The sequence below is a fragment of the Nonomuraea sp. NPDC049486 genome (assembly GCF_040676925.1).
In the GTDB taxonomy this organism is placed as follows: Bacteria; Actinomycetota; Actinomycetes; order Streptosporangiales; family Streptosporangiaceae; genus Nonomuraea; species Nonomuraea ferruginea.
In genome coordinates this window covers 393752-449876 of sequence record NZ_JBFAPV010000005.1, presented here as the reverse complement: position 1 = coordinate 449876, position 56125 = coordinate 393752, and the positions used below count along the sequence as shown (strand labels likewise).

At 72.3% G+C, this 56125-nt stretch carries 52 protein-coding genes, 1 tRNA gene and 2 pseudogenes (1 of these 55 only partly in view); 31 read left to right on the top strand and 24 right to left on the bottom strand.

Annotated elements, in window-relative coordinates:
• Positions 1-133: the end of a hypothetical protein gene (locus AB0K05_RS18095; RefSeq protein WP_148030169.1), read on the top strand. It extends 218 nt beyond the left edge of the window; 133 of the gene's 351 nt are visible here — the last part of the coding sequence; its start codon lies off the left edge, out of view; the stop codon is at positions 131-133.
• A gap of 17 nt (positions 134-150) precedes the next feature.
• Here AB0K05_RS18095 and AB0K05_RS18090 read toward each other — a convergent pair whose 3' ends face one another.
• Positions 151-714, bottom strand: coding sequence for a thioredoxin family protein (locus tag AB0K05_RS18090; protein ID WP_364230207.1), 564 nt, complete (start codon positions 712-714; stop codon positions 151-153).
• A 41-nt stretch (positions 715-755) separates the two neighbouring features.
• On the opposite strand from AB0K05_RS18090, the gene AB0K05_RS18085 reads away from it, so the two are divergent.
• On the top strand, positions 756-1124 hold the full coding sequence (locus AB0K05_RS18085; protein ID WP_148030171.1) for a VOC family protein: 369 nt from the start codon (positions 756-758) through the stop codon (positions 1122-1124).
• On the opposite strand, the gene AB0K05_RS18080 is transcribed toward AB0K05_RS18085, so the two are convergent.
• The gene (locus tag AB0K05_RS18080) at positions 1121-4162 is read right to left on the bottom strand and encodes a glycoside hydrolase family 3 N-terminal domain-containing protein (RefSeq protein WP_261808387.1); all 3042 of its coding nucleotides are present in this window, start codon (positions 4160-4162) and stop codon (positions 1121-1123) included. The two genes, AB0K05_RS18085 and AB0K05_RS18080, sit on opposite strands and share 4 nt — an antisense overlap.
• Before the next feature lie 132 nt (positions 4163-4294).
• Here AB0K05_RS18080 and AB0K05_RS18075 point away from each other — a divergent pair, with 132 nt between their 5' ends.
• Positions 4295-5536: an FAD-dependent oxidoreductase gene (locus AB0K05_RS18075; RefSeq protein ID WP_148030173.1), complete on the top strand. Its 1242-nt coding sequence runs from the start codon at positions 4295-4297 to the stop codon at positions 5534-5536.
• A gap of 6 nt (positions 5537-5542) precedes the next feature.
• Positions 5543-6863 (top strand): annotated as a pseudogene (locus tag AB0K05_RS18070) (serine hydrolase domain-containing protein).
• Between the two features lie 13 nt (positions 6864-6876).
• Here the strand turns inward: AB0K05_RS18070 and AB0K05_RS18065 are convergent.
• Entirely contained in the window at positions 6877-9366 is a 2490-nt protein-coding gene (locus AB0K05_RS18065) for a DNA topoisomerase IV subunit A (protein ID WP_219551807.1), read from the bottom strand.
• 79 nt (positions 9367-9445) lie between these two features.
• On the opposite strand from AB0K05_RS18065, the gene AB0K05_RS18060 reads away from it, so the two are divergent.
• Positions 9446-11533, top strand: coding sequence for a RecQ family ATP-dependent DNA helicase (locus tag AB0K05_RS18060; RefSeq protein ID WP_364230203.1), 2088 nt, complete (start codon positions 9446-9448; stop codon positions 11531-11533).
• Between the two features lie 522 nt (positions 11534-12055).
• On the opposite strand, the gene AB0K05_RS18055 is transcribed toward AB0K05_RS18060, so the two are convergent.
• Complete coding sequence (locus tag AB0K05_RS18055) at positions 12056-12946, bottom strand: carbohydrate kinase family protein (RefSeq protein ID WP_148030175.1); 891 nt, start codon at positions 12944-12946, stop codon at positions 12056-12058.
• Positions 12947-13118: 172 nt separating this feature from the next.
• Here AB0K05_RS18055 and AB0K05_RS18050 point away from each other — a divergent pair, with 172 nt between their 5' ends.
• The 4 genes from AB0K05_RS18050 to AB0K05_RS18035 all read left to right on the top strand — a co-directional run bounded on the left by AB0K05_RS18050 (position 13119) and on the right by AB0K05_RS18035 (position 18828).
• Positions 13119-16037: a GNAT family N-acetyltransferase gene (locus tag AB0K05_RS18050; protein WP_364230200.1), complete on the top strand. Its 2919-nt coding sequence runs from the start codon at positions 13119-13121 to the stop codon at positions 16035-16037.
• A gap of 100 nt (positions 16038-16137) precedes the next feature.
• Positions 16138-16728, top strand: coding sequence for a DUF5998 family protein (locus AB0K05_RS18045; RefSeq protein WP_364230197.1), 591 nt, complete (start codon positions 16138-16140; stop codon positions 16726-16728).
• 166 nt (positions 16729-16894) lie between these two features.
• On the top strand, positions 16895-18016 hold the full coding sequence (locus AB0K05_RS18040) for a nucleotide pyrophosphatase/phosphodiesterase family protein (RefSeq protein ID WP_271278971.1): 1122 nt from the start codon (positions 16895-16897) through the stop codon (positions 18014-18016).
• Positions 18013-18828 carry a sulfurtransferase gene (locus AB0K05_RS18035; protein ID WP_148030179.1) on the top strand — a complete coding sequence of 272 codons (816 nt, stop codon included), beginning with the start codon at positions 18013-18015 and terminating at the stop codon, positions 18826-18828. The genes AB0K05_RS18040 and AB0K05_RS18035 overlap by 4 nt, the downstream gene beginning before the upstream one ends.
• A gap of 49 nt (positions 18829-18877) precedes the next feature.
• Here the strand turns inward: AB0K05_RS18035 and AB0K05_RS18030 are convergent, their stop codons facing one another.
• From AB0K05_RS18030 to AB0K05_RS18015, 4 genes are all read right to left on the bottom strand, one after another.
• Complete coding sequence (locus tag AB0K05_RS18030) at positions 18878-21871, bottom strand: CHAT domain-containing protein (RefSeq protein ID WP_364230193.1); 2994 nt, start codon at positions 21869-21871, stop codon at positions 18878-18880.
• Between the two features lie 66 nt (positions 21872-21937).
• A complete protein-coding gene (locus AB0K05_RS18025) occupies positions 21938-22384 on the bottom strand; it encodes a hypothetical protein (protein WP_219551817.1) in 447 nt (148 codons plus the stop codon).
• Positions 22381-22917, bottom strand: a complete 537-nt coding sequence (locus tag AB0K05_RS18020; protein WP_148030182.1) for a sigma-70 family RNA polymerase sigma factor — start codon at positions 22915-22917, stop codon at positions 22381-22383. The genes AB0K05_RS18025 and AB0K05_RS18020 overlap by 4 nt, the downstream gene beginning before the upstream one ends.
• A 72-nt stretch (positions 22918-22989) precedes the next feature.
• The gene (locus AB0K05_RS18015) at positions 22990-24003 is read right to left on the bottom strand and encodes a S8/S53 family peptidase (RefSeq protein ID WP_219551819.1); all 1014 of its coding nucleotides are present in this window, start codon (positions 24001-24003) and stop codon (positions 22990-22992) included.
• Between the two features lie 177 nt (positions 24004-24180).
• Here AB0K05_RS18015 and AB0K05_RS18010 point away from each other — a divergent pair, with 177 nt between their 5' ends.
• Positions 24181-24675 (top strand): DUF3145 domain-containing protein, encoded by a 495-nt coding sequence (locus tag AB0K05_RS18010; RefSeq protein WP_148030184.1) that lies wholly within the window; start codon positions 24181-24183, stop codon positions 24673-24675.
• Positions 24676-24747: 72 nt separating this feature from the next.
• Here AB0K05_RS18010 and AB0K05_RS18005 read toward each other — a convergent pair whose 3' ends face one another.
• The 9 genes from AB0K05_RS18005 to AB0K05_RS17965 all read right to left on the bottom strand — a co-directional run bounded on the left by AB0K05_RS18005 (position 24748) and on the right by AB0K05_RS17965 (position 32902).
• Positions 24748-26172, bottom strand: coding sequence for a carboxyl transferase domain-containing protein (locus AB0K05_RS18005; protein ID WP_148030185.1), 1425 nt, complete (start codon positions 26170-26172; stop codon positions 24748-24750).
• Positions 26173-27405 (bottom strand): beta-ketoacyl-[acyl-carrier-protein] synthase family protein, encoded by a 1233-nt coding sequence (locus AB0K05_RS18000; RefSeq protein WP_148030186.1) that lies wholly within the window; start codon positions 27403-27405, stop codon positions 26173-26175.
• A 39-nt stretch (positions 27406-27444) separates the two neighbouring features.
• Positions 27445-27684: an acyl carrier protein gene (locus AB0K05_RS17995; RefSeq protein ID WP_148030187.1), complete on the bottom strand. Its 240-nt coding sequence runs from the start codon at positions 27682-27684 to the stop codon at positions 27445-27447.
• A 74-nt stretch (positions 27685-27758) separates the two neighbouring features.
• Positions 27759-28715: a beta-ketoacyl-ACP synthase III gene (locus tag AB0K05_RS17990; protein WP_364230186.1), complete on the bottom strand. Its 957-nt coding sequence runs from the start codon at positions 28713-28715 to the stop codon at positions 27759-27761.
• On the bottom strand, positions 28712-29608 hold the full coding sequence (locus AB0K05_RS17985; RefSeq protein ID WP_148034386.1) for an ACP S-malonyltransferase: 897 nt from the start codon (positions 29606-29608) through the stop codon (positions 28712-28714). Before AB0K05_RS17985 ends, AB0K05_RS17990 begins: the two co-directional genes overlap by 4 nt.
• Before the next feature lie 108 nt (positions 29609-29716).
• A complete protein-coding gene (locus AB0K05_RS17980; RefSeq protein WP_148034387.1) occupies positions 29717-30835 on the bottom strand; it encodes a helix-turn-helix domain-containing protein in 1119 nt (372 codons plus the stop codon).
• Between the two features lie 70 nt (positions 30836-30905).
• Positions 30906-31337 carry a DUF350 domain-containing protein gene (locus tag AB0K05_RS17975; protein ID WP_271278424.1) on the bottom strand — a complete coding sequence of 144 codons (432 nt, stop codon included), beginning with the start codon at positions 31335-31337 and terminating at the stop codon, positions 30906-30908.
• A complete protein-coding gene (locus AB0K05_RS17970) occupies positions 31334-32482 on the bottom strand; it encodes a glutathionylspermidine synthase family protein (protein ID WP_219550398.1) in 1149 nt (382 codons plus the stop codon). Before AB0K05_RS17970 ends, AB0K05_RS17975 begins: the two co-directional genes overlap by 4 nt.
• 3 nt (positions 32483-32485) lie before the next feature.
• Positions 32486-32902 (bottom strand): hypothetical protein, encoded by a 417-nt coding sequence (locus AB0K05_RS17965; protein WP_148030191.1) that lies wholly within the window; start codon positions 32900-32902, stop codon positions 32486-32488.
• A gap of 92 nt (positions 32903-32994) precedes the next feature.
• Between AB0K05_RS17965 and AB0K05_RS17960 the strand changes: the two genes are divergently transcribed.
• The 3 genes from AB0K05_RS17960 to AB0K05_RS17950 all read left to right on the top strand — a co-directional run bounded on the left by AB0K05_RS17960 (position 32995) and on the right by AB0K05_RS17950 (position 35082).
• Positions 32995-34014, top strand: coding sequence for a PHP domain-containing protein (locus AB0K05_RS17960; protein ID WP_364230181.1), 1020 nt, complete (start codon positions 32995-32997; stop codon positions 34012-34014).
• Positions 34015-34069: 55 nt separating this feature from the next.
• Positions 34070-34798 carry a YafY family protein gene (locus tag AB0K05_RS17955; RefSeq protein WP_148030193.1) on the top strand — a complete coding sequence of 243 codons (729 nt, stop codon included), beginning with the start codon at positions 34070-34072 and terminating at the stop codon, positions 34796-34798.
• 68 nt (positions 34799-34866) lie between these two features.
• Entirely contained in the window at positions 34867-35082 is a 216-nt protein-coding gene (locus AB0K05_RS17950; protein WP_364230178.1) for a hypothetical protein, read from the top strand.
• Between the two features lie 120 nt (positions 35083-35202).
• Here AB0K05_RS17950 and AB0K05_RS17945 read toward each other — a convergent pair whose 3' ends face one another.
• The 3 genes from AB0K05_RS17945 to aceE all read right to left on the bottom strand — a co-directional run bounded on the left by AB0K05_RS17945 (position 35203) and on the right by aceE (position 40394).
• Positions 35203-35943: a maleylpyruvate isomerase family mycothiol-dependent enzyme gene (locus AB0K05_RS17945; protein WP_364230175.1), complete on the bottom strand. Its 741-nt coding sequence runs from the start codon at positions 35941-35943 to the stop codon at positions 35203-35205.
• A gap of 10 nt (positions 35944-35953) precedes the next feature.
• Positions 35954-37468 carry an alpha/beta hydrolase gene (locus AB0K05_RS17940; protein WP_364230173.1) on the bottom strand — a complete coding sequence of 505 codons (1515 nt, stop codon included), beginning with the start codon at positions 37466-37468 and terminating at the stop codon, positions 35954-35956.
• Positions 37469-37646: 178 nt separating this feature from the next.
• Positions 37647-40394, bottom strand: coding sequence for a pyruvate dehydrogenase (acetyl-transferring), homodimeric type (gene aceE / locus AB0K05_RS17935; protein WP_148030196.1), 2748 nt, complete (start codon positions 40392-40394; stop codon positions 37647-37649).
• Positions 40395-40618: 224 nt separating this feature from the next.
• On the opposite strand from aceE, the gene AB0K05_RS17930 reads away from it, so the two are divergent.
• The 11 genes from AB0K05_RS17930 (at position 40619) to AB0K05_RS17880 (ending at position 47212) form a co-directional block, all read left to right on the top strand.
• Positions 40619-41074: a DUF1918 domain-containing protein gene (locus tag AB0K05_RS17930; RefSeq protein WP_364230171.1), complete on the top strand. Its 456-nt coding sequence runs from the start codon at positions 40619-40621 to the stop codon at positions 41072-41074.
• Positions 41075-41083: 9 nt separating this feature from the next.
• Entirely contained in the window at positions 41084-41491 is a 408-nt protein-coding gene (locus AB0K05_RS17925; RefSeq protein WP_148030198.1) for a secondary thiamine-phosphate synthase enzyme YjbQ, read from the top strand.
• A gap of 117 nt (positions 41492-41608) precedes the next feature.
• The gene (locus AB0K05_RS17920; protein WP_148030199.1) at positions 41609-42037 is read left to right on the top strand and encodes a DUF3052 domain-containing protein; all 429 of its coding nucleotides are present in this window, start codon (positions 41609-41611) and stop codon (positions 42035-42037) included.
• A gap of 39 nt (positions 42038-42076) precedes the next feature.
• Positions 42077-42529 carry a peroxiredoxin gene (locus AB0K05_RS17915; protein ID WP_261808390.1) on the top strand — a complete coding sequence of 151 codons (453 nt, stop codon included), beginning with the start codon at positions 42077-42079 and terminating at the stop codon, positions 42527-42529.
• Positions 42530-42541: 12 nt separating this feature from the next.
• On the top strand, positions 42542-42868 hold the full coding sequence (locus tag AB0K05_RS17910) for a hypothetical protein (protein ID WP_364230167.1): 327 nt from the start codon (positions 42542-42544) through the stop codon (positions 42866-42868).
• Between the two features lie 52 nt (positions 42869-42920).
• Positions 42921-43871, top strand: coding sequence for an ROK family protein (locus tag AB0K05_RS17905; RefSeq protein ID WP_271278420.1), 951 nt, complete (start codon positions 42921-42923; stop codon positions 43869-43871).
• A 17-nt stretch (positions 43872-43888) separates the two neighbouring features.
• Positions 43889-43960, top strand: a tRNA-Val gene (locus AB0K05_RS17900).
• A gap of 430 nt (positions 43961-44390) precedes the next feature.
• Positions 44391-45326, top strand: a complete 936-nt coding sequence (locus AB0K05_RS17895; protein ID WP_364230164.1) for an NADP-dependent oxidoreductase — start codon at positions 44391-44393, stop codon at positions 45324-45326.
• Between the two features lie 9 nt (positions 45327-45335).
• Complete coding sequence (locus AB0K05_RS17890) at positions 45336-45812, top strand: ester cyclase (RefSeq protein ID WP_364230162.1); 477 nt, start codon at positions 45336-45338, stop codon at positions 45810-45812.
• A complete protein-coding gene (locus AB0K05_RS17885) occupies positions 45809-46492 on the top strand; it encodes an alpha/beta hydrolase family protein (protein ID WP_364230159.1) in 684 nt (227 codons plus the stop codon). The genes AB0K05_RS17890 and AB0K05_RS17885 overlap by 4 nt, the downstream gene beginning before the upstream one ends.
• A 105-nt stretch (positions 46493-46597) precedes the next feature.
• Complete coding sequence (locus AB0K05_RS17880; RefSeq protein WP_364230157.1) at positions 46598-47212, top strand: helix-turn-helix domain-containing protein; 615 nt, start codon at positions 46598-46600, stop codon at positions 47210-47212.
• Positions 47213-47215: 3 nt separating this feature from the next.
• Here AB0K05_RS17880 and AB0K05_RS17875 read toward each other — a convergent pair whose 3' ends face one another.
• Positions 47216-47707, bottom strand: a complete 492-nt coding sequence (locus AB0K05_RS17875) for an SgcJ/EcaC family oxidoreductase (protein WP_364230155.1) — start codon at positions 47705-47707, stop codon at positions 47216-47218.
• 67 nt (positions 47708-47774) lie between these two features.
• On the opposite strand from AB0K05_RS17875, the gene AB0K05_RS17870 reads away from it, so the two are divergent.
• Complete coding sequence (locus AB0K05_RS17870) at positions 47775-48233, top strand: MarR family transcriptional regulator (protein ID WP_364230153.1); 459 nt, start codon at positions 47775-47777, stop codon at positions 48231-48233.
• A 3-nt stretch (positions 48234-48236) separates the two neighbouring features.
• On the opposite strand, the gene AB0K05_RS17865 is transcribed toward AB0K05_RS17870, so the two are convergent.
• A complete protein-coding gene (locus tag AB0K05_RS17865; protein WP_364230151.1) occupies positions 48237-48803 on the bottom strand; it encodes a dihydrofolate reductase family protein in 567 nt (188 codons plus the stop codon).
• Between the two features lie 82 nt (positions 48804-48885).
• Here AB0K05_RS17865 and AB0K05_RS17860 point away from each other — a divergent pair, with 82 nt between their 5' ends.
• From AB0K05_RS17860 to AB0K05_RS17845, 4 genes are all read left to right on the top strand, one after another.
• On the top strand, positions 48886-49557 hold the full coding sequence (locus AB0K05_RS17860; RefSeq protein ID WP_364230149.1) for a helix-turn-helix domain-containing protein: 672 nt from the start codon (positions 48886-48888) through the stop codon (positions 49555-49557).
• 78 nt (positions 49558-49635) lie between these two features.
• Positions 49636-50181, top strand: coding sequence for a GNAT family N-acetyltransferase (locus AB0K05_RS17855; RefSeq protein WP_364230147.1), 546 nt, complete (start codon positions 49636-49638; stop codon positions 50179-50181).
• An 80-nt stretch (positions 50182-50261) separates the two neighbouring features.
• A complete protein-coding gene (locus AB0K05_RS17850) occupies positions 50262-51158 on the top strand; it encodes an alpha/beta hydrolase (protein WP_364230145.1) in 897 nt (298 codons plus the stop codon).
• Entirely contained in the window at positions 51155-51619 is a 465-nt protein-coding gene (locus tag AB0K05_RS17845; protein ID WP_364230143.1) for a MarR family transcriptional regulator, read from the top strand. Before AB0K05_RS17850 ends, AB0K05_RS17845 begins: the two co-directional genes overlap by 4 nt.
• Before the next feature lie 3 nt (positions 51620-51622).
• Here AB0K05_RS17845 and AB0K05_RS17840 read toward each other — a convergent pair whose 3' ends face one another.
• Positions 51623-52213, bottom strand: a complete 591-nt coding sequence (locus tag AB0K05_RS17840; RefSeq protein ID WP_148030220.1) for a TetR family transcriptional regulator C-terminal domain-containing protein — start codon at positions 52211-52213, stop codon at positions 51623-51625.
• 43 nt (positions 52214-52256) lie between these two features.
• Here AB0K05_RS17840 and AB0K05_RS17835 point away from each other — a divergent pair, with 43 nt between their 5' ends.
• Complete coding sequence (locus AB0K05_RS17835; protein WP_364230140.1) at positions 52257-53447, top strand: macrolide family glycosyltransferase; 1191 nt, start codon at positions 52257-52259, stop codon at positions 53445-53447.
• Positions 53448-53483: 36 nt separating this feature from the next.
• On the opposite strand, the gene AB0K05_RS17830 is transcribed toward AB0K05_RS17835, so the two are convergent.
• Positions 53484-54023: a hypothetical protein gene (locus tag AB0K05_RS17830; protein WP_364230138.1), complete on the bottom strand. Its 540-nt coding sequence runs from the start codon at positions 54021-54023 to the stop codon at positions 53484-53486.
• A 521-nt stretch (positions 54024-54544) separates the two neighbouring features.
• Between AB0K05_RS17830 and AB0K05_RS17825 the strand changes: the two are divergent.
• Positions 54545-56125: pseudogene (locus AB0K05_RS17825) on the top strand (hypothetical protein); the annotation flags it as partial.

The following is a 56125-nucleotide window of genomic DNA, read 5'->3' as shown; positions in this document are numbered from 1 at the left end:
CGGCGAGGCCGGCACCCGGCTCGTGCGCACGTGGGAGGGAGCCGAGCCGCACGAGCTCCTCCTGTCGCTCCCGGCGGCGATCACCGCCGCCGCCGGGCGGCGCGACCAGGAGCACGGCACCAGACCATGCTGACGTGGGCCCCCGGCTCCTCAGGCCGGTTCGTTGCCCGGCTTCCACTTGATGCCGCAGCCCAGCGACGGCGTCTGGTCGTCCTCGACGGGTTTGCCGGCCAGCAGCGCGTCGACGGCGGCCCGGAGCGAGGAGCCCGTCACCGGGACCTTGTTGCCCGGCCTGGCGCCGTCGAACTCGCCCCGGTAGGCCAGCTTCAGAGCGGCGTTGTACAGGAAGAAGTCGGGCGTGCAGGCCGCGCGGTAGGCCTTGGCCACCTCCTGCGTGTCGTCGAGCAGGTAGGGGAAGGTGAAGCCGGCCCTGGCCGCCTGCTCGGCCAGGTGTGTGGGATCGTCGTCGGGGTAGTTCACGCTGTCGTTGCTGCAGATCGCGACGACCGAAAGGCGGGAGCCGTATTCGGCGGCCAGCTGCCCGAGCCCGTGCTCGATGTGGCGGACGTAGGGGCAGTGGTTCGACAGGAAGATCACGAGGGTGGCGGGGGAGCCTTCGAGGTCGGCGAGGGACATACTGCCGCCGTCGACGGCCGTCAGGTCGAAGTGCGGTGCGGGTGTGCCGAGCGGAACCATGAACGAATGCGCAGCCATGTCTCCCATTGTCGCCGGTCGTCCCTGTCGGAGGTGAATCCATGGAAGGCATCGCCCGCTTCCGGTCGACGGTGTTCGACTGCCCGGACCCGTCGGCTCTGGCCCGGTTCTACTCGCGCCTGCTCGGCTGGCCGATCACGGACGAGGACGACGGCTGGGTGGTGGTGAGCGACGGCGGATCGCCGGACCGGCTGGCGTTCCAGCTGGTGGAGGACTACCGGCCGCCGATGTGGCCGGAGGGGGAGCGGCCGCAGCAGCTCCACCTCGACCTTCGGGTGGACGATCTCGACGACGCGGAGAAGCGAGTGCTGGAGATCGGCGCGACCAAGGCGGAGGTCCAGCCGAGCGAGGACGACGCTTTCAGGGTCTTCCTCGACCCGGCCGGACACCCGTTCTGCCTGACGGTCTAGCGGGCCGACCGCGCCAGCAGTTCGACCGCCTCGCTCAGGTCGCCGGAGGCCAGCTCGTGGTCCGCCTGCGCCTGCAGGTCGAACCGCTTGCCGGCCGCCTGGGCGGCGTCCCTGGCCACCGAGACGACCGTGTCACCCTGCTGGAAGGTGGCGCTGCGCGACCGTTCGAGCAGCGCCGCCGCGGTCTGGACGGCCGCGGTGCTCCGGATGGTGCCGCCGGGGTGCCAGTTGCCGGGCCGGAGCGCCGGGGTCAGCGCCGCCGCCGCTGCCTTCGCCGGTCCGTCGCCCTTGAGCAGCCGGTCGCGTACCTTCTTGAGCCGGTCGCGGCCGGAGTCCGTGCGCAGCCCCCACCCGTACGGGTAGAGCGGGTCGTAGGAGGCGTCGCCGACGTTGATCGGCACCTGCTCCTCGCCGCGGAACCAGGTGAACGGGAGCCGCCCGGTGTACGGGACCGCGCCGAACAACGGGTCGGCCACGCCGTCGCCCTCGGTGCCCGGCAACCAGGCCGCCACCACGGCCTCCACCCGCGACAGGTCGCCGAGCAGCAGCGGCCGGCCGGAGACGACCAGCACCACGCAGTCCATCGCCCCGCACACCCGGTCGATCGCGGTTCGGTCCGCGCCGGTCAGGTTCAGGGTGCGCCCGTTGACGCCCACGTCGCCCTGGCCTTCCGCGTACGGGGTCTCGCCGACGACCACCACGCCCACGTCGTGCCCGTCGAGCGGCGCCGAGGCGTCGCGCGAGTAGGTGACGGACGGGGCGCGCTTCCGGATCGCCGACAGGATCGTGGTGCCGGGCGTGATCGGCCCGGACGAGCCCTGCCAGGTGATGGTCCAGCCGCCGGACTGGTTGCCGATGTCGTCGGCGTTCGAGCCCGCCACGTACACGCGGGCGTCCCGGTCCAGCGGCAGCAGGCCGCCGTCGTTCTTCAGCAGCACCTGCGAGCGGGCGGCGGCCTCGCGGGCCACCTCGCGGTGCGCGGGCGAGCCCACCTCGGCCAGCCGTGACCGGTCCGCGTACGGGCGCTCGAACAGGCCCGCCTCGAACTTCTGGGTGAGGATCCTGGCGACCGCGTCGTCGATCCGCGACATCGGGATCCGCCCGGCCCGCACCTCGGCCTTCAGCGCGCCGACGAACTCCTGGTACGCGTACGGCACCATGATCATGTCCAGCCCGGCGTTGACCGAGGTCCGCACGTCGCTCGCGTAGTCGCCGGGGATCTGGTCGATCGCCTGCCAGTCGCTGACCACGAACCCCTTGAACCGGAGCCGGCCCTTCAGCACGTCCGTGATCAGCTCCCGGTGCGCGTGCATCTTCAGCGGCCCGTCGCCGGAGTCCACGCTGGAGAACGACGGCATGACCGTCGCCACCTCACGCTCGACCGCCTCGGCGAACGGCGACAGGTGGATCGCCTCCAGCTCGGCCCGGCTCACCTCGGTGACGCCCTGGTCGATGGTGTAGTTCCCGGTCGTGGACGAGCCGTACGTGGTGCCGCCGTCGCCGACGTAGTGCTTGGCGGTGGCCAGGACGCCGTTCTCCTGCATCCCGTCGATGATCGTCGCCATCCGCTTCACCAGCGCAGGGTCCTCGCCGAAGGACTCGTACGCGCGACCCCACCGGTCGTCGCGGGACACGCACAGGCACGGCGAGAAGTTCCACGGGACGCCGGTCGCCTTCACCTCGCGTGCCGTGATCTTCCCCGTCCGCTCGGTGAGGGCGGGGTCACGGGCGGCGCCCAGCCCGACGTTGTGCGGGAAGATCGTCGCCCCGACCACGTTGTTGTGGCCGTGCACCGCGTCCACGCCGTAGATGAGCGGGATCTGCAGCCGGGTCTGCCGGGCGCGGAGCTGGAAGCCGTCGATCATGTCCGCCCACGCCTCGGGCGTGTTGGTGGCCGGCGTGGACCCGCCGCCCGACAGGAGCGAGCCGAGCAGGTATGCGGCGATGTCGTTCTGGCTGCCGAGCGCGCCGCGCTCGGCCTGCGTCATCTGCCCGGCCTTCTCCTCCAGCGTCATCCGGCCGAGCAGGTCGGCCACCCGCTGTCTGACGGGCCTGCGTTCGTCCAGGTACGGCAGGCCGTGCGCGTCGATGACGACGACCGGGTTCTCGGCCGGCGGCCTGACGCCCTCGCCGGACAGCAGGATCGGGATCGTCTCGGCCACCTCGGCGTCGCGGTCGCCCTTGGTCCTGACCAGGAACGACCTGGCCGTGCCCGAGGGGGTGCCCGCTGGGAAGGTGAGCGTGCCCGCGGCGGGGGTGTAGTCCTCGCCGGGCGTGGCGGTGCCGGCGCCGGTGGTGTAGTGCACGGTCAGGTCCGAGGGGAGCGGCCCGCCGGTGGCCGTGCTGACGGACACCCGCACCTCGGCCGAGCCGCGCTCCTTGACCGGGTAGACCGGCTCGTCGGTGGCGAGCCGGACCGGCCGGGGCGGCGCCGTCCCGTACACCTGGACGTCGTCCCAGAGCAGCGTGCCCGAGGAGGCGGCGGGGAGCCGCATCGAGTAGCCCCACATGGCGATCAGGTCCAGCTCGCCGTCGGTGGGCGAGCCGCCAGGCTGGTAGTCGGCGCGGCGGGTGAAGTCCGCGAACGGCACGCTGACCTGCCGCCAGCCGGCGGTGTCGTCGGTGAACGACGACTCGAACAGCTCAGCGCTGCCCGCGCCGCCTCCTCCGTCCTTGACCTCGAAGAAGACGCGCTGGCCGGTGCCCGCGCCCTTCACCCAGAACGAGAATCCCTCGTACGGTGACCAGTCCTGGGCGGCGGTCAGGTCGTGTGACCAGCCGCCCCACTGGCTGACCGTGTAGACGGTGCTCAACGCCCGGTTGCCCGCTGCCGCGCCCGGACGGTCGTCGGCGGGGGTCACGGTGAGCGTGGGGGTGGAGGCCGCGTCGTTGCCCCAGCCGGTCACGCCGGGCGGCAGGGTGGCGGACTCGAAGTCGGTGACGGTGTGCGGCTCGGCGGACGCCTGCACGGGTGGTGCCACCAGGAGCGAGGCGAGCACGGCCGCCGCGGCCCACAGCGGAGTTCTTAATCGGATCACTGAACCTCCCAGAGAGCGCTCTCGCCAAGAGATCGGACACGGGCCGTGGTTCATAACAGACGTTTCTTGACGAGAGTGAACCAGAGGCGCAAGATGGCCTTATTCAACGATTGATGAAATCTGGTGAGAGCGATGACCGGACACTGCGTCATCATCGGGGGCGGCCCCGCCGGCATGGTCGCCGGGCTGCTGCTCGCCCGGGCGGGCGTGCGGGTGACGGTGCTGGAGAAGCACGCCGACTTCCTGCGGGACTTCAGGGGCGACACCGTCCACCCGTCGACGCTCGCCCTGCTCGACGACCTGGGCCTGGGCGACCGGTTCGACCGGCTGCCCCAATATCACATCACCGAGATCGCGTTCCCGGCCGCCGACGGGCCGGTGGTCATCGGAGACCTGTCGCGGCTCAAGGTACGCCGCCCGTACATCGCCATGGTCCCGCAGTGGGACCTGCTGAACCTGCTGGCCGGGGCCGCCCGCGAGGAGCCCGGCTTCACCCTGCGGATGCGCACCGAGGTCACCGGTCTCATCCACGAGGGCGGGCGGATCGCCGGTGTGCGCTACCGCACCGCCGGCGGACAGGACGGGGAGATCCGCGCCGACCTGACCCTGGCCTGCGACGGCCGCTGGTCCCTCGCCCGCCGCGGGGCCGGTCTGCGCGTCAAGGAGTACGGGGTGCCGTTCGACGTGTGGTGGTTCCGGCTGCCGCGCGACCGGGAGAACGGCATAGGGGCGCTCGTCCCGCGCGTCGTCGGCGACCGCCTGCTCATCGTCCTGCCCCGCGAGACCCACTTCCAGGTCGGCTACCTCGGCCCCAAGGGCCACGACCGCGAGTTCCGCGCCCGCGGGCTCGGACCCCTCCGCCGCGAGATCGCCGCGGCGGTGCCCGCGCTGGCCGGCGAGGTGGACGAGCTGACCTCGATGGACGACGTCAAGCACCTGGACGTCCGGCTCAACCGGCTGACCCGCTGGCACGCCGACGGGCTGCTGTGCATCGGCGACGCGGCCCACGCCATGTCGCCGGTCGGCGGCGTCGGCATCAACCTGGCGGTCCAGGACGCGGTCGCCGCCGCGACGCTCCTGGCCGGACCCCTGCGCAAGGGGCGGCCCACGCCCGCGGCGCTCGCCCGCGTCCGCGCCCGCCGCCTCATGCCGACGGTGGCCGTGCAGACCCTCCAGCGGCTGCTGCACCGGGCGTTCACCCTGCGGGTCATCCAGGGCACCTGGTCGGGGCCGCCCAGGTCGCTGGTGTGGCTCATGCGCCGCTTCCCGGCGCTCTCGTACGTCCCGGCGTACCTCATCGGCGTCGGCCCGCGCCCCGAACGCGCCCCCGCCTTCGCCCGCCGCCTGCCCGAGAAGACCTCGACGGGTACGTGAGCAGGCATGGGCTCACGGACCGAGGATCACCGTCTCCTCGGTCGCTGTCGTCTCGCCCCCGGCATGCGCCGTGAACGCGGCGCCGCCGGCGAAGGACATGATCAGCGCGGCTGCCACCACGACGACCGGGCACAGGCGTCCCCGGACCGCCGCTGGGGCCGCCGTGCCGGCGGCGATCTCCGCACGGGCGGTCACCCACGATCGCGCGTCGTCCCCGTCGAGACCGCAGGCCCTGACAAACGTCACGAGGAGCTCCTCGCGCGGCAGCCGGTCCCTGCCGAGCATGGTGGAGGCGGTGGAGTAGGGCAGGACGTCGCCGGCTTCCTGGCGCGCACACTGCCCGACGGGTCAGGCGGCACCGTCATCACCGCACACGGCGACCGGATCACCTACTGCGAGGGCTTCGGCCTGGCCGACCGCGCCGCGCGGATTGCCGCCACCTGCGACACCGTGTACGACGTCATGTCGATCACCAAGCAGTTCACCGCGGCCGCGATCCTGAAGCTGGAGGCGATGGGGGAGCTCCGGGTGACCGACCCCATCAGCGCGCATCTCGGGCCGCTCCCCGGCGGCGAACGCGGCATCACCCTGCACCACCTGCTGACACACCGCGGGCCTGCCGGAAGCGCTCGGTGACGACCACGACCCGGTGTCGCGCGACGACCTGCTGGCCGGGGGGGCGGCCGCCGAGCCGGCGGGAGCGGAGGTCCGCTACTCCAACACCGGCTACAGCGTGCTGGCCGCGATCGTGGAGAGGGTCTCCGGCCTGAGCCACGAGGGCTTCCTGGCCGAGCACCTGTTCGGGCCCGCCGGTATGACGGCGACCGGTTACGTGCTCCCCCGCTGGGACCGCCACCGGGTCGCCGTCGAGTACGACGCCCGGGGGAGCGACCGGGGCCGGCCGTACGAGCATCCGTGGGCGGACGACTGCCCGCACTGGAACCTGCGGGGCAACGGCGGCATGCTGTCGACCGCACGTGACCTGTTCCGCTGGCACCGCGCGCTGACCGGCGACGCCGTCCTGCCGGCGGGCGCCAGGAAGAAGCTCTTCACCGCGTACGCGCCGGTGCCGGACCCGGACGAGTCGTACGCGTACGGCTGGAACATCCGCGGCACCGGCGACGGCCGGATCGCCTGGCACGACGGCGGCAACGGATGGTCGCCGGCGAACTACGCGCTGTCCCCGGGCGACGGCACGATGGCCTTCTGGGTCAGCAACCACGCCTACCGGCGGGGAGTGTGGAACTTCGAGGACCTGGAGCCGGACCTGACCCTGGGCCTCCTGGCACGCGCCCGTGAGACCCGCCCCGGAGACCGGGACGGGTGACATGGGACCCGGCTCAGCCTTCCGGCGTCGCGGAGGCGGGCGCGGGAGCGGAGGCCAGGGCGCCGCCGACGGCGCCGATGGTGTGGGTGAGACGGACCCCGGAGCCGTCGCGGCGGCCGAGCTCCTCAGGCAGTGGCACCGGCTTGCCCACCGGGGAGACCGCCCTGGCCGGCGCCGGGCCCGCCCAGGCCAGCAGCAGCACGTCCTCGCCCTTCAGGAACCGCTGGGCGCGCACCCCGCCCGTGGCCCGGCCCTTGGCCGGGAAGTCGGCGTAGTCGGACACCTTGCCGCCGCCGATCTGCGTGCCGGGAAGCGCGGTGGACGAGCCCGCCACCGTCACCACCCGGGCGGGCCTGGACGGGTCGACCACGCCGAACCAGATCACCCGCGCGGCGCCGTCGAGGCGGACGCCCGCCATGCCGCCCGCCGGCCGCCCCTGCGGCCTGACCAGCGACGCCGGGAAACGCAGCAACTGGGCCTCGGACGTGATGAACACCACGTCATGCTCCTCGGACTCCAGCTCGACGGCGCCCACCACCGTGTCGCCGTCCTTGAGCGTGATCACCTCGAAGTCGTCGCGGTTGGCGGGGTATTCGGGCACCACCCGCTTGATCACGCCCTGCGCCGTGCCGAGCGCCAGGCCCGGCCCCGACGGGTCGAGCGAACCCAGCCCCACCACGGTCTCGCCGGGCTCCAGCGACACGAACTCGGAGACCGGATGCCCGCCCGACAGGGTCGGCGGGGCGGCCGAGGCAGGCAGCGTCGGCAGGTCGACCACCTGGACGCGGATGAGCCGGCCCTGCGACGTCACCACGCCCACCTCGCCCCGCACGCTCGTGCGGACGGCGGAGACCAGCACGTCGTGCGGCGAACGGCCGCCCTCGGCCGCCAGCGGCTCGGCGTCGGCGGTGCGCGCCAGCAGGCCCGTGGACGACAGCAGCGCCAGGCACGGGTCGTCGGCCACCTGCAGCGACACCACCGGGGTGCGGGTCTGCCCGGAGGCCTCACGCAGCTCGGTGCGGCGCGGCGTGCCGTACTTCTTCGACACCTCGGCCAGCTCGCCGGAGACCACCTGGCGCAGCCGCGTCTCCGACGAAAGGATCGCGGTCAGCTCGGCGATCTCCTCGGTGAGCGTCTCCTTCTCGCGGTCGAGCTCCAGCTTGTCGTAGCGGGTCAGGCGGCGCAGCGGCGTGTCGAGGATGTAGGAGGCCTGCACCTCGGTCAGGTCGAACACGCTCATCAGCCGCTCGCGCGCCTGCGCCGAGTCGTCGGACGCGCGGATCACCTGGATGACCTCGTCGATGTTGAGCAGCGCGACGATCAGGCCGTCGACCAGGTGGAGCCGGTCCTCGCGCTTGCGGCGCCGGAACTCCGAGCGCCGCCGGACGACCTCCAGCCGGTGGTTCACGTACACCTGGAGCAGCTCGCGCAGGCCGAGCGTGCGCGGCTCGCCGTCGACCAGCGCGACGTTGTTGATGCCGAAGGTCTCCTCCATCGGCGTCAGCCGGTAGAGCTCCTCCAGCACCGCCTCGGGGATGAAGCCGTTCTTGATCTCGATGACCAGGCGCAGGCCCTTGTGCCGGTCGGTGAGGTCCTTGAGATCGGCGATGCCCTGCAGCTTCTTGCTGGTCACCAGCTCTTTGATCTTGGTTACCACGCGCTCGGGGCCGACGTTGTAGGGCAGCTCGGTGACGACGATGCCCTTGCGGCGCGGGGTGATCTGCTCGACCGTGCAGGTGGCCCGCATGCGGAAGGTGCCGCGCCCGGTCTCGTAGGCGTCGCGGACGCCCTGCAGGCCGATGATGGTGCCGCCGGTCGGCAGGTCGGGCCCGGGCACGAACTTCATCAGCTCGTCGAGCGTCGCCGCCGGCTTCTTGATCAGGTGGCGGGCGGCGGCGACGACCTCGGTCAGGTTGTGCGGCGCCATGTTGGTCGCCATGCCGACCGCGATGCCGGTGGTGCCGTTGACCAGCAGGTTGGGGAACGCCGACGGCATGACCGTCGGCTCCGTCTCCTGCCCGTCGTAGTTGGGCTTGAAGTCGACGGTGTCCTCGTCGATCGACTCCACCATCAGCATCGCCGCCGGGGCCAGCCTGGCCTCGGTGTAACGCATGGCCGCCGGCAGGTCGTCGGGCGAGCCGAAGTTGCCGTGGCCGTCGACCAGCGGCAGCCGCATCGAGAACGGCTGCGCCAACCTCACCAGCGCGTCGTAGATGGCGCTGTCGCCGTGCGGGTGGAGCTTGCCCATGACGTCGCCGACCACGCGGGACGACTTGACGTGCCCCCGGTCGGGCCGCAGGCCCATCTCGCTCATCGAGTAGAGGATGCGCCGCTGCACCGGCTTGAGGCCGTCGCGGGCGTCGGGCAGCGCCCGCTGGTAGATGACGGAATAGGCGTACTCGAGGAAGCTCGTGCGCATCTCGGACGACACGTCGATGTCGACGATGCGCTCCTCGAAGTCCTCGGGAGGGGGTGCGGTGCTGCGTCGGGCCATGTCGAACATTGTGCCGAAGAAAAGAGGGTGCGTGCGACTCCATCGCCCCGGCTCGGAATCGTCGGCCGGACCTGGTAACAAGGAACCCATGATTGACGCCCCCGACGCGGCGATGCTGCGCGAAGAGGCCGAGGAGAAGCTGCGGGCGCTGGCGGGCGAGCACGCCCGGTTGCGTGACGACCAGTGGACCGCCATCGAGGCGCTCGTCGTCGACCGGCGCCGGGTGCTCGTCGTGCAGCGCACCGGCTGGGGCAAGTCCGCGGTCTACTTCGTGGCCACCGCCCTGCTGCGCGAGCTGGGCGAGGGGCCCACGGTCATCGTCTCGCCGCTGCTCGCCCTCATGCGCAACCAGATCGCCGCCGCCGAACGCGCCGGCATCCGCGCCGTGACGATCAACTCGGCCAACCCCGAGGCGTGGGAGGAGGTCTACGGCGAGGTGGCCGCCGGCCAGGTCGACGTGCTCCTGGTCAGCCCCGAGCGGCTCAACAACCCCGACTTCCGCGACAACGTCCTGCCCGAGCTGGCCGAGAGCGCCGGCCTGGTCGTGGTCGACGAGGCCCACTGCATCTCCGACTGGGGCCACGACTTCCGCCCCGACTACCGCCGCCTGGCCACGCTGTTCGAGGAGCTGCCGCCCGGCATCCCGGTGCTCGCCACCACCGCCACGGCCAACGCCCGCGTCACCCGCGACGTCGCCGAGCAGATGGGCGAGGACACCCTGGTCCTGCGCGGGCCGCTGGAGCGCGAGAGCCTCCACCTGAGCGTCGTCAGGCTCCCGAGCGCCGAGCAGCGGCTGGCCTGGCTGTCCCAGACCCTGCACGAGCTGCCCGGCTCCGGCATCGTCTACACCCTCACCGTCGCCGCCGCCCACGAGATCGCCGGCCACCTGCGCGACCAGGGTCACGAGGTGGCCGCCTACTCCGGCCAGACCGAGCCGGCCGAGCGGCTGGCGGCTGAGGAGGCGCTGCTCGCCAACAAGATCAAGGCGCTGGTGGCGACGAGCGCGCTCGGCATGGGCTTCGACAAGCCCGACCTCGGGTTCGTCGTCCACGTGGGCGCCCCGCAGTCGCCGGTCGCCTACTACCAGCAGGTCGGCCGGGCCGGGCGCGGCGTCGAGCGGGCCGAGGTGATCCTCCTGCCCGGCACCGAAGACCGCGATATCTGGGCCTATTTCGCCTCCCTCGCGTTCCCGCCCGAGCCGGTCGTCCGCACCGTGCTCCAGACGCTGGAGGAGCGGGGCGTCATGTCCACCCCCGCCCTGGAGACCGCCGTCGACCTGAGCCGCAGCCGCCTGGAGATGATGCTCAAGGTGCTCGACGTCGACGGCGCGGTGCGCCGGGTCAAGGGCGGCTGGGAGGCCACCGGCGAGCCCTGGGCCTACGACGCGGAGCGCTACTCCCGCATCTCCGCCGAGCGCAGGGCCGAGCAGGAGGCCATGCTGGGCTACCTCACCACCGACCGCTGCCGCGAGCACTACCTGCGCGAGCTGCTCGACGACGAGGCCGCCGAGCCGTGCGGCCGCTGCGACAACTGCACCGGCCACCACCGCTCGCCCGGCATCGCCGCCCCGGCCGTCGAGCGCGCCCGCGAGCGGCTGGCCCGGCCCGGCGTGGAGATCGACCCCCGCAAGCAGTGGCCGACGGGTCTGGCCGACCTGTCCGGCAAGATCAAGCCCGAGCTCCGCGCCGAGCCCGGACGCGCCCTCGGCCGGCTGACCGACATCGGCTGGGGCAACCGCCTGCGCGACCTGTTCCAGGGCCCCGACGGGCCGATGCCCGACGACATGTTCGCGGCCGTGATCAAGGTGCTGTCCGCCTGGGAGTGGGAGCAGCGGCCGGTGGCCGTGGTCGGCGTGCCCTCCTCGGCCAGGCCGCAGCTGGTGCGCGCCTTCGGCGAACGGCTCGCGCAGGTCGGCCGCCTGACCTACCTCGGCGAGCTGGGCTACCGGTCGGGGCCGCCCGGCCGGCAGTTCAACAGCGCCAAGCGGGTCCAGGCCGTACGGGCGACGCTCGCCATGCCGAAGGAGCTGGGCGCCGCGGTGGCGGGGTGCGGCGGCCCGGTGCTGCTGGTCGACGACCGCGTCGACACCGGCTGGACCATGACCCTCGGCGCCGCCCTGGTCCGCCACGCGGGTGCCCCGGCCGTCCTCCCCCTGACCCTGGCCGTCACATCCTGATCAGCGCGCGCCCGGCTCGTCCCGTACGCGGGGCTGATGCGCGCGCCCGGCTCGTCCCGTACGCGGGGCTGATGCGCGTCCGCGCCGGTCGGCGGCCCAGGCCTTGCCGATCAGCCCAGCCCGGCGAGCGCCGCCTCAGCCTTTCGTGTGAAGCGCCGTGCCGTAGGCCTCGCGCGTGAAGCGGGTGCTGCTTCAGCCTCTTGTGGAAGCGCGACGCCGCCACAGCCCTTTGCGGGAAGCGCCCACGCCGCCCTGGGCCTCTCGCGGGAAGCGCCGCGCCGCCCCGGGCGTCGTTGGTGATGCCGGCGTGCGGCAGTTTGCCTGTCACCTGCTCGCCTGACGTTGAACGCGCAGGTAGACGCCGCTCTCGCCGAGAAGCCGGGGGTCTCGTACGGCGACGGACCGGTGATCGCCGGGCAGTCACGGACGCGGGCAAGGCCAACTGAAGGCGCGACCCGCTGAAGGCGTGGCCTGCTGAAGGCGCGGCCCGTCTGAGGCAGGACCCGTTAGAGGCGCGGCCCGCTAGAGGCGCGGGCGGGCGCCGAGGTGCACGATGGCCTTGGAGGCCAGGCTGCAGCCGGCGCTCAGTGACTCCGCCGCGGGCTTGCCCGCCAGCCACGCCGGCAGGAACCCGGCGCAGAACGCGTCGCCCGCGCCCGTGCCGTCGACGATGCGGTCGACCGGCTCGGCCGGCGCCCGCACCGGCTCGGGGCGGCCGTTGCCGTACCACAACGCGCCCTCGGCGTTCATCTTGATCACGACCTGCGGGAACCACGCGGTCAGCACCTTGGCCGCAGCCTCGGGATCGTCGCGGCCGGTCAGCACCTTGGCCTGGTCGGCGTTGGCGAACAGCAGCTTGGCGCCGCCCGTCCACTCCAGGAACGGCTCCGCGCCCGTACGCTCCAACGGGGCCGCGGAGGCGCAGTCGACGGAGATCGACATCCCCGCGCGGCGCGCCATGTCGAGCGCGGCGAGACCGGCCTCGCGCGAGCCCTCGTTGATCAGCGTGTAGCCGGACAGGTGGAGGTGGCCGCCGCCGAACAGGTCGCGGGGCAGGTCCTCGGGGGCCAGCGCCGCGTTGGCGCCGGGGTCGGAGAGCATGGTGCGCTCGCCCTTGTGCGTCACGAGCACCACGCAGGTGCCGGTGGGACGCTCCGGGTCCATGACGAGCCTGGCGTCGACGCCGTAGCCCATCAGCTCCATGTCGCGGTTACGGCCGGTGATGTCGGCGCCGCGGCGGCCGATGTAGGCCACCTCCGCGCCCTCGACCGCCAGCCACGAGGCGATGTTGGCGCCCGAACCGCCTCCGTGCATGGTCACGACCGCGGGTGTGTCGCTCGCTCTGGCGAGCGCATAACGGGCGCGCGCCACCGCGTCGGTCATGAGATCGCCCACCACGACGACCCGCGTCATGATGCCACCACCTTGCTTGCTGCTACAGATCGAGCCTGGCCACGGCAAAACTAACAGCTTCGGGGCTGCTCGTGGGGCGGACCCCCGACACCCGGCCTGAGTCGATGCACATCCGTTGCCCAATCGGGCCGGAGATTCTTGGCATGTGGGATGGGGGTTTAGTCTCGGGACTGTGGAGGCACAATATCCCGCTCACTGGGAAGCGGATGTCGTCCTGGCCGACGGCGGCACTGCTCACCTGCGCCCCATCAGGCCCGCCGACGCCGACCGGCTGCGCGCTTTCTACTCGCGGCTGTCCGACGAGTCCATCTACTTCCGGTTCTTCGGGCCGAGGCCGCGGCTGTCCGACCGCGAGGTGCGGTGGTTCACCAACGTCGACTACGTTGGCCGGGTCGCCCTGATCGCCACGATCGGGGCCGACATGGTGGCCGTCATCCGCTACGACCGCACCGGGCCGGGCGAGGCGGAGGTGGCGTTCCTGGTCGAGGACGCCCACCAGGGCAGGGGAGTGGCCTCGGTGCTCCTCGAACACCTGGCGGCGACCGCCCGCGAGCGCGGCATCGAGCGCTTCGTCGCCGACGTGCTGCCCGCCAACATGAAGATGATGGGCGTGCTCCGCCAGGCCGGCTACACCGCCGAGAGCCGGTTCGCCGACGGCGTGGTCCGCATGACCCTCGACCTGACGCCCACCGAGACCTCGACCGAGGTCACCATGGCTCGCGAGCACCGCGCCGAGGCCCGGTCCATCGCCCGGCTGCTGGCCCCCGGCTCGGTCGCGGTCATCGGCGTCTCACGCGAGCCGGGCGGCGTCGGCCAGACCGTGCTGCGCAACCTGCTCGCCGCCGACTTCACCGGCCCCGTCTATCCCGTGCACCGCGAGGCGCGCGCCGTGGCGGGCGTGCGCGCGTACCCGAGCATCGGCGCCATCGACGACGAGGTCGACCTGGCCGTGGTGGCGGTGCCCGCCGGCAGCGTGCTCGACGTCGTCGAGGAGTGCGCCGCCAAGGGCGTGCACGGGCTGGTCGTGGTCTCCTCCGGCTTCGGCGAGCTGGGCGAGGAGGGCCGCGCCAGACAGGACGAGCTGGCCCGCATCGCCCGCGCCCACGGCCTGCGCGTTGTCGGCCCCAACTGTCTCGGCATCGCCAACACCGACCCCGCCGTCAAGCTCAACGCCACCCTCGCCGCCACCGTCCCCGGCCGCGGCACGGTCGGCTTCTTCAGCCAGTCGGGCGCGCTCGGCACCGCGCTGCTGCAGCGGGTGGCGCAGCGGGGCATGGGCATCTCGTCGTTCGTCTCCGCGGGCAACCGGGCCGACGTGTCGGGCAACGACCTGTTGCAGTACTGGGAGGAGAACGACGCGACCGAGGTGATCCTGCTCTACCTCGAGTCGCTGGGCAACCCGCGCAAGTTCACCCGCCTGGCCAGGCGGATCTCCCGCACCAAGCCGATCGTGGTGGTCAAGAGCGGCGGCACCCCCTCCGGCCACTCCGCCCAGGAGCTGGGGCTGCCCGACTCGGCGATCAGCTCGCTGTTCGAGCAGGCGGGGCTGATCCGGGTCGACGACCTGATCCAGCTCTTCGACGTCGGCCAGCTGCTGGCCTACCAGCCGCTCCCCGCCGGTCCGCGGGTCGCCGTGATCACCAACTCCGACGCGCTCGGCCTGCTCGCCGCCGACGCCTGCGTCGCCGCCGGTCTGTCGCCGCGCCCGCCGGTCAACCTGGGTGCCGCCGCGGGGCCGTCCGAGTTCGGTACGGGGCTCGCCGGCGAGCTGGCCTCACCCGAGGTGGACGCGGCCGTCGTCATCTACATGCCGCCCATCCCCGGTGACGCGGCCGGGGTGGCGGCCGAGCTGCTGCGGGTGTCGAAGGGCGCGTCGAAGCCGGTGCTGGCCACGTTCGAGGGATATCTCGGCATGCATCCGCATCTGCGGGCCGGGCCCGCGCCGGAACGCGGGTCCATCCCCTCGTACGCGGCCCCCGAGGAAGCCGTGCGCGCCCTCGCCCAGGCGGTCCGCTACGCCCGCTGGCGCGCCGAGCCGGCCGCGCCGCCCCCGGAACTGGAGGACGTCGACACCGCCCGCGTCCGCGCCCTCGCCACCGAGACACTCGCGGGCGCCCTCCCACCGGAACTCTCTGAGACCACCGGCGCCCCCGAGACGGCCGACTCCGCCGAGGCGTCTCCCGAAGGTGGGAAGCGCTCGCCGGACGCTTCCGCTGCGGACGGTCCTCTGGAGGACTCCTCCGCCCCGCGTCCATCTTCGGCGGGGGATGCGGCCGGTGCCTCCCCGGAGGACGGTTCCGTCGTGCGGTCCGGTGATACGGAAGGGACATCGCATCCCCGCCCGTCCGGGAGCCCTTATCGGACGGGTGCTACGGAGGCCGTGCCGGGAGGCGGGAGGGCTCCGTACTTCGCGGCGGCCGGGCCGCCCGTGGAGGCCGACGCCGCGGAGCTGCTGGCCTGTTACGGGCTGACCGTCTGGCCCGCCGAGGCGGTCGGCTCGGCCGACGAGGCCGCACGGGCCGCCGAACGGCTCGGCTGGCCGGTCGTGCTCAAGGTGGCCGACCCCGAAGCGTCCCGCCGGGCGGGGACGGTACGCCTCGGGCTGCCGACCGCCGACGCCGTGCGGCACGCGTACGAGGAGTTCACCCGGCAACTCGGCGACGGAGTGGAGCTGGCCGTCCAGCGGATGGCGCCACAGCCGGCCGTGCCGACGGTGGTGAGCGTCGTCGACGACCCGGCGTTCGGCCCTGTCGTGTCGTTCGGGCTGGGCGAGGTGGCCGCCAGGCTGCTGCGCGACCGGGGCTTCCGGCTGGCGCCGCTCACCCGGGAGGACGCGGCGGGGCTGGTGCGTTCGGTGCGGGCCGCGCCGCTGCTGTTCGGCGAGTACGGTTACCCGCCGGTGGCGGTGGACGCCCTGGAGGACCTGCTCGTCAGGGTGAGCCGCCTGGCCCACGACCTGCCGGAGCTGGCCAGGCTGGACCTGGACCAGGTGCTCGTGGGCGAGGAGGGCGTGACGATCCTCGACGCCAGGGCCGTCCTGCGCACCCCCGCGGGCCCCCGCCTCGACGGCGGCCCCCGCAGGCTCAGCTAGCTCCCGGCCGCTCCGGCGCTCCCGTACGCGGTCGCGCAGACGTTATAGAGCGTTACATCCGGCGGGTGGTTGCACTGTGCGACCCTGGCAAACTGGATCCATGAGGGAAACCCGAGTCTCAGCCGCGGGCCTGCGTGAAGCGATCGAGCGCAGCGGCTACTATCCCGACCTCGTCACCGATGCGGTCGAATCCGCGCTGGGCAAGGAGGCCGTCACGGCCTTCGTGGTGCACCACGAGGCCACCTTCGATCCCGCGATGGAGGTGCGCAGGCACGTCACCGTCCTGGTGCTGACGGTCACGAGGCTCCTGGTGTGCCACACCGACGAGCACCCCGCCGTGGAGGGCGTCTCGACCGCGCACGCCTCCACGACCACCGAGGCCGTCCAGCTCGGCCGCATCCAGTCGGTGGCGGTCACCCGGGTGGTTCCCGAGCCGGCGTCGTACGTCCCCGGCGTCCCCCCGACGGAGGTGACGCTCACGATCGGGTGGGGCGCCATCTCCCACGTCGACCTCGAGCCCGCCACCTGCGGTGACGAGAACTGCGAGGCCGACCACGGCTACACCGGCGCCATCACCGCCGACGACCTCTCCCTCCGGGTCAGCGAGGCGGCCGACGGCCCCGAGGCGGTCACCCACGTCCTGGCCTTCGCCAAGGCCCTCTCCGAAGCCACCGCCCGCGCCGCCGCCTGACCGCGCTCCGCCACCCGAGACGCCGTCGACGCCGTACCGGCCGGACTCCCCGCCGCAAAGGCGGCCGATGTCGTACACGGAGGCACAGCCACCGCGAGGCCCGGCTCCGAAGTCGTGCGGGATCTTCACCTGGGCCGCCGGCGAACGGGACGGATAGGATCGGAGCATGACCATCGGCCCCCTCGTGCCGGCGTACGGAGCCGGGTCACTGCCCGATCTGTCCCGGTCGCTGCTGGCGTCGCTGGGCCTCGACGGGCCCAACCCCCTGGGCCTCCCGCCCGCCGAGCGCACCTGCCTGTTCCTGGTCGACGGCCTCGGCGCCGAGCTGCTGGCCGCGCACGCCGCCTCGGCGCCGTTCCTGGCGAGCCTGCTCGACAGGTCACGTACGCTCACCGCCGGATTCCCCGCCACCACCGTGACCAGCCTGTGCTCGCTCGGCACCGGCATCTCGCCCGGCGAGCACGGGATGCTCGGCCTGACCCTGGCCGTCCCCGGCACCGGCCGCCTGTTCAACTGCCTGCGCTGGTCCGGGATGCCCATGGACCCTCTCGACTGGCAGCCCGCCGAGACCGTCTACCAGCGTGCCGCGGCCGCCGGCCTCGACGTCGTCTACGTGGCGCCCGCCGAGTTCGAAGGCTCCGGGCTGACCGGCGCCGTCTTCCGCGGCGTCCGCTACGCCGCGGCCGAGACCGTCGACGACCGGGTCGCCCGGGTGCTGGCCGAGCTGCGGCAGCCGCGCGCCCACGTCACCGTCTACTACGGCGACCTCGACGCGGTCGGCCACATGACCGGCTGGGGCACCGAGGAGTGGCTGGCGCAGCTCGCCATCGTCGACGCCATGGCCGAGCGCATCGCCGCGGGCCTGCCTCCCGGCTCCGCCCTCTACGTGACGGCCGACCACGGCATGGTCAACGCCTCGGAGAAGCTCGACGCCGAGGCCACCCCCGAGCTGGCCCACGGGGTGGCGATGCTCGGCGGCGAGGCCAGGGCGCGACACGTGTACGCGCTGGAGGGCGCCGCGGCCGAGGTGCTCGACGCCTGGCGCGAGGCGCTGCGCGGCCGCGCTTGGGTGGTGTCGCGTGAGGAGGCCGTCGAGTCCGGCTGGTTCGGCCCGCGGGTCCTGACCGAATGGCTGGGCCGCATCGGCGACGTGGTCGCCGTCCCCTACACCGACCTGGCCATCACCGCCCCGTCCACACACCGCATCGAGGCCCTCTTCACCGGCTACCACGGCTCGATGACCACGGCCGAGCAGAACATCCCGCTCCTGGAGGTGAGCACCCGGTGACCGGTCCGCTGATCACTCCGTCCGCCCTCGCCGCGCTCGGCGACGTCACTCTGCTCGACGTTCGCTGGCGGCTCGGCGGCCCGTCCGGCATGGACCTCTACCGCGAGGGCCACCTGCCGGGCGCTGTCTTCTGCGACCTCGACAGAGCTCTGGCCGGCCCGCCGGGCGAGGGCGGGCGCCACCCGCTGCCCGCCGTCGACGCGTTCGAGCGCGCGATGCGGCGGCTCGGCGTCTCCGGCGCGCGGCCGGTCGTGGTGTACGACGACACCGCCTCGACCGCGGCGGCCCGCGCCTGGTGGACGCTGCGCTACTTCGGACATCAGGACGTACGGGTCCTCGACGGCGGGTTGCCCGCCTGGGAGGCGGCCGGACTGCCGGTCGTCAAGGAGGAGCCCGTGCCCGCGCCCGGCGACTTCACGGCCAGGCCGGGCGGGATGCCCGTGCTCGACGCCGACCGGGCGGCGGCCCTCGCCTCCTCGGGAGTGCTGCTCGACGCCAGGGCCGCCGAACGCTACCGCGGCGAGGTCGAGCCGATCGACCCGGTGGCCGGCCACATCCCCGGCGCGGTCAGCGCCCCGACCACGGAGAACGTCACTCCCGGCGGCACCTTCCTGGCCCCCGGCGAGCTGCGGGAGCGCTTCGCCGCGCTGGGCGCCCGCGAGGGGGTCGCCGCGGGCGCCTACTGCGGCTCCGGCGTGACGGCCGCCCACCAGGTGCTGGCCATGGAGGTGGCCGGCCTGCCCGCGGCCCTCTACGTCGGTTCCTGGTCCCACTGGGTGACCGACCCGTCGAGACCGGTCGCCACGGGCTGACCGCCTGGTGGCTGGGCCGGGGCTCGGGTGTCGCCGCCGGCTCGTCAGGTCAGCCGGTCGGCACGACGGGCCGCCTGTCGCCTTCTCGGTCCTCCTCGCCGTGGACCGGGAGCGGTGCCCGGCCGATGTCGACAGGGCACCCGGCGTCCGGCTCGCGGGGGACGAGGGGCTGGTCGCCGGCGCCGAAGCAGGTGAAGGCGGTGATGCCGGTCCGCGCCGAGGCGTACGCGAGCGCCGAAGCCGGGGTGTGACCCGCGGCGAGCAACTCGTGGAAGCGGCTCATCACCGCCAAGGCGTCCTCGTCGCACACCGGCACCATCCCGGCCACCACGCACGCCGTCCCCTGCGCCAGGAACGCGCCCGCGAGGCCCAGCGGCGCGCCGTCCGTGGGCGTCCTGGCCATGCCGGAGTCGCACGCTGACAGCACCACCAGCCTGGCCGTACGCGAGCTGCCGAGCAGGTCGTAGGCCATGAGCGGGCCGTCTTCCAGCGTGATGCTCGACAGCAGCGGGCTGCGGGCGTGGAATACCCCGTGCGCCGCCAGGTGCACCACATCACAAGTGGCCAGCGCGGCCAGCACCGCGTCGCGCCGGGCGGCCACCGGTCGCGCCCCCGGATGGCAGGCCACCACCCGGTCCCTCTCCTCGTACGCGTGCGCCAGCCCCGGCCCCGCCGCCGCAACCACCTTGAGCGACCCCGGCCCGGAGTCGCCAGAAAGCCCCGCCCAGGAATCGACTGAAGAGCCGACCGGATGCGCGGCCCCCGAAAGCACGACGCCATCAGAGTGCCCCGCCCCAGGAATACCGGCGGGCGGTGTGGTCCCGGCTTCGGGAAGGGCGGTGGGTGGGGTGGTCCCGGCTTCGGGAGGGGCGGCGGGCGGTGTAATCCCGGCTTCGGGAGGGGCGGTGGGTGGGGTGGTTCCCAGAGCCGGAGTTCCTGCCAGACCGGCGGGTGGTGTCGCTGCCGCTTCCGGGGAGGTGGTCCTCGGTGGGCCGGTGGGGCGGGTCATGACCAGGGGCCCGGGTGGGCGGCGGGTTCGGACAAGGGCGGGGTCGCGGGTGGCGGCGAGCCAGGAGCGGGCGCTGGCCGCCACCGTCACCGGGCACTCGCGCAGGCAGGGGAGGGCCGCCCAGGGCAGGGTGTGCAGGATGCCCGTGGGCACCACCACCAGGGGACGCTCGCCCAGCTCGGCGGCGAGCGGGGCCAGCAGGAGCAGCTCCAGCTCCGACCCGGCAGCCGCGACCGGCTCGGCCCCCGCCGCCCCGTCGTGCAGGGCCGACCGGCGCAGCGAGTAGCGCAACCGGATCAGCGCCTCCTTGACCGGCCGCAGCGCGCCCAGGGGTCGCAGCGCCAGCCGCTGCCCCGTCACCACCACGGCGAACAGAGAGCTGTCGTCCGTGACGTACTCCACCAGCGCGGCCCGCCCCAGCGCCGCCCGCACCTCGGGCAGGCCCGCGCCGTGCGGCGAGCGGGCGTGGGCCGGCGCCGTGACGGCCCGCCAGCGCTCCGCCCACTCGAACACCTCCTCGGCGCACCCGTCACGCACCGCCAGCCGCAGCCCGAAGGCCGCCAGCCGCCCGCCGGCCCGGGCCGCGTGCGCCCGCAGCGACGGGTCGTCCAGGCTGTCGATCTGGCCGCCCATCCCGGCCAGCCCCTCCTCCACGGCACGGAACGCGGCCGGGACGTCCTCCCGCAGCGCCGCCTCCAAGGCCAGGGCGTGCTGGCGCACCAGGGGCGGCACCTGCCCCGCTGCGGCGTAACCCGCCTGCGCAGGCGAGGCCAGGGGGGTGCGGCGCCCGCCCGGTGGGAGCCACCGCTCGCGACCGGGCTGCTCCGTCAGCCGTGACAGCTGAGCCGAGGCCGCGGCGCGGTCGCCGAGCGCGAGCGCGGTCTCCGCCGCCGTCAGCCGCAGCGAGGCGCCCTCGGCCAGGTGGGCGGCGTCGCGTTCGAGGTCGTCCGCGCACCCGGCCAGCTCCGCCATCAGCCCGGGCGTCGGCGGCTCCAGGACCAGGCGGGAGCGCAGCACCACCTCCCTGGCCAGCGGCAGCCAGGCCTGCCGGTCCTGCTCCGACAGCTCGCGCATGGCCCGCTCGGCCACGGTCATGGCCTCGCGCGCGTCGCCCGTCAGCAGCTCGACCTGGGCGAGCTTGAGCCGCGCCTCGGCCAGCGCCACCTGCGCCCCGGACTCCTCCAGATCGGGCACGGCCAGGCTGAGCAGCGCCCGCGCCTCACCGGGCAGGTGGGCGGCCAGCAGCGCGCCCGCGAAGTCCGCCCGCATCGTCGCCAGCCGCTCTGGATACCCGAACAGGGTGTCCTCGGCCTCGCGGTAGTGGGTGAACGCCCCGCCGATGTCGCCCCGTCGTACGGCCAGGAACGGCAGGTTGGCGGCGGCCAGCCGCGCGAGGTGGGACAGCCGGGCGTGCCCGGCGATCTGCAGGCAGGCGCTGATGTCGCGCATCGCCTGGTCCCAGTCGCCGCGGTAGGCGTGCACCAGCCCCCGGTTGAGCAGCCCGCCCGCCAGGAACCGCCGGTCGTCGATGGTGCCGGGAGCCGCCACGAGCGCCCGCAGCGCCCGGTCGCAGGAGGCGATCGCCTCCTGGTAGCGCCCCAGGTGGGCGAGGGCCACGGCGCGCTGCGTGTCGAGCTTGGCCCGGTCGAGCGGCGACAGGTAGGCCCACGCCAGCGCGGCCAGCCTGAGGGCCTGCAGCGGGTGACCCCGCTCGGTCCGCACGGTGACGAGGGACAGCCTCGCCTGCGCCATCCGCTCGGCGGGCGCGCCCCGTGTCTGGACGGCCTGCCGCAGCCGCTGCTCGGCGGCCTGCAGATCGCCCAGCTCGCGCGAGGCCAGCGCCATCGCGCGCAGCGCCACGGACGCGGCCTCGCCGTCGCCGGCCTTCTCGGCCGCCTCCAGCACCTTGTGCCCCGCGCGCAGCGCCTGGCCCGGATCGATCACCGAGCGCAGCACGGCCATCTCGGCCGCGCGCACCAGCAGGCCGCCGCCGGAGGAACGATCGAGCGTACGGATGATCTCCGGTTTCGCCATGCGCCGCCTCGGGGGAGAAGCGGCCGGGACCGGGGGGATGCGGGCCCCTCGGCCCCGGCCGAGGGGTCACGGTCGGACGCGCACCCACCTGGTCTGGACGGGTGCGTGGCCGGGCCGGTGGCAGACCACGCTGAGCCAGCCCGGAGGCAGGCCCGTGGCCGCGAACTGGCCCGTGGTGGCGACGGGCCTGGTCAGCGTCAGGTGGGGAGTGCGGACGTCGACGTGGCACCCCTCCCCGGGGGGCGGGGACACCTGCCCCGCCACGTCGATCAGACCGTCGCCGATGGTCACCTCCAGGTCGAAGGTGAGGCCCTCCGTGACGAACCGGACCAGCTGCGGGCCTTCGGCGCCCCGCACTCCCCGCGCGGCCGTGTAGCCCGTGGGAAGGGCGGTCACCGCGTGCGGGACCCGTAAGGCGAAGGCCTGCCGGGCCGCGGTGGACACGTACGCGGGAACCGGGTCGTGTCCGGAGGCCAGCCGGAGAGCCGCCAGGAAGTACTCGTCGTCGATCATTGCACCGTCTCCTGTAGTGAGATCAGGGTGCGCAGTTTCTCCAGGCAGCGGGCCCTGGTCGGGCCGACGCTGCCGATGGGCAGGCCCAGCCGCACGGCGACCTGCCGGCTCCCGAGATCGCTCGCGACGAGCGTGAGCAGGCTGCGGCATGGCTCTTTGAGGGTGGAGACCGTCTTCCAGAGCATGCGGTTGCCGTCGGCCTCCAGGACGGCTGACTCCGGGTCGGGGTCGTGCGTGACGTCGAATGGGGCGGGCCCCGGCTTAGCCTTCCGGATCAGCAGGAGCGCTTCACGGCGGGTGGTCGTCGCCAGCCACGCGCCCACGCCTGCCGGGTTGCTGATGTCGTGCAGGTGTTCGAGCAGGCGCAGCCAGGCTCCCTGGACGGCATCGGCGGCGTCGGGCTCGTTGAGCCCGCAGGCGCGTGCCACCGCCCACATGCGCGGGCCGAATCTGGCCTCCAGCTCGTTCCAGGCGCTCTGGTCGCCGGAGGCGGCCGCCGGGAGCAGCTCCGCGGGCTGGCGTGGATCGGGCATATGGCCTCCTTCCAGACCGGCGGAGGGGGCTGTTCTGCCTCCACGTGATCGCCTGTGGACTGAGCGTAAACTCTACAGACTCGACGGAACGAGAACTCCCAGATCGGGAATTTGCCGGGTCTCCCTGAGACTGAGGAGCTCGTCGGCCGCCTGCCTGGCCGGCCGGTCGTGGGCGGCCGCGGCGATCGTGCCCGCCACCACGGCGGTGGCGAAGGACGTGCCGCTCCAGGTCGCGTAACCGGCGAACTCGCCCTGCTCCAGGAAACTGCTGGTCACCCAGTCGCCGCGGGCGCACGCGTCGACCCAGCTCCCGTGGGCCGAGTAGGGAGCGCGCCGGCGCTCGCTGGAGTCGACGGCGCCGACGGCGATCACGCTGCCCAGCGCGGCGGGGTAGAACGGGCGGTCGGACGCGGTGTTGCCGGCGCACGCCACCACCACGGTGTCGGACAGCTCGGCCAGCGCGTCGGCCAGCAGGGGCGGCGGCCGGTCGTCGAAGGTGTGGCCGCCGAAGGAGAGGTTGAGCACCTGCGGCGGACGCCCGCGCATGCGGTGCAGCGCCCTGATCACGGCCGCCTCGTCGCCCACCCCCTCGCCGTCGAGCACCCGGGCCACCTGGAGCGACGCGCCGGGCGCCTGGCGGGCCAGCAGCCCGGCGATGAACGTGCCGTGACCCGCCTGGGCGCCCTCGACGGCGTCCGGCGCGTCCTCGGCGGCCTGCTCGTACCAGTCGGCGTCGGCCCACCAGCGGTGACCGGCCACGCCGGTGTCGAGCAGGCCCACCGTCACCTCCGAGCGGGACCGCCCCGGCCGGTAGTGGACCGGTTCGGCCGGGAACGGACGCGACGCGGGGCCGCCGAAGAACAGCGGCTGCCCGGTGAGAACGTGATTGGGCGAGGCGCGGAACCCGTGCTCGCGCAGCTCGGCGGTCAGCTCGCACGGGTCGACACCCTGGGAGAGATGCACCATGCAGACGCCGTCGCCCTCGGACACGGCCTGCGTCCAGCGCGCGGCCGTCGACAGCGCGCCGCGGTCGGTCAGCAGCTGACCCGGTCGGATGAGCGCGTGGCCTGCCGATTCGATGTCCATGAGCGGGTATCTATCCCCGATGGAGCGACTGTCACGTGCCACACGCGCACCAACTTGGTATGGCCCCCCTCTGGTGTCCGATTGCGACCGACGGTAGTCTCTCCCTAGTCACATGTGATCATCCCGTTGGACGAGGCCGTTGGGGAAGGCGCACCTCGTACCGAATCGGGAGGTCCGGTGTCTGCTCGTGGCGTGCTGTACGTCCACTCGGCTCAGCCCGCGCTGTGCCCGCATATCGAATGGGCAGTCGCGGGTGTCCTTGGCGTGCCCGTGGACTTGACGTGGACACCGCAACCTGCCGCGCCCAACGTCGTGCGGGCGCAGGCGGAATGGGAGGGCCGCTCCGGCATAGCGGCCGCCATCGCCTCCTCTCTCATGGGGTGGCAGCGCCTGCGGTTCGAGATCACCGAGGACGCCTCGCAGGGCGTCGACGGGACCCGTCACGCCTACACGCCGACACTCGGCCCGTTCAGCGCGGTCATCGGCGCCTCCGGCGACATCATGATCCCCGAAGACCGGCTGCGCGCCGCCATGCTCATGGCCTCCCAGGGGCGGTGCGTGCTGGAGGAGGAGCTCGACAGGCTGCTCGGCAAGCCCTGGGACGAGGAGCTGGAGCCGTTCCGCTACGCCGGCGACGGCGCGCCCGTCCGCTGGCTGCACGCCGCCGTGTGACCCGTCCCCGCGCCTGCGACGCGAAAGGGCCCCGCACCGGTCACGGTGCGGGGCCCCTTTCTCGTGCTTGGACTACAGCGGGATGTTCCCGTGCGCGCCCCTGGCGGGAGTGGCCTGGGCGAGGACCTTGGCGATCGCGCCGCGGGTCTCCTCCGGCTTGATCACCTCGTCGATGACGCCCAGCTCCTGCGCGCGGGTGAGCCCGCCCGCGAGCTTCTCGTGCTCCGCGGCCAGCCGGTGCTCCAGGTCGGCCCGCTCCTCCTCCGGCGCCGCCGCCAGCTCGCGCCGCTTGAGGATCCGCACCGCCGCCACCGGGCCCATGACCGCGATCTCGGCCGTCGGCCAGGCGAACACCTTGGTGGCGCCCAGCGAGCGGGAGTTCATCGCGATGTACGCGCCGCCGTAGGCCTTGCGCGTGACCAGCGTGACCCGCGGCACCGACGCCTCGGCGAACGCGTGCAGCAGCTTGGCGCCGCGGCGCACCACGCCGTCATGCTCCTGGCCGACGCCGGGCAGGTAGCCGGGCACGTCCACGACCACGACCAGCGGCACCCCGAAGGCGTCGCACATGCGGACGAACCGCGCCGCCTTCTCGGCGGAGGTGGCGTCGAGGCAGCCGCCCAGCCGCATCGGGTTGTTGGCGATCACGCCGACGGTGCGGCCGCCGAGCCGGCCCAGCGACGTGACGACGTTGGGCGCCCACTTCGGGTGGAGCTCGATGCCCGGCTCGTCCAGCAGGCCGTTGACCAGCGGCTTGACGTCGTAGGCGCGGCGCGCCGACTCCGGCAGCAGGCTGGAGAAGTCGACCTCCTCGATGCCGGCGGGCCGGACCCGGCCCTGGTGGCCGAGGAGCATGGCCAGCTGGCGCGCCTTGAGCAGCGCCTCGGTCTCGGTCTTGGTGATGACGTGGACGACGCCGCTGCGCTTGCTGTGGGGCTCGACACCGCCCAGCGCGGCGCTGTCGACGTTCTCGCCGGTGACGCTGCGTACGACGTCGGGGCCGGTGACGAAGATGCGGCCGGAGTCGGCGAGGATCACCAGGTCGGTGAGTGCCGGCCCGTAGGCGGCGCCGCCGGCGGCCGCGCCGACCACGACCGAGATCTGCGGCACGATGCCGGACGCCTTCGTCATGGCCGCGAACACGCGGCCGACGGCGTGCAGCGACTCGGCGCCTTCGGCGAGTCGCGCACCGCCGGAATGCCAGATCCCGAGGATCGGCACCCGCTCACGGACGGCCACGTCGTAGGCGTGCACGATGTGCTCGCAGCCCTCGCTGCCCATCGCGCCGCCCTGGAAGCGGGCGTCACTGCAGAAGGCGACGACGGGAACACCCTCGACGCGGCCCATGGCGGCGAGCACGCCGCTCTTGTCCTGGGGAGTGATCAGCCGCAGCGAACCCTCGTCGAGGAGCGCGGCGAGTCGTACGACGGGGTCTCGGGGATCAGCAGGCTCCTGGTCGGCGCCTTCGGTGGGCACACGGTTGTCGAGCACGGTCATTTAAGCCCCCTTGAACACGACGGTCACGTTGTGGCCGCCGAAACCGAACGAGTTGTTGACCGCGGCGATGTCGCCTTCCGGCAGGGTGCGGTTCTCGCCGTGGACGAGATCCACCTCGATGCCGTCGTCGATGTCGTTGAGGTTGATGGTGGCGGGGACGATCCGCTCGTGGAGCGCCTTGACGGTGAAGACGGACTCGATGCCGCCCGCGCCGCCCAGGAGGTGACCCGTCATGGACTTGGTCGAGGTGACCAGCGGGTGGGTGCCGATGGCCTTGGCGACGGCCTGCACCTCGATGACGTCCCCGGCGGGGGTGGCGGTGGCGTGCGCGTTGACGTGCTTGACGTCCTGGCCCGTCAGGTCGCCGTCGGTGAGAGCCTGGGTCATCGCCATGATGATGCCGCGGCCCTCGGGCTCGGGCTGGGTGATGTGGTGGGAGTCGGCCGAGTAGCCGACACCGGCGGCGTAGGCGTAGATGCGCGCGCCCCGCGCCCTGGCGAACTCCTCGCTCTCCAGCACCAGGATGCCCGCGCCCTCGCCGAGCACGAACCCGTCGCGCTCGCGGTCCCACGGCCGCGACGCCCCCTGCGGGTCGTCGTTGCGCGTGGACATGGCCCTGGCGGCGGCGAACGCCGCGATGTTGAGGCCGTGGATGGCGGCTTCGGTGCCGCCGGCGATCACCACGTCGGCCCGGCCGGCCCTGATCATGTCCATCGCGTAGCCGATGGCCTCGGCGCCGGAGGCGCAGGCGGACACGGTGGCGTGCACCCCGGCCTGGGCGCCCCGGTCGAGGCCGATCCAGGCGGCCGGCCCGTTGGGCATGAGCATCGGCACCGTGAAGGGCGACAGCCGGTTCCAGCCGCGCTCCTTGTAGGTGTCGTAGGCGGACAGGGTGGTGTTGATGCCGCCGATGCCGCTGGACACGACCACGCCGAGCCGCTCCGGCGCCACCTCGGGGGCGCCGGCGTCCTGCCAGGCCTCGCGGGCGGCGACCATGGCGAACTGCTCGCTGCGGTCGAGCCTGCGGGCCTCGGGCCGGGGCAGGACCTCGGCCGGGTCGACGGCGGCCGTCCCCGCGAACGTCACGGGGACGGTGTCGACCCAGTCTTCGGTGAGCGTCGCGACGCCCGACTGACCGGCGAGGAGCGCCGACCAGGAGGAAGTGGCGTCTCCACCGACGGGCGTCGTCGCGCCGAGCCCGGTGACGACGACACGTACCCGGTTTGCACTCACGTTCCGCACTCCTTGTCGATCAGCTGGTGTTGCCGGACTTCAGTTCTGGATGAAGGTGAGGACGTCCTTGACCGTCTTCAGGTTCTTGAGCTGGTCGTCGGGAATCTCGACGCCGAACTCGTCCTGGGCGGCCACGGCGATCTCGACCATGGACAGGGAGTCGATGTCGAGGTCGTCCACGAAGCTCTTCTCGGGGGTCACCTCAGAGGCCGGGATCCCGGTGATCTCGTTGATGATCTTGCCGAGGCCCTCGAGGATCTCCTGCTCGGTGGCAGCCATGTCGTTGGTTCTCCTTTGGTTTCCTGGGTTCTGCACGGACTGGCCGTGCAAGCTCTGAGAGATCGTACGGGGGACTAGGGGATCTCGATGACCTGGCCCGCGTACGTGAGGCCGGCGCCGAAGCCGAGGACGAGCGCGAGCTCGCCCGAGCGGACCTCGCCGCGCTCCAGCATGCGCGAGAGCGCGAGCGGGATCGAGGCGGCCGAGGTGTTGCCGGCGTGCACGATGTCACGGGCGACGACGGCCTTGTCGGCGCCCAGCTTGCGGGCGATGGCCTCGATGATGCGCAGGTTGGCCTGATGGGGGATGAAGGCGGACAGCTCGGACGGGTCGACGCCCGCGCGCTCGCACGCCTGCTTGGCGACCGGGTGGAGGGCGGTGGTCGCCCACCGGAACACGGTCTGACCCTCCTGGCGGAGGGAGCCGTGGCGGTCGGGGATCATGATGGCGTCGGACCTGTCGCCCGAGCTGCCCCAGACCACCGGGCCGATGCCCGGGGCGTCGGACGGGCCGACCACGGCCGCGCCCGCCCCGTCGGCGAAGATCACCGCGGTGGACCGGTCGGTCCAGTCGATCCACTGCGACAGCTTCTCCGCGCCGATGACCAGCACGTGCCTGGCCGAGCCCGCGCGGATGGCGTTGTCGGCCGTGGCGAGCGCGTAGCAGAAGCCCGCGCACGCGGCGTTGACGTCGAACGCGCCGGGCGCGTCGATGCCCAGGCGGTGCGCCACCACGGCGGCGGCGTTGGGGATCTGGCTCTCCAGCGTGCAGGTGGCCACGATCACCAGGTCGACGTCGGAGGCGGCCAGGCCGCTCGCGGCCAGAGCCTTGCCGCCCGCCTGGGCGGCCATGTCTTCCAGGCTCTCCGCGTCGCCGGCGACCCGGCGCTCCTTGATGCCGACGCGGGACTGGATCCACTCGTCGCTGGTGTCCATGGTCTTGGCCAGCTGATCGTTGGAGACGATGGTGGAAGGCTGATAGTGGCCGAGCGCCAGCAGCTTCGCCCCCGGCGCGGTTTCGAGGATCCTCACTTCATCAGCTCCCTGGCTGCGTCGAGGTCGTCGGGGGTCTTGAGCGCCACGGTCTCGACGCCGCGCAGCCCGCGCCTGGCCAGGCCGGTCAGCGTGCCGCCGGGCAGCAGCTCGATCATCCGGGTGACGCCCAGCTCGGCCATCGTGGCCATGCAGGCGTCCCAGCGCACGGGGTTGCTCACCTGGTCGACGAGGCGGCGCATGAGCTCGCCGCCGCTCGCGACGGCGGCGCCGTCGGCGTTGGACAGCAGCGTGACCTCGGGGTCGCCGGGCTCGATCTGGGCGGCGGCCTCGCGCAGCTGCTCGACGGCGGGGGCCATGTGGACGGTGTGGAAGGCGCCCGCGACCGACAGCGGGATCAGCCGGGCGCGCGCCGGAGGCTCGGCCTTCAGCGCGGCGAGTTGCTCGACGGTGCCGCCGGCGACGATCTGACCGGCGCCGTTGATGTTGGCGGGCGTCAGGCCGTGCTTGTCGAGCGCGGCCAGCACGTCGTCCTCGGCGCCGCCGAGCACCGCGGTCATGCCGGTCTCGGCGGTCGCCGCCGCCTTCGCCATGGCCTGCCCGCGCTCGCTGACCAGGGCGAGCGCCTGCTCCGGGGTCAGCACGCCGGCCAGCGCCGCGGTGGCGAACTCGCCGACGCTGTGGCCGGCCAGCACGTCGGGCGCCGCGCCGAGCACCTCGGCGGAGGCCAGGGCCGCGGCCACGAGCAGCGGCTGGGCGATGGCGGTGTCGCGGATCTCGTCGGCTCCCGCGACGGTGCCGCAGGCGATCAGGTCGATCCCGGCCACGTCGGACCAGGCGGCCAGCCGGTCCGCCACGCCGGGAAGCTCGAGCCACGGAGTGAGGAAACCTGGTGTTTGGGCGCCTTGGCCCGGCGCGACGAGTACAAGCACGAAGTCAACCATGCCCTGTAGAAGTCCGACACGCTGATGAAGATCTGCACACACTTTGTCCGGGGTGCTTTGTAGGAACCCCACAGTTCGGGTTTCCCTCCGGTTACGTTAAGGCCGCCAGGTTACGGCGCTTTCCGCGAGCCGGCCGAGGATGAGCCCGACCTGCAGCGTGAAGGCCGAACGGCCCTCGGTCGGCTGGTATCCGGTCAGTTCGGTGATCTTCTTGAGCCGATAGCGCACCGTGTTCGGGTGCACGAACAGCAGCCGCGCGGTCGCCTCCAGCGAGGTGCCCTGCTCCAGGTAAGTCGCGAGCGTGTCGAGCAGCGGGGTGCCGGCCAGCGGCAGGTAGACGTTCTCCACGAGCTGCTCCCTGGCGGCCTCGTCGCCGTCGAGCGCCCGCTCGGCGAGCAGGTCCTCGGCGTGCACCGGGCGGGGCGCGTCGGGCCAGCCGGAGCTCGCCTTCAGCCCGGCCAGCGCGGCCCTGGCCGAGTTGGCGGCGGCGTGCAGGTCGGTCACCTCGGGCCCGATGACGATCGGGCCCTGGCCGAAGCGGGCCACGACCTGGCGGGCCGCGTCGTTGACGCTGCCCGCGCCGCCCACGATCACGATCAGCCGGTCGGCCTGAACCCCGGCGAGCAGCTCCATGCCGATGCGGCGGCCCCGCTCGCGCAGCCCGTCGATCACCTCGCGCGGGTCGCCGTCGGGCGCGTGACCGGCGATCACGACCACGGGGGAGGACGTCCAGCCGAGCGCGGCGGCCCACGAGTGGAGTCCGTCGTCGACCTCGCCGCGCACCAGGGCGTCCACGATCAGCGCTTCCAGCCGGGCGTCCCACGCCCCCCTGGCCTCGGCCTCGCGGGCGTAGACGTGCGCCGCCGCGAACGCCACGTCGCGGGTGTAGCGGAGCATGGCCTGCTCCAGCTGCTCCTCGCCGCCGGGCGCGGCCAGCTGGTCGACCTGTGCCTCCACCACCTCCACCACGACCCGGACGATGTCGACGGTCTGCTGCAGCGAGATCGAGCGCTTCAGCTCGCGCGGAGCGGTGCCGAAGAACTCGATGCTGGGTGTCGGGCGGTCCTCGCCGGCGTACTGGAACCACTCCACGAACGCGGCGATGCCCGCCTGGGCCACCAGCCCCACCCACGAGCGGTCCTCGGCGCTGAGCGCCCGGAACCAGGGCAGCTGCTCGTCCATGCGGGCCATGGCGGCCGTGCCGAGCGCGCCCATGGCCCGCTCAAGCCTGCGAGTGGTGTCCTCCCGGGTCCGGTCTGTCACGCTCCTAGAGTGCCAGGTCCCGTCAGATGACCGCGACGGCGGTGATCAGGCCGATCGCGACGTGCGTGACCGCCAGCAGCCTGGCGCCCGGCTGCAGCTCCTGTTCCTTGACCAGATCGCGCACCGAGATGCCCGCGACCCGGTCGAACAGCAGCATCGCCAGCGTCTGCACCACGATGCCGACCAGGCCGAACACGGCGGTGCCCGCCAGCCCCTCGGCCAGCCGCCCGCCGGACGACCAGATCGAGGCCGCGACGATGAGCCCCACGGCGGCCATCGCCGAGGAGGCCAGCAGCGTGGCGTTCGGGTTGCGCTGGCCGCGGATGACCTCGCTCAGCCGGCCAGGGGTCGCCAGGTCGATCACGTAGAAGCCGACGATCATCAGGATGACGCCGACGGCCGCGTAGGAGGCGATGGCGCCCGCGCCACGCAGAAGGGTCTCCAGCAGAGTCATGTGAGCTCGATTCGGTGAGGTACGAAGGACGAGGTGTCGTCGGTGATCAGGCCGGTGGTCTCCCGGATGCCCAGCCCGGCCGCCTCGTCGCCGATCACCCAGGCGCCGAGCACCGGCCGCTGGCCGCCGAAGTCGGGCAGGGCCTCGAAGCCCTGGAAGACGTATCCCTCCCGGCCGTAGGAGCCCGCTGTCTCCTGGGTGTGGGCCGGGGTGACTATCCGCATCGAGGCGCCCTCACGGCCGAGCAGCGGCTTGGCGATGTAGGACTCCAGCTCGCGGGGGCCGTCGAGGTAGGCGGGCAGCAGGCTGGGGTGACCGGGGTACAGCTCCCACAGCACGGCGAGCAGCGCCTTGTTGGACAGCAGCGCCTTCCACAGCGGCTCGATCCAGGTCGAGTGGCGCACCGCGTGGCGGCCGAACGGCTCCGACAGCATCCACTCCCACGGGTAGAGCTTGAAGACGGAGCGGATCATCTCCTCGTCCATGTCGACGAAGCGCCGGTTGAGCGCGTCCCAGCCGATGTCCTCCATGGCGACGGCGACCGTGCGCAGGCCCGCCTGCTCGGCGGTCTCCTGGAGGTAGGCCAGGGTCATGGCCTCCTCGCCCGTCTCGTCCATGTTGGTCCAGGCGAAGTGGGTGGCGCCGGCCGGCAGCGGCATCTCGCGCCACCGGTCGATGAGCCGCTCGTGGATGGAGTTCCACTGGTCGTCGCCGGGGTGGGCGTCCTTCAGCCAGAACCACTGGATCACCGACGACTCCAGCAGCGAGGTCGGCGTGTCGGCGTTGTACTCCAGCAGCTTGGCCGGGCCGGTGCCGTCGTAGCGCAGGTCGAACCGGGCGTACAGGTGGGCGTCGCGCCGCTCCCACGACCGGGCCACGTCGTCGGCGGCCCACTCGGGGATGGCGAAGTCGGCGAAGCGCCCGGTCTCGACCACGTGCCCGGCGGCACGCAGGCACATCTCGTGCAGCTCCTCGACCTGCTCCTCCAGCGACTCCACCTCCGCCATGGAGAAGACGTAGTGGACCGACTCGTCCCAGTAGGGCCTGCTGAGGCCCTCGGGGTGGGCCGCCCGGTGGTAGGCCAGGCCCTGGCCCTCGATGGTCTTCTCCCAGCCCTCGCGGGGGGCGCCGTGCTCGCGCCGCACCGCTCAGCCCCCGCCGGTGCGGGAGCTGCCGAAGCCGCCCCGCTGGATCGAGCGCCCGTCGCGGCTGGTGATGGTGGCGTCGGCGGGGCGGAGCGTGGTGCCGCTGCGCACCCGCTGCCCCACCCTGGTCCCGCCGTAGTACCAGTGATAGGCCGCGCGGGAGCCGCCGTAGTAGTGGGTGCCGCCGTTGTCGTCGTCGTCGCAGTAGTAGTCCTCGACCACCATGTAGGAGCCGTCGTCGGCCCGCTGGCTGGTGTCGACGCAGTCGGCGGTGACGTCCTCGGCGTTGGAGGTGGCCGCGCAGTAGCCGACCACCATCACCGACACGACGCCGATGACGGTGAGTGTCACGACGTTGGACGACTTCTTCTTGGGGGGCGGCTTGCCGGGGGTGGCGGCGTGGTGCGGCGTCTGGGCCATCTAGCTCCTGCTCTCTTGCGGTCGGAAAGCCTAGCGGGGCCGCGCCCGGCCGTACAATTCCCCGTCGGGCCGCTTCTGGTAGGGATGAACGTATGGAACCGGTCGAGGCGTTCCGGGAGATCGCCTTTCTCCTGGAACGCGCTGGTGAGCCCGCCTACCGGGTGCGCGCCTTCCGCCGCGCCGCCTCCGTCGTCACGGAGCTGCCGCGCGAGGAGCTGGTACGGCGCGCGCGGTCCGGCGGCCTGGCCGAGCTGCCCGGCATCGGCAAGGTGACCGCCCTGGTGATCAGTGAGGCGCTCGACGGGCAGGTCCCGACCTACCTGCGCAGGCTGCGCGCGACGGAGGGCGCCGACCTGGGGGAGGAGGCCGCCGGGCTGCGCGCCGCGCTCAAGGGCGACCTCCACAGCCATTCCGACTGGTCCGACGGCGGCTCGCCCATCGAGGAGATGGCCGAGGCGGCCCGCGCGCTCGGCCACGACTATCTGGCGCTGACCGACCACTCGCCGCGCCTGACCATCGCCCGCGGCCTGCCGCCGGCCCGGCTGCGCGAGCAGCTCGACGTGGTCGCCGAGCTCAACCGCCGGTTCGCGCCGTTCAGGATCCTCACCGGCATCGAGGTCGACATCAACCTCGACGGCAGCCTCGACCAGGAGCCCGAGCTGCTCGGCCGGCTCGACGTGGTGGTCGCGAGCGTCCACTCCAAGCTCCGCATGGATCGTGAGGAGATGACCCGCAGGATGGTCACCGCGATCGCGAACCCGCACGTCGACGTGCTCGGCCACTGCACCGGGCGGGTCGTGCGCGCGGGCGGGGAGCGCGGCGCGCGCAGGCCCGAGTCGGAGTTCGACGCCGAGCTGGTCTTCGAGGCGTGCCGCCGGTTCGGCGTGGCCGTCGAGATCAACTCCAGGCCCGACCGGCTCGACCCGCCCAAGCGGCTGCTGCGCCAGGCGTACGAGCAGGGCTGCGTGTTCGCGATCGACTCCGACGCGCACGCGCCCGGCCAGCTCGACTGGCAGCGGTTCGGCTGCGAGCGGGCCGCGCAGTGCGGTGTCGGGCCGGACCGGATCGTCAACACCTGGCCCGCGGACGAGCTCCTGGAGTGGGCCCGCTGACGCGGAAACCCCGGCGGGCAAGGGATTGTCGGTGCCGGAGCGTACCGTCACAAGGGTGAACCGCACCGACCGGCTCTACGCGCTCGTCGAGGACCTGCGCGCCATCTCGCCGCGCTCGCGTTCGGCCCGCGAGCTCGCCGCGCGGTTCGAGGTGAGCGTGCGCACCATCGAGCGCGACATCACCGCGCTGCAGCAGTCCGGGGTGCCCATCTACGCCGAGGCGGGCCGCAGGGGCGGCTACGCGATCGACAAGAAGATGTCCCTGCCCCCGCTCAACTTCACCCCCGCAGAGGCGGTGGCCATCGCGGTGGCCCTCAGCCGGGCCGGTGACCAGCCGTTCGGCCGCCAGGCCCGCAGCGCGTTACGCAAGGTCGTGGCCGCCATGCCGGGCCGCGAGGGCGAGCTGGCCCGGGAGCTGGCCCGCCGCGTCATGCACGTCGCCGAGCCGCCCGAGCCCGGCGGCCCGGCCCGCCCGCTCGGCGCCGAGGGCGTCTCCCGCGCCATCGAGGAGGCCCTGCTGCGCCGCAGGGTGCTGCGCCTCGACTACGCCGACGCCAAGGGCGCGCTGACCTCCCGCGACGTGGAGCCCGGCGTCTTCCTCGGCGGTCGCGGCGGGTTCTGGTATCTGGTGGCGTGGTGCCGGCTCCGCGACGACGTGCGCGTCTTCCGCCTCGACCGCATCGTCGGCGCCGCCGTCTCGGCCGAGCGCTGCCCCGACCGGCCGCTGGAGGGCTTCGCCGCCGACGTGCCGGAGATGATCGTCCACGGCACTCTTCTCGATTAGGAGTTCGAAAACACCGACATAGGGTTGTCGCCCGAGCGCCACATTCTTGTTCTCGTCCGGAAAGCGACATGAGGAGATGGGATGAGCGAGAACACGGTGGCCTGGTTCGAGGTGCCTCCCACGCCGTCTTCCACGTCCTCGTGGCCGACGTCGAGGAGACCTGCGGGCGGGTCGAGTCGCTCGGCGGCAAGGTGGTGCACAAGATGATCGACGACGGCGCCGACTTCGCCTGCGTGCACGACACCTCGGGCAACCTGTTCGGCGGCTTCCACCGGCGAAACTGATCGTCGTGGGCCCGGCGTACGCCTTCCCCGCGAAGCCCGGGCCCGCGTCCGGCCGCCCTCAGTGGCGGCGCCCCCGCCCCGGACACGCCGCCGACCGCCGAGTGGCGGCGCGTCCGGGGCTCACAGCCCGCCGGCCGAGAGCCACCTCTCCAGCAGCGCCCGGTCGCCGAACACCTCCAGCCCGTCGCACGAGCGCCTGCCGTACATCAGCAGCAGCAGGTCGCGGGCAGGCGCCCGCACCGCGGCGTCGCCCTTGGCGTGCCCGCGCTCCCACGTCACCGCGCCTTCGGGCCCTTGCGTGAACGTCCACTCGCCGGGCAGGTCGGTCGCGTGCAGGTGGAACGTCGCGCCCTCCAGGCCCAGCTCCGCCAGCCGCCTGCTCACCCACCGGGCGCCCGGCAGGTTGCCGAGCAGTTCCTCGACGCCGTCGGCCGCCACCTCTGCGGCCATCTCGGGCTCCACGCCGAGCGCCTGCTCGGCGTCCACCCGGTGCACGACCAGCTCGAACGCCATCCGCCTGGCCCACCAGCCCGCGGTGCCGCCGGGCCCCCACGTCCACAGCGGCGTCGCCGGGTCGGTGGCGCGCAGCGTCCGCACCATCTCGGCGGACCCCTCCGCCAGCCACGCGGCGTCGCCGTGCGCGCCCTCGTCCAGGCCGTTGGGCACCTCGCGGGACCAGAGGCGGTCCTGGTTGCGGGTCGACACCATGTGGGTGACCCACCGGTGCATGGTGCCCAGATGCGTGATGAGGTCGCCGAGAGCCCAGCTCGGGCACGCGGGCACCGGCGTGTCAGCCGGCGCGGCGGCCAGCCGGGCCACCCGCGCCGTCTCGTCCTCCACCAGGGAGCAGTAGTCCGTCACATGTCAGAGCCTAGGCCGCCGGGCAGGTCGCGCCGCGCCGGGGCAGCTTGCCGTCGAGCAGATAGGAGTCGACCAGCTTGGCGACGCACTGGCTGCCCGACAGGTAGGCGCCGTGCCCCTCGCCCTCGTACGTGACCAGCGTGGCGGTCTTGAGCTGGGCGGTCAGCTTGGGCGCCCACTCGTACGGGGTCGCCGGGTCGTTCTTGCCCCCGATCACCACGATGGGGGCCGAGCCGGTGGCGTCCACCCGCTTGGCCTCGTCGCCGCCCGCCGCCGGCCAGACGCTGCAGATCCCGCCCGAGCCCTCGCTGCCGAACAGCGGCGAGATCCTCAGCGCGGCCTCTTCCGTGCGGCGCAGCGTCCGCGCGTCGGGCCGCTCGGCCGTGTCGACGCAGGTGATGGCCGGGAAGCTGGTCATCTGGGTGGAGTAGGTGCCGTCCTCGTTGCGGCCGGTGTAGGTGTCGGCCAGATACAGCAGCGCGCCGCCCTGGCCCTTGAGCGCCTGCCCGAGCGCGGTCTCCAGGAACGGCCAGCTCAGCTCCGAGTAGAGCGCCGACGCCACCCCGGTGGCCGCCAGCCCCTGGGTCAGCTCGCGGGTGCCGACCTTGAGCGGCCGCGCCGCCAGGTCGTTGAGCAGCTTCTCCACGTTCGCGTTGGCGGCTTCCACGCTCGCGCCGACCTCGCACCGCTCCTTGACGCACGCCTTCAGGAAGTTCCGGTAGACGTGCTGGAAGCCGCGGGTCTGGGCCAGCGTGCGCTCCTCGAAGCTGACCGTCGGGTCCAGCGGCGCGTCCAGCACCATGCGGCCGACGTTGCCGGGGAACAGGGTCGCGTAGACGGCGCCGAGCTGGGTGCCGTACGACATGCCGACGTAGTGGAGCTTCTCGTCGCCGAGCGCGGTCCGCATCCGGTCCATGTCGCGGGCGGCGTTGACCGTGCCGACGTACGGCAGGATCTTGCCCGAGTCCTGGCCGCACAAGTCGGCGAACTTCCGGTTGGCCTCGTTGATCCTGCGGCGGGTCTCCTCGCCGGGCGGCAGGGTGTTCAACGCGGTGAACTCGTCCAGGTCGGCCCCCGTGCCGCAGCGCACCCCCGAGCTGCGCTCGACGCCCCGCGGGTCGAAGCTGATCAGGTCGTAGCGGGCGCGCAGCGACGACAGGGCCTTGGCCGCCTGGTCGAGCGTGTCGACGCCGGACGCGCCGGGGCCGCCGAAGTTGAACAGCAGCGAGCCGATCCGGTTGCCCTGGTCGACCGCCGGGATCTTGATCATGGCCAGCTCGATCTTCTCGCCCTCAGGGTCGGAGTAGTCGAGCGGCACCGCCAGCTTCCCGCAGCGTACGTTCTTGTCCTGGCGGGCGGGTGGCTCCCCGTCGGCACGCTTGATGTCGGTGCACGGGCCCCACGCGATCTGCCCCCCGGTCGGCTCCACGGGCGATCCGTCGCTGGCGGGCTCGGCGGTGTCGACACAGCCGGCCGTCATGGCGGCTGTGGCGGCCACGAGTGCGGCGGCAAGGACGCGGCGCATCACGAACAGTCTCCCCCTTGTCGACTCCGGGGGAAGCCCTGCCCACAATACGGGACCGCGCACGGGATCGGGCGGCGCGCCACCCCTCCGCACGCGCGCCGCCTTCCCGGGACGGGCGCCCCCGGAACGGAAGGCGCCCCCGCGCATGTTCTTCGCGGGGGCGCGCCTCACGGATGTGTCAGACGCCCATCGACTGGGTGTCGTTGGTCTCCGGGCCGCCGGCCTCGGTGACGCCGTTCTTCAGGTGGTAGCGGGCGATCGCCTCGCGCAGCACCTCGCCGTCGAGCTCGCCCCTGCGTACGAGGGACGTGAGCACCGCCAGCGTGATGGAGGCGGCGTCGACGTGGAAGTGGCGGCGCAGCGCCGAGCGGGTGTCGGACAGGCCGAACCCGTCGGTGCCCAGCGAGGACCAGTCGCCCGGGACCCACTGCGCGATCTGGTCCTGCACGGCCTTCATGTAGTCGCTGACGCCCACGAACGGGCCCTCCGCCTGCGACAGCGCGCGGGTCACGTACGGCACGCGCTGCTCGGCGTCGGGGTTGAGCAGGTTGTGCTCGTCGCAGGTCAGCGCCTCGCGGCGGAGCTCGGTCCAGGAGGTGGCAGACCAGACGGAGGCCGACACGCCCCAGTCGTCGGCCAGCATCCGCTGGGCCTCCATCGCCCACGGCCCGGCCACGCCGGAGGACAGGATGTTGGCCTTCGGCCCCTGCGTCTCCGGCCCGTCGGCGTACTTGTAGAGGCCCTTCAGCAGGCCGTCGACGTCGACGCCGTCGGGCTGGGCCGGCTGCAGGTAGGGCTCGTTGTAGACGGTCAGGTAGTAGAACACGTCCTCGGGCTTGTCGCCGTACATGCGGCGCAGGCCGTCCTTGACGATGTGGGCCACCTCGAACGCCCACGACGGGTCGTAGACGATCGCCGCCGGGTTGGTGGAGGCGATGAGCGGCGAGTGCCCGTCTTCGTGCTGCAGGCCCTCGCCGTTGAGCGTGGTGCGGCCGGCCGTGGCGCCGAGCAGGAAGCCCCGGCCCATCTGGTCGCCCATGGCCCACATCTGGTCGCCGGTGCGCTGGAACCCGAACATCGAGTAGAAGATGTAGATCGGGATCATGGGCTCGCCGTGCGTGGAGTAGGACGTGCCGGCCGCGATCGCCGACGCCATCGACCCCGACTCGCTGATGCCCTCGTGCAGGATCTGCCCCTGCACGGCCTCCTTGTACGACAGCAGCAGCTCGCGGTCGACGGCCTCGTACATCTGGCCGTGCGGCGAGTAGATCTTCGCCGTCGGGAACATCGCGTCCAGGCCGAACGTGCGCGCCTCGTCGGGGATGACCGGCACGAACCGGTGGCCGATCTCCTTGTCGCGCATGAGGTCCTTGAGCAGCCGCACGAACGCCATCGTGGTGGCGACCTGCTGCTTGCCCGAGCCCTTGGTGAAGCCCTTGTAGACCTCGTCGCCGGGCAGCTTGACCGGCTTGGCGCGGTTGACCCGCTTGGGCAGCACGCCGCCGAGCGCCGCGCGGCGCTCCTTCATGTACTCGATCTCCGGGTCGTTCTCGCCCGGGTGGAAGTACGGCGGGAGCTCACCCTCCAGGGCGGAGTCCGGGATCGGCAGGTAGAGCCGGTCGCGGAACTCCTTCAGCTCGGCCTTGGTGAGCTTCTTCATCTGGTGGGTGGCGTTGCGCGCCTCGAAGTCCTTGCCGAGCGTCCAGCCCTTGATGGTCTGGGCCAGGATGACCGTCGGCTGGCCGACGTGCTCGCGGGCCGCCTTGAAGGCCGCGTAGACCTTGCGGTAGTCGTGGCCGCCGCGCGACAGCTTGCGGATGTCGTCGTCGCTGAGGTGCTCGGCCATCTTGCGCAGCCGGGGGTCGGTGCCGAAGAAGTGGTCGCGGATGTAGGCGCCCGACTCGACCGAGTAGGTCTGGAACTGGCCGTCGGGAGTCGTGTTCATCTGGTTGACGAGCACGCCGTCGACGTCGGCGGCCAGCAGCGGGTCCCAGTCGCGGCCCCAGACGACCTTGATGACGTTCCAGCCGGCGCCGCGGAAGTAGGCCTCCAGCTCCTGGATGATCTTGCCGTTGCCGCGTACGGGGCCGTCGAGCCGCTGCAGGTTGCAGTTGATCACGAAGGTGAGGTTGTCGAGCTCCTCGCGGGCGGCGACGCCGATCGCGCCCAGCGACTCGGGCTCGTCCATCTCGCCGTCGCCCAGGAACGCCCACACGTGGCTGCGGCTGGTGTCCTTGATCTCGCGGTTGAGCAGGTAGCGGTTGAACCGCGCCTGGTAGATCGCGTTGATCGGGCCCAGACCCATGGAGACGGTCGGGAACTCCCAGAAGTCGGGCATGAGCCGCGGGTGCGGGTAGGAGGGCAGGCCGTGGAAGCCGTGCGACAGCTCCTGACGGAACGCGTCGAGCTGGCTCTCGTTGAGCCGCCCCTCCAGGAAGGCGCGGGCGTAGATGCCGGGCGCCGCGTGGCCCTGGAAGAACACCTGGTCGCCCGACTCGCCGTGGTCCTTGCCGCGGAAGAAGTGGTTGAAGCCCACCTCGTAGAGCGACGCGGCGGAGGCGTAGGTGGCGATGTGGCCGCCCACGTTGGTGCGGGCGTTGGCCCGCGACACCATGACCGCGGCGTTCCAGCGGATGTAGGCGCGGATCCGCCGCTCGACGTGCTCGTCGCCGGGGAACCAGGGCTCGCGCTCCGGCGGGATGGTGTTGATGTAGTCGGTGCTGCGCAGGCCCGGCACGCCGACCTGGTGCTCGCGCGCCCGCTCCAGAATGCGGAGCATCAGATAGCGGGCTCTCGTGCGGCCCTCCGTCTTGACGACGTTGTCGAGGGACTCGAGCCACTCGTTGGTCTCACTGGGATCGACATCAGGCAACTGGCTGGGTAGGCCGTCGCTGATGATCGAGAAACGCTGGCGTCCGGAAGCCACTGGGTCTCGCCTTCCGAGGTTGACTGATGTCTGGTCTGGGGTCGCTTTCCATCCTGGTCGCTCACGGTCGAAAGTGCATCTCTACCGATGAGTAACCAGGACATCCCTGCTGGCAGGGCCGCCATCGGTGGCCTAGACCACCGATGGTAGGACGAATTACCGGCCAAGGTTACAACGGCAGTTCAATTTAACAAGACCGGAAAACCTACGAAATTTTGCCTCACATGGTCGAGTATCCCCCCGCCGGGGGGTGGCGTCACCTCCCGGGTCGCCCCAACGCCCCCTACCCGTCCGGCGGTCCGCCCGAACTGGCTCGCCCCCGCGCGGTCCCCGCGAAGATTGCCAGGAAAGTCTCAGCTTCGCGTCGATCATGCCCCCGGCGGGCCCCCGTTGCGCCCGCCCGCGGCAGGGTGTTTCGGGCCTCTCTTACCCACACTTGGGGAAGCGTGGACGATTCCCCTCTTTTCGCCAGGCCTTCCCCGTACGAATCTGGACCTATGAATGCGACGGCAGGCGACCGGCTTCTCGTGCACGGCAGCACGGTCGGCGAAAGGGACCGAACCGGCGTCATCATCGAGGTCCGGGGGCCCAACGGGGGGCCTCCGTACATCGTGCGGTTCGATGACGGCCACACGGCGCTGGTGTTTCCGGGCCCCGATTCCGTCATCGTGCCTCAGTAGGATTCACGGGTGAGATCCGAACTCATCTCCGTGGCCACGGGATCACGAGAGACGGTGCACGACATCACCGCCGAATGCGCCGTTTTCGTCCGCGAGCAGGGTGAAGACGGGCTGCTGCACGTCTTCGTCCCGCACGCGACGGCGGGCGTCGCCCTGCTGGAGCTGGGCTCGGGCAGCGACGACGACCTGCTGGCGGCGCTCGGAGATCTGCTGCCGGCCGACGACCGCTGGCGCCATCGGCACGGTTCGCCGGGTCATGGCAGGTCACATGTCATGCCCGCGATCGTGCCGCCGTACGCCACGATCCCCGTGCTGGGCGGCAGGATGGCGCTCGGCACCTGGCAGTCCGTCGCCCTGGTCGACCTGAATGTCGACAATACGCAACGTCAGGTTCGGCTGTCGTTTCTGCCCGGTTGAACCTGGCCGAGTACGGCCGTACCCGTGGCGACCGTTGACGACTGAGGGTCACAGCGTGTGGACTGTCCCGAAGCGATAAACCGCATATGCGGGGCCACTCAAGCAGGAGGGATAAACGTGAGCGCGACCGCGGGTCAGGCGCAGGGCGAGCGCGGCCTGGCCGAACGACTCGGCCTCAAGCCGGGTCAGGTGGTGCAGGAGATCGGCTGGGACGAGGACGTCGACGAGAAGCTTCGCGAGTCCATCGAGGACCTGACCGGCAACGAACTGCTCGACGAGGACACCGACGACGTCGTCGACGTGGCGCTGCTGTGGTGGCGCGACGGTGACGGGGATCTGTTCGACGCCCTGACCAACGCCATGCGATCTCTCGCCGAAGGCGGTCAGATCTGGCTTCTCACGCCCAAGGCCGGGCGCGACGGCCACGTGGAGCCGAGCGACATAGGTGAGGACGCCGTTACCGCGGGTCTCTCGCAGACCAGCAGCATCTCCGCCGCACCCGACTGGTCGGGGACCCGGCTCGTCACGCCCAAAGGCAGGCGGTAGGAGAGCGAGAGCGCCAGCCCGTACGGCAGGATGAGGCGTGTGAACGGACATCCTGTCGAGGTCGGCGCCACCGCTCCGGATTTCGAGCTCCAGGACCAGCACGGCAGCCCGGTGCGGCTGTCCGAGTTCAGGGGCACGCGTGTCGTGCTGGTCTTCTACCCGCTGGCCTTCAGCGGGGTGTGTCACGGTGAGCTCTCGGCGCTGCGCGCTTTCCCGGCTGACGCGCACCTGCTCACCGTCTCCGTCGACTCCGTCTTCGCCCACCGCGCCTGGGCGGACCAGGAGGGTTACGCTTTCCCGCTTCTCTCCGATTTCTGGCCACATGGACAGGTCGCGCGGGCGTACGGTGTGTTCGATGAGGGGAAGGGCTTCGCACGCCGGGGGACCTTCATCATCGACGGCGAGGGCGTGATCCGCTGGTCGGTGGTCAAGCCGATCGGTGAGGCGCGTGACGTCGCCGACTACCTCAAGGCACTCGCCGACATCGCCTAAACGGAGGAAACCATGCCCTGCTACCGCTGCGGGGCCCGGCAGACCGACCCGGTCCGGGGCGTCAGCCCGTGGAGACGCGGGGTCCACCGCGAAACCCAGGTGCTGGTCTGCCCGGACTGTCAACGGTCGCACGACCTCGACCTCGACACGTGTGCGGGATGCGGGTCGGCGGCGCTGATCTGCCGGCTCGGAGAGGTGGAATGCCGCTCCTGCGGCGCCGTGCGGGTCGCCAGGACCACCACGCCGGTCAACTCGGGCGCGCTGCTCGCCTCGGGCTCGCCGCCGGGCCTCTCGGCCGAGGTCGAGGCTGCGCTCGACCGCGTGCTCGGCCGTACCTGAAACGCAGGGGACTTTTCCAGACAAACGCTGAGCTGCGCTATCGTCTCCTTCCGTGTCCCACACCCCTGCGTACGTCGTCGCGCTCGACGTCGGCGGCACGTCCATGAAGGGCGGCCTGGTCAGCGAGAACGGCGTCGTCCTGCTCTCCGAGCGGCGCCCCACCCCGCGCGCCGACGGCCCGGAGGCGGTCGTGACCGCGATCCGCGCCTTCATCGGCCACCTGGCCGAGACCGGCGACGGCAGCCCGGCAGGAGTGGGCCTGGCCGTTCCCGGGCTGGTGTCGGAGGACACCGCCCTCTACGCCGCCAACCTCGGCTGGCGCGACATCCCCGCCCAGGACTTCACCGACCTCGGCGTGCCCGTCGTCCTCGGCCACGACGTCCGCACCGGGGGCCTCGCCGAGAGCGTGCTCGGCGCCGGGCGCGGCGCCGCCGACTTCCTGTTCCTGCCCATCGGCACCGGCATCGCCGGCGCCATGATCGTCGACGGCGCCCCGTACGGGGGAGCGGCGGGCTGGAGCGGCGAGATCGGGCACATCCCCGTCTTCCCCGACGGCGAACAGTGCGCCTGCGGCCAGTACGGCTGCCTGGAGACGTACGCCTCCGCCGCCTCCGTCGGCAGGCGTTACGCCCAGCGGGCCGGCTTGGAGAGCGCCAAGGCCGAGCAGGTCGTCGTCTCCGACGACCCGATCGCCATCGAGGTGTGGGACGAGGCCGTGGAAGCGCTGTCGCTGGCGCTGGCCACCTACACGCTGCTGCTGGACCCGGCCATGATCGTGCTGGGCGGCGGGCTCTCCCAGGCCGGGCCCGCGCTCTTCGACCCCGTACGGACCCGCCTCGTCAAGCGGCTCTCCTTCAGGGAGGCCCCGCCGCTGCTGCCGGCCGCCCTGGGGGTGGACGCGGGCATGCTGGGCGCGGCCCTCCTGGGCTGGCGCGCGGCCGGTCGGCCCGACCTGGGGGCGAGCTGGGACGTGGATGTGCGAGCGGCGCCGTTGGTGTCGTAAGGTGTAGTGCCGATCAGGGGCGGTTAGCTCAGCGGTAGAGCACTCGCCTTACAAGCGAGGGGTCACTGGTTCGAACCCAGTACCGCCCACCCTGGACATCTCCCGCACCCACCCGTTGCCCCCGGCATCCCTTGGCCCCGCACGCCCGCCCGTCCACAAAGGGCCTCGCTGCGCTCGGGCGTTTCTTCGGTGCCGGGCTTCGCCCGGCGGCTATCGCCGACGAGCCGTACAGAACCGAGCAGTTCCAGGCATCGGACGTCGGGGCCGGAACCTGGAGATCCTTGCCGAGGCCGTCGATCTCCCTGACCTGCGCCTGTTTGTCGTGCAAGCAGGCAGTCTGCGGGCGACCACCGTACAGCCATGCCTCCAGCTCAGAGGTGATCTCAGCCGGTGAGAGCCCGTCATCGCGGTCGCGACGACCTCTTGGCCCGGTTACCCCTCCTCGCGGACCCCTCCACATTTACATACATGGTGCATGTATGTATCGTCCTTGACGTCATCAATCTAGGAGGGGCGGTCATGCGGGCGATGCGGCAGTCGGCGTGGGGAGAGGCCGAGGCCATGGCGTTGGTCGAGGTGGAGGAGCCTGTGCCGGTGTTCGGCGAGGTGCTGGTGAGGGTCATGGCGGCCGGGGTCAATCCGGTGGACGTCTTCACGCGCCGGGGGCAGGCGTACAACCGGGTGCTCGACCTGCCGTTCGTCAACGGCTGGGACGTCGCGGGGACGGTGGTGAGGACCGGTTACGGCACGACCCGGTTCCGGCCCGGCGACCGGGTGTTCGGGATGCCGTGGTTTCCCCGGGCCGCGGGTTGTTATGCCGAGTACGTCACCGCTCCAGCCCGCCACTTCGCCCGGATGCCGGAGGGCCTGGGCTTCACCGAGGCGGCGGCGCTGCCGCTGGCCGGGTTGACGGCGTGGCAGATGCTCACCGAGGTCGCCGACGTCGCCCCGGGACAGCGGGTCCTCGTGTCGGGTGCGGCCGGGGGCGTGGGACACCTGGCGGTCCAGATCGCCAAAGCCCGCGGCGCCCATGTGACCGGCACCGCGAGCCCGGCCAAGCATGCCTTCGTCCGCGGGCTGGGGGCGGACGAAGTGATCGACCACACCACGACCGTGGCGCGTGACATGGATGTCGTCGTCCAGATGTTCGGCGGCGAGGCCGGGCTCAGAGCGCTGGAGTGCGTGCGGCCGGGCGGCATCCTGGTCAGCGGGCAGGCGGCCTGGACCCCCGGGTTGCACGAGCGCGCCGGCGAGCTCGGCGTGCGTGCCGCGGCCTACCTCGTCGATCCCGACGGCGCCGGACTCGACGCACTGGCCGGCCTCGTGGCCGAGGGGCGGTTGAAGGTGCACGTCGACGCGGTGTTCCCGCTGGCGGAGGCGGCCGAGGCGCACGACCTCCTCGGTTCGGGGCGTACCAGGGGCAAGGTCGTGCTCGCCGTCGGCGAGACGAACTGAGGAGGGGCAGTGTCGGAACAGCGCACCACACCGGCTGACGTCGTCCGGGCTTACGCGCGGGCCAAGAGCCGCGCCGATGTCAAGGAGGCCCTGCGGTACTGCGGCCAGGACACCGTCTTCGAGACGATCGCGTTCCAGGCAGTCGCGACCGGCCTCGACGAGGTCGCCCGGCAGACCACCGCGTTCCTGCGCGCCTTTCCCGATTACGGGGTGGAGCTCGACTATCTCGCCGAGGCGGATGACCTGGTCGTCGGCGCCGGGACGATCCGGGCCACCATGGTGGAGAGCCTGGTGGGGATCGAGCCCACGGGCAGGGCCTTCGCGCTGCCGTTCGCCTGCCACTGGAGAGTGCGGGACGGGCTGATCCGCCACGAGCGGTTCTTCTTCGACTTCCATCAGATGTGCGAGCAACTCGGGCTGTCCACCGCCGACGCCGCGGCGCGGTTCGCCGCCTGGCGGGAGCGGGCGAAGGCGGTGCCGCGATGACGGCGTACGTGCTGGTCCACGGGGCCTGGCACGGCGGCTGGTGCTGGCGGCACGTGTCCGCGCGGCTGCGGGAGGCGGGTCATGAGGTTTATACGCCGACGCTGACCGGTCTCGGCGAGCGGGCCCACCTGGCCGGCCCGGAGATCGGGCTGCGGACGCACGTGGACGACCTGCTGGGCCTGCTGAGGTACGAGGATCTGCGGGACGTCGTGCTCGTCGGGCACAGCTACGCCGGCCTGGTCGTGCGCGAGGCCGCCGACCGGGTGCCGGAACGCGTCTCCCGGATCGTCATGGTCGACGCCTGGGCGGGCCGGGACGGGGAGTCGCTGGACGACCTGGCTCCCGCGTTCTTTCTCGACTGGATCGAGTCGGTCACCGTGGACGGCATGATCCCGCCCTCCCCGGCGGCCGCCGTCGGGGTGACGGAACCGGATCAGGTGGCATGGCTGGAGCCCCTGCTGACGGCCCATCCCCGGCGGACGTTCGCCGAGCCGACCCGGCTGTCCGGGGCCGTCGACGCGATCGCGTGCCGGGCGGTGCTCTGCACGCCCGGCGGCCCCATGCCGTTCCCGCGGCTGGCCGGCGAGCACGGCTGGGCGGCCACCGTCCTGGACGCCGGCCACGACGCCATGGTCACCGCGCCGCGGGCACTGGCGGACATCCTTCAGGCGACCGCATGACGACGTGATGCCGATGCACGGTCGGGGCGACGCGTTCGCCGCGTATGTTCTTCTAACCTCGGGTTCGGAGCAGGAGGAGATGCGCGGGTGGCAGGGAACACGAGTGTGCGGCGAAGCCAGCACGAACGCACCAGGGCGACCACGGGCGCCTTGGTCGCGGCGGCGCGCGAGCTCTTCATCGGCGACGGCTTCTCCGCCACCGCGGTGGACGAGATCTGCGCCAGGGCCGGCGTGACCCGCGGCGCGTTCTACCATCACTTCAGCAACAAGGAACACATCTTCCGCGAGGTCTACGCCGCCGACCAGAAGGCGCTCGCGGCGATCGTCCGGCAGGCGTTCCAGGCCCAGCCGGATCCGTGGGACGGGGTGGCGGCGGGCTGCCGGCGGCTGCTGGAGGCGTCACTCGAACCCGCCGTACGCCAGATCACCCTGGTCGAGGCGCCGGGCGCGCTCGGCTGGTCCGCGATGCGCGACATCCAGGCCGGGTGCAAGGAGCAGATGCGACGCGGGCTCGCCATCGCGATCGAGGCCGGGTGCATCCCGGACCGGCCGCTGGACCCCGCCACCTCGCTGCTGTACGGCGGGATCTGCGAGAGCGCCCTGGACATCGCACGCGCCCCGGACCAGCGTGCCGCGCTGGAGGAGTCGCTGGCCGAACTCGACCTGGTGCTCGCCGGCGTCGCCCGCCGTCCGGTTCCGGGCTGCGCGCACACGACTTAGGGGTCAGCGGCGGCCGAGGCCGAGCCGGCGGGCGACGCGCGCCATCAGCTGGGACATCTTGGACGGGAACGCGTCGGGCTCCGGGACGGTGACGGGGCGGACGCGGCCGTTGTGAATGGCGCTGATCTTCCAGCCGGCCGCCGTCCGCGCCAGGACGATGGTCTGCCGCGACAGCCGCCGCGCCGGGAGCGTGGCGCGCCACGGCATCAGGACGGAGGCCGTGCCGTGCGCGACCGCCACGTCCGGCGTGAGGTGGCGGACCGACTCCAGTTCGCCGACCAGCGCCGAGCCGGCCAGGACGCCGCGGAAGAGCTTGTCGTGGTTGCGCTCGTGCTCCAGGCGGCCGCGGGCGATGGTGCCGTCGTAGGAGACGTAGTCGGAGTCGTCGGTGAACAGCGCGCCGAACGCCGCGGCGTCACCCGCCGTCCAGGCCGCCAGGAAGTCGGCGAAGAGCTTTTCGATCTGGGCGGAGTCGGTCAGGGTGGTCGGGCGCATGGCGGTGCCTCCGCAGGATGATATCGTTACTTCGATCAACGAAATGTACGATACCAGAAAGTTTCGAATGTCGAAAAGTAGCGTCATCGGAGAGATCGCCATGGAGCTCCGGCGGTTGCAGCGGAGCTTCGACGCCTTCGACGAGGCGGCCGCAGCCCGGCTCGGGCTCAACCGCACCGACCTGCGCTGCCTCGACGTGGTGCTGGCCGGCGGCCCGCTGCCCGCGGGTCGGCTCAGCGTCGCGCTGAAGCTCAGCCCGGCGGCCACCACCACGGTCATCGATCGGCTGGAGCGGGCGGGCATGGTGTCGCGTTCGCCCGACCCGGGCAACCGCCGCCGCGTCCTGGTCGCCGCGACCGACGCCGCCCGCTCGGCCGAGGCGGAGATCTTCGTCCCGGTGGGCCGGGCGGGCGCCCAGGCGCTGCAGAAGTACGGGCCTGACGAGCTGGCCGTCATCCTCGATTTCCTGCGCACCGCCCGCGGAGTCCAGGAGGAGCAGGCCGCCCGGGTCGGAACCTCGTCCTGAGCCTCAGGCCCGGGGGATGTCCTTGCCCGTGGGCCGGTACTCGCTCAGCAGGATCCGGCCGTCCAGGACGCGGTGGCCGGCCAGTTCGAGGTCGGCGGACGTGATGCCGGCGAACGCCGGGTCGCGGCCCGCGTCGCCCGCGAACAGCGGGAAGGTCATCAACCGGAGCCGGTCGACCAGGCCCGCGCTGACGAGCTGACGGGCCAGGGACAGGCTCCCCATCGTGCGGAGCGGCACCGCGCTCCCGGCCTTCAGCCGCTGGATCTCGTGCGCCAGGTCGCCGCGGAGGATTCTGGTGTTCGGCCAGGCGACCCGGGTCAAGGTCGTGGAGAACACGACCTTGTCCAGCTCGGTCAGCCGCTGCCACGACGCGTCCTTGGCCTCCTCGGGAAGCCCCGCCAGCGCCTCGTAGGTGCGGCGGCCCATCACGACCAGCTGGGGCGCGTCGCTCTCCGCGTTGATCCACTCCTCGAGCTCGGGCCCGAAGTAGCCGAAGTATCCGGGCAGCCCATCACTTCCCGCCCATCCGTCGACCGACAGGAAGATGTCGACGATCAGGTCACTGGTCATGATCCGCTCCTCTGTCCGGGGTGGCTACTTGCAAAAGTGAAGCATGCTTGTAGAAGTGAAGTCAACGACCTAGGATGTGCTCGTGCGTACTCGCGAATACGGCCAGTACTGCGGCCTGGCCCGCGCCGCGGAAGTCCTCGGGCAGCGCTGGACCCTGCTGATCCTCCGCGACCTGCTGGTGGGGCCGCGGCGATACTCCGACCTCGCGGCGGGCCTTCCCGGCATACCGACCAACATCCTCGCCACGCGACTGAAGGAGCTCGAAGGCGACGGGCTGGTGACCAGGGAGCTGCAGGGCGGGCAGGGCCGATCGGTCGTCTACCGGGCGACTCCGCGGGCCGGGGAGCTCGCGCCGGCCCTGGACGCGCTCGGCCGCTGGGGCGCCGCCGCGATGCGCGATCCGCACGAGGGCGAGGTGGTCACCGAGGCCGCCCTGGTGGCCGGGCTCAGGGTCGCCGCGGGCGGGGGAGAGGCTCCGCCGGAGGGGCGGACCCGGGTGTACGTCGTGAGGTCGGGCGAAGCGGTCGCGTCCGCGACGGTCCGCGACGGCGCGGTCACGGTCGAGGCCGGCGGGCATCCCGATCCCGACCTGGTCGTCGTCGCCGGGCCGGGCTTCCGTGACCTGCTCGCGGGGGTGCTCGACGCCGGCGCGGCCGTCGCGTCCGGGGCGGTGACGCTCAGCGGGGACGCCGCGCTGCTCGCCGAGTTCTCGGCGACGTTCCGCGTCCCCTACACCGACGCCGTCACCGCCTGACGCGGGGCCCGTCCGGCCCGGCGACATCGACCGGGCGCGACGGTAGATTGGCGCCAGGAGAACCGGTACGGAGGATCGATGTCGCAGGTCGAGGTCCGGTTGCTGCCCGCTGCCGCCGGTGGCGACGCGGCGCTCGTCGGTGAGCTGACCGAGCTGGTCAACCGCGTCTACACCGCCTCGGAAGAGGGATTGTGGGCCCGCGAGGTCTCCCGTACGAGCACGGAGGAGATGGCGGAGCTGATCCGCGCCGGGGAGATCGCGGTGGCGTGGCTGGACGGCCGGGTCGTCGGTGGCGTCCGGGTGCGGCGGCTGGAGGGCGGGGAGGCCGAGTTCGGGATGCTGGCCACCGATCCCGCTTACCGGGGCGCCGGCATCGGGTCGCGGCTGGTGGGGTTCGCCGAGCAGCTGGGCCGTGAGCGGGGCGCGGAGGTCATGCAGCTGGAGCTGCTGGCGCCACGGGAGTGGGCGCATCCCTTCAAGGAGTACCTGAACGAGTGGTACACCCGGATCGGCTACCGGGTCGTGCGCGTCGGCTCCCTGGAGGAGAGTCACCCCGACCTCGCGCCGCATCTGGCCGGTTCCTGTGACTTCCGCATCTACCACAAGGATCTCCGCCCGTCCTGACGGCGGCCGGCGCACCGCGATGCCGGCCCTGATGGTGCCAGTCATTGCAGTCATTACTGCAATGACTGTACGGTGGAGGCATGGTTGGTGAGAGCGTCCACATCCCTCAGCCCGAAGGCAGCCTGCGCGTCATCGTGCACGGCGACACCGGTCCTCCTGTACTCCTGCTCAGCGGCGCCGGCAACGACAACGCGCTGCTGAGCTGGCGGCACGCGATCCCGGCTCTCGCCGCGGAGCACCGGGTCCTCGCCCTCGACTGGCCCAAGCAGGGCGAAAGCAAGCCGTGGCAGGGCTTCGCGGGCCACGACCGGATGATCGAGTGCGTCACCGCCGTGCTCGACCACTTCGGCCTGCGGCAGGCGGCGCTCGTCGGCCTGTCCCAGGGCGGCGCCATCGCGCTGGCGTACACGATCAGGCATCCGGAGCGGGTGTCGCGGCTCGTCGCGCTCGCGCCCGCGGGCGTGATCTCGTTCCCGCCCGTCGTCCACCAGATGCTCTGGCTCACCGCCAAGTCGCGCCTGCTCAACCGGACCATCCCGTCGCTCGTCTTCCGGAGCCGGGCCGCCTGCGCGTGGTTCGCCAGGCGAGCCCTGTTCGCCGGGCCGGTCGCCGACTTCGAGGAGATCGTCGACGAGTACCACGCCGACGTCCTCGCCAACGGGGCCGGCTCCTCCGACTGGCAGAACGACTCGATCGGGTTCCGCCGGATGCGCGTCGACCTCCGGCCCGAGCTGCCCACGATCAGCTGCCCCACGCTGTTCATCCAGGGCAGCCACGACGCGGGCGTGCGGCCCCGGCACACCCGCGCCGCGGCCGGGCTCGTGCCCGGGGCGAGGTTCGAGCTCATCGAGGGCGCCGGCCACTGGTCCAACCGGCAGGAGCCCGAGCGGGTCAACGCCCTCATCACCGGCTTCCTGCGCGAATCACCGGCCGATGGGCGCGGGGACCCCGGCGGGAACACGACAATGAGATCATGACCGAGCCAACGGACGCCGAGCTCGACTTCGTCGACGACGTCGCGGCCTTCTTCGCCGCCGAGGGCCTGCCGCACATCGCCGGGCGGGTCATCGGGTGGCTGCTCATCTGCGACCCGCCGGAGCAGAGCGCCGCCCAGCTCGCGCAGGCGCTGCAGGTCAGCCGGAGCTCCATCAGCTCCACGACCCGCCTGCTCACGCCGAGCGGCCTGGTCGAGGGCGTGCGCAGGCGCGGCGACCGGCAGGAGTACTTCCGCATCGCCGCCGACGGCTGGAGCCGGATGCTCGCCAACCGCTACGCCAAGACCACGGCCTTCCGCCAGGTGACCGAACGCGGCCTCACCGTCCTGTCCGGGGCTCCGCCCGGACGCCGCGAGCGGCTGGCGAACGTCGCCGAGCTGTACCGCTTCCTGGAGAGCGAGCTCCCCGCCCTCTGGGACCGCTGGGAGCGGCGCCGGTCCTGACAGTCAGGGCAGGAGGCGGCCCACGTGGTAGCGGACGGCGGCCAGGGCCGCGTCCGGGTCCCGGAGGCCGAGCATGATCTCCGCCGTGAGGCCCTCGACCAGCGCCAGGAACACCACCGACTCGTGCCCGGGATCGAGGTCGCCCGCCGCCTGGCCGGTCCGCTGCGCCTCGCTGATCAGATCCGCCACCCGGTCGTGCAGCCAGGCCTGACCCTCCCGCAGCGCCTCGGCCAGCTCGGGCACGGCTCCGGCGCGGGCCCCGAACGCCTGCCCGGTCCGCCGCTCGGCCCTGCGGCGGTCGTCCAGCGGCAGCATCTCCGTCGCCATCGACACCAGGAAGCCCCGCACGTCCACGGACGCGAAGTCGACCCCGGCCGTGATCCGCGCCGTGACCTGCTCGCCCAGGTAGGCGACCACGTACCGGAGCATCTCGTCCTTGGTGCGCATGTAGTACTGCACCGCGCCGAGTGACATGCCCGCCTCCGCCGCCACGTCCCGCAGCGTGGCGGCGTCGAGACCGTCACGGCCCGCGATGCGCAGCACGGCCTCGGCGATGTGCCGGCGGCGCTCGTCGTGGTCGACCTTCTTCGGCACGGGCCCTCCCTTATTCCATACCCGTGTATTAACATACAGCAGTATGGGAACGTTGGCATTCTTCGCCCCGGCCGCCGCCGGCCACGTCAACCCCACTCTCGGCCTGGCCGCCGAGCTGGTGCGGCGGGGCCACCGCGTCACGTACGCCACCACGGAGGAGTACGCGCCCCGGGTCGCCGAGACCGGCGCCGAGGTGGTCCCGTTCACCTCGTCCTGGGAAGCGCTCAAGGGCCGGCCGGCGCCGCAGATGCACGGCCGGGAGTTCATCCGCGCCACCCGCATGCTTCTCGGCGAGACCAAGACCGTGCTCGCCCAGCTCGGCGACGGCGAGCGCCCCGACCTGGTCGTCCACGACGGCCCGATGGCCTGGTGGGGCCGCGTCCTGGCCCACCGGTGGGACGTCCCGTCCGTGGAGACCTGGCCGAACCTGGTCGGCAACGAGCACTGGTCCATGCACCTCAAGTACACGACCTTCAACCCGCTCAGCCCCGGCTTCCTCCTCCTGTTCGCGCGCCTGGCCGCCTTCCTGCGCAGGGAGGGTCTCGGCGCCGACGTCCAGGGATTCATGCAGGGCTCACGGGCGGAGCTCCGGCTGGTCATGCTGCCGCGTGCCTTCCAGTACGCGGGCGAGACCTTCGGCCCCGGCTACCGCTTCGTCGGCCCCGCCCTGACCGGCCGTGCCTTCCAGGGTGACTGGCAGCCGCCGGACGACCTGCCCGTGGTCCTGGTCTCTCTCGGCACGGGGTACAACGACCGGCCCGATTTCTACCGTACGGTCCTGGAAGCGGCGGCCGGCCGCCCGTGGCGCGTCGTGCTCGCGACGGGCGCGGCGGACCCGGCCGGCCTGGGCCCGGTCCCGCCCAACGTCGAGGTGCACCGGCAGGTGCCGCAACTGGCAGTGCTGCGGCACGCCCGCGCCTTCGTCACCCACGCCGGGATGGGCGGCACCATGGAGGGCCTCCACCATGGCGTGCCCCTGGTGGCAGTGCCGCAGATGGCCGAGCAGCGCGCCAACGCCGACCGCATCGCCGAACTCGGCCTCGGCAAGACTCTCCCGCCCGGCCAGGTCACGGCCGGGACGCTGTGGCAGGCGGTCGAGGACGTGGCCTCGGACGCCCGCGTACGGGAGAGGCTCGACTGGATGCGCGGCGAGATCGAGGCGGCGGGCGGCGCCACCGCCGCCGCCGACGAGATCGAGAAGCTGATGCGCCCGCCGGGAGACGGTGCTGGGTGAGGACGAGAGCCCGCGGGGCGGCGATCCGGGACGGGGCTAGGCGCGCGGCAGGGCGCGGAAGACCCGCTGCGCGTAGTAGGTGGAGCCGGCGAGCAGGAGCAGGCCGGAGAGGACCCCGCTGACGATCGGGACCCAGGCGACCGCCTCCGTCCAGACCATGGCCAGGCCCGCGAGGCCGAGGACGGTGAGACCGGCGCCGGGGACGAGGATGCTGACCTCCCGCCACACCGGCCACAGGGCGACGAAGTGGATGCCGACCACGAGGGCGATCCAGGCCACGCCCGACTGCTCCGGCCAGCCGAGGGCGTCCAGCAGGCGGAGGCCGCCGAACAGGGCCAGCGCCTCGAGTACGACGATCACCACGTACCTGCGGTTGAACATGCCGCCGGGTTCCGCGGCGCTGCCCCGGGTGCGGCGGCCGGCGAGGAACCACATGACGACCACGCTCGCGAGCGCGAGCCCCGCGATGACGCGGAGCGCCGTACCGGCTGACGGGGGGAGGGGTGCGTTCGCGTTGATCGCCACGAAGACCATGCCGAACACGGCCCCGATCAACACTCCGCTCAGGCTCTGCACGGTCGTCGATCGTATCCAGATGCATGCCCTCTTGAGACCATGCGACTGGATTGAGGAACGATGACCTGTTCTGTGCCCGTGGTGCCGCCCTCGGCGTTGCTCCTCGGAGGTCTGGCGGCGCCGGTCGGGAGACGGTTCGACTGCTCTCCAGAATCGTCGCAAATATGGACAAATGGGCGGCTTGGTAAATCGGTCTAAATGGGGATTTTTGTAGTTCGGCGCGGGCTGGCCTGATTATCTTACATGGTAGTACTTTGCTGGTAGCTGGCAATATCGGCGGGTTCGGCCAGAGGGTCACGGGTATTTCCGTACAAGTCGTGCAGAGGCGAAGCGCCAAGAAAGTAATAGCAGAGCCCTAGACGTATACGGAAAGAAAAATGACCAGACCAAACACGCAAAAGACAAATCGCCGGAACGGCCTGCTGTGGGTAGCCGCGGCCACGGTCGCTCTCGCGGCTCCCCTGGCTTCGACGGGACCCGCGTACGCAGGCACGGCCGACTGGCCGGGCCCCAACAGCACCATGTCCGACCAGCGCAACGACCAGTGGCACGAGGACGACTCGGCCGAGGAGGCCTGGGAATCCCGCGACCACGAGGACGCCGGGCACCGCGAGGACTCCCCGAACTACGAGGACACCCGGCACCACGAGGAAGCCCAGGAGTCGGCGCACCACCCGAATTCCTGGAACCAAGAGGACGAGCCCGGCTACGAAGAGGCGGAATACCGCGAGGACGAGCCTGGCTACGAGGAGGCCGAATACCGCGAGGACGAGCCCGGCTACGAGGAGGCCGAATACCGCGAGGACGAGCCCGGCTACGAGGAGGCCGAATACCGCGAGGACGAGCCCGGCTACGAGGAAGCGGAATACCGCGAGGACGAGCCCGGCTACGAAGAGGCGGAATACCGCGAGGACGAGCCGGCCCACCACGAATCCCGGGGCCGTGAGGACGCGCCGGAGTACGAGGACGCCTGGGGCCGTGAGGACGGGCCGGAGTACGAGGAAGCCTCGTACCGCGAGGACGGGCCGGCCGACCACGAATCGCGAGACCGCGAGGACGGGCCGGAGCACGAGATCTCCTGGGGCCGTGAGGACGCGCCGGAGTACGAGGACGCCTGGGGCCGTGAGGACGGGCCGGAGCACGAGATCTCCTGGGGCCGTGAGGACGCGCCGGAGTACGAGGACGCCTGGAGCCGCGACGACGAGCCGAACTACGAGGAAGCCGCGAACCGCGGGGACGAGCCCGAGTACGACGACTCGTGGGGTCGTGAGGACGCGCCGGAGCACGAGGACGCCTGGAGCCGCGAGGACGGACCGGACCACGAGGACTCCTGGGACCGTCAGGGACCCGCTGACCGCGAGCCGATGATCGCCGAGCTCGCTGACCCGCAGGACCAGCCGGAGCCCAGCGACGCCGAGCCAGTGGGGACCCAGGCCGAGAACGAGGCCGAGAGGGCCGCCCGGCCCGAGGACCGGAGCGCCAACAACGCACAGGCCACCAACAACTACGTGTCGGTGATCCTCCCCAGCTACGGTGCGCTCTTCACCCCATGGCTGGCCACCGTGGACCAGTTGAACGCGGACAGCCGGAACGCCTTCGGCCAGAACGCGTTCGGCCAGACCATGGAAGGCCTGTACGCCGAGGGTCCTGACGCTGAGGGCCTGTACGCCGAAGGTCCTGACGCTGAGGGCCAGGACGTGGAGAGTCCGGACGCTGAGGATCTGAACGTCGAGGGTCCGGACGTCGAGGGCCAGGACGCTGAGGGCCAGGACGTCGAGGGTCCGGACGTCGAGGGCCAGGACGCTGAGGGCCAGGACGCTGAGGCTCAGGACGTTGAGGGCCAGGACGTCGAGGGCCAGGACGCTGAGGCTCAGGACGTGGAAGGTCCGGACGCTGAGAACCTGAACGTCGAGGGTCCTGACGCTGAGGGCCAGGACGCTGAGGCTCAGGACGTGGAGGGTCCGGACGCTGAGGACCTGAACGTCGAGGGTCCCGACGCTGAGGGCCAGGACGTGGAGGGTCCGGACGCTGAGGACCTGAACGTCGAGGGTCCCGACGCTGAGGGCCAGGACGTGGAGGGTCCGGACGCTGAGGACCTGAAC

Bases quoted from the DNA above. Each gene is read 5' to 3' on its own strand.
- AB0K05_RS18090 (WP_364230207.1), bottom strand. From the start codon at position 714: ATGGCTGCGCATTCGTTCATGGTTCCGCTCGGCACACCCGCACCGCAC.
- AB0K05_RS18085 (WP_148030171.1), top strand. From the start codon at position 756: ATGGAAGGCATCGCCCGCTTCCGGTCGACGGTGTTCGACTGCCCGGAC.
- AB0K05_RS18075 (WP_148030173.1), top strand. From the start codon at position 4,295: ATGACCGGACACTGCGTCATCATCGGGGGCGGCCCCGCCGGCATGGTC.
- AB0K05_RS18065 (WP_219551807.1), bottom strand. From the start codon at position 9,366: ATGTTCGACATGGCCCGACGCAGCACCGCACCCCCTCCCGAGGACTTC.
- AB0K05_RS18060 (WP_364230203.1), top strand. From the start codon at position 9,446: ATGATTGACGCCCCCGACGCGGCGATGCTGCGCGAAGAGGCCGAGGAG.
- AB0K05_RS18055 (WP_148030175.1), bottom strand. From the start codon at position 12,946: ATGACGCGGGTCGTCGTGGTGGGCGATCTCATGACCGACGCGGTGGCG.
- AB0K05_RS18045 (WP_364230197.1), top strand. From the start codon at position 16,138: ATGAGGGAAACCCGAGTCTCAGCCGCGGGCCTGCGTGAAGCGATCGAG.
- AB0K05_RS18040 (WP_271278971.1), top strand. From the start codon at position 16,895: ATGACCATCGGCCCCCTCGTGCCGGCGTACGGAGCCGGGTCACTGCCC.
- AB0K05_RS18030 (WP_364230193.1), bottom strand. From the start codon at position 21,871: ATGGCGAAACCGGAGATCATCCGTACGCTCGATCGTTCCTCCGGCGGC.
- AB0K05_RS18025 (WP_219551817.1), bottom strand. From the start codon at position 22,384: ATGATCGACGACGAGTACTTCCTGGCGGCTCTCCGGCTGGCCTCCGGA.
- AB0K05_RS18020 (WP_148030182.1), bottom strand. From the start codon at position 22,917: ATGCCCGATCCACGCCAGCCCGCGGAGCTGCTCCCGGCGGCCGCCTCC.
- AB0K05_RS18015 (WP_219551819.1), bottom strand. From the start codon at position 24,003: ATGGACATCGAATCGGCAGGCCACGCGCTCATCCGACCGGGTCAGCTG.
- AB0K05_RS18005 (WP_148030185.1), bottom strand. From the start codon at position 26,172: ATGACCGTGCTCGACAACCGTGTGCCCACCGAAGGCGCCGACCAGGAG.
- AB0K05_RS17995 (WP_148030187.1), bottom strand. From the start codon at position 27,684: ATGGCTGCCACCGAGCAGGAGATCCTCGAGGGCCTCGGCAAGATCATC.
- AB0K05_RS17980 (WP_148034387.1), bottom strand. From the start codon at position 30,835: ATGGGCGCGCTCGGCACGGCCGCCATGGCCCGCATGGACGAGCAGCTG.
- AB0K05_RS17975 (WP_271278424.1), bottom strand. From the start codon at position 31,337: ATGACTCTGCTGGAGACCCTTCTGCGTGGCGCGGGCGCCATCGCCTCC.
- AB0K05_RS17965 (WP_148030191.1), bottom strand. From the start codon at position 32,902: ATGGCCCAGACGCCGCACCACGCCGCCACCCCCGGCAAGCCGCCCCCC.
- AB0K05_RS17960 (WP_364230181.1), top strand. From the start codon at position 32,995: ATGGAACCGGTCGAGGCGTTCCGGGAGATCGCCTTTCTCCTGGAACGC.
- AB0K05_RS17950 (WP_364230178.1), top strand. From the start codon at position 34,867: ATGAGGAGATGGGATGAGCGAGAACACGGTGGCCTGGTTCGAGGTGCC.
- AB0K05_RS17940 (WP_364230173.1), bottom strand. From the start codon at position 37,468: ATGCGCCGCGTCCTTGCCGCCGCACTCGTGGCCGCCACAGCCGCCATG.
- AB0K05_RS17930 (WP_364230171.1), top strand. From the start codon at position 40,619: ATGGTCGAGTATCCCCCCGCCGGGGGGTGGCGTCACCTCCCGGGTCGC.
- AB0K05_RS17910 (WP_364230167.1), top strand. From the start codon at position 42,542: ATGCCCTGCTACCGCTGCGGGGCCCGGCAGACCGACCCGGTCCGGGGC.
- AB0K05_RS17895 (WP_364230164.1), top strand. From the start codon at position 44,391: ATGCGGGCGATGCGGCAGTCGGCGTGGGGAGAGGCCGAGGCCATGGCG.
- AB0K05_RS17885 (WP_364230159.1), top strand. From the start codon at position 45,809: ATGACGGCGTACGTGCTGGTCCACGGGGCCTGGCACGGCGGCTGGTGC.
- AB0K05_RS17875 (WP_364230155.1), bottom strand. From the start codon at position 47,707: ATGCGCCCGACCACCCTGACCGACTCCGCCCAGATCGAAAAGCTCTTC.
- AB0K05_RS17870 (WP_364230153.1), top strand. From the start codon at position 47,775: ATGTCGAAAAGTAGCGTCATCGGAGAGATCGCCATGGAGCTCCGGCGG.
- AB0K05_RS17865 (WP_364230151.1), bottom strand. From the start codon at position 48,803: ATGACCAGTGACCTGATCGTCGACATCTTCCTGTCGGTCGACGGATGG.
- AB0K05_RS17855 (WP_364230147.1), top strand. From the start codon at position 49,636: ATGTCGCAGGTCGAGGTCCGGTTGCTGCCCGCTGCCGCCGGTGGCGAC.
- AB0K05_RS17850 (WP_364230145.1), top strand. From the start codon at position 50,262: ATGGTTGGTGAGAGCGTCCACATCCCTCAGCCCGAAGGCAGCCTGCGC.
- AB0K05_RS17845 (WP_364230143.1), top strand. From the start codon at position 51,155: ATGACCGAGCCAACGGACGCCGAGCTCGACTTCGTCGACGACGTCGCG.
- AB0K05_RS17835 (WP_364230140.1), top strand. From the start codon at position 52,257: ATGGGAACGTTGGCATTCTTCGCCCCGGCCGCCGCCGGCCACGTCAAC.